General features: G+C 61.0%; 46 protein-coding genes. 21 read left to right on the plus strand and 25 right to left on the minus strand.

Going from position 1 to position 46910, the window contains the following annotated elements; all coding sequences use genetic code 11:
* Nucleotides 1–155: 155 nt before the first annotated feature.
* Nucleotides 156–1205 (minus strand): phosphotransferase, encoded by a 1050-nt coding sequence (locus tag ACNQPL_RS24805; RefSeq protein WP_416468158.1) that lies wholly within the window; start codon nucleotides 1203–1205, stop codon nucleotides 156–158.
* A 604-nt stretch (nucleotides 1206–1809) separates the two neighbouring features.
* Nucleotides 1810–2091 (minus strand): hypothetical protein, encoded by a 282-nt coding sequence (locus ACNQPL_RS24810; protein ID WP_346615223.1) that lies wholly within the window; start codon nucleotides 2089–2091, stop codon nucleotides 1810–1812.
* 504 nt (nucleotides 2092–2595) lie between these two features.
* Here ACNQPL_RS24810 and ACNQPL_RS24815 point away from each other — a divergent pair.
* Complete coding sequence (locus tag ACNQPL_RS24815; RefSeq protein ID WP_346615220.1) at nucleotides 2596–3528, plus strand: KpsF/GutQ family sugar-phosphate isomerase; 933 nt, start codon at nucleotides 2596–2598, stop codon at nucleotides 3526–3528.
* 96 nt (nucleotides 3529–3624) lie between these two features.
* Here ACNQPL_RS24815 and kdsB read toward each other — a convergent pair whose 3' ends face one another.
* The 9 genes from kdsB to ACNQPL_RS24860 all read right to left on the minus strand — a co-directional run bounded on the left by kdsB (nucleotide 3625) and on the right by ACNQPL_RS24860 (nucleotide 13784).
* Nucleotides 3625–4911 (minus strand): 3-deoxy-manno-octulosonate cytidylyltransferase, encoded by a 1287-nt coding sequence (gene kdsB / locus ACNQPL_RS24820; RefSeq protein ID WP_416468159.1) that lies wholly within the window; start codon nucleotides 4909–4911, stop codon nucleotides 3625–3627.
* A 24-nt stretch (nucleotides 4912–4935) separates the two neighbouring features.
* Nucleotides 4936–5778: a 3-deoxy-8-phosphooctulonate synthase gene (kdsA, locus tag ACNQPL_RS24825; RefSeq protein ID WP_416468160.1), complete on the minus strand. Its 843-nt coding sequence runs from the start codon at nucleotides 5776–5778 to the stop codon at nucleotides 4936–4938.
* A gap of 4 nt (nucleotides 5779–5782) precedes the next feature.
* Nucleotides 5783–7270, minus strand: coding sequence for a hypothetical protein (locus ACNQPL_RS24830; protein WP_416468161.1), 1488 nt, complete (start codon nucleotides 7268–7270; stop codon nucleotides 5783–5785).
* Between the two features lie 66 nt (nucleotides 7271–7336).
* Nucleotides 7337–9007: a capsular biosynthesis protein CpsB gene (locus tag ACNQPL_RS24835; RefSeq protein WP_416468162.1), complete on the minus strand. Its 1671-nt coding sequence runs from the start codon at nucleotides 9005–9007 to the stop codon at nucleotides 7337–7339.
* Complete coding sequence (locus ACNQPL_RS24840; protein WP_416468163.1) at nucleotides 9004–9984, minus strand: glycosyltransferase family 4 protein; 981 nt, start codon at nucleotides 9982–9984, stop codon at nucleotides 9004–9006. Before ACNQPL_RS24840 ends, ACNQPL_RS24835 begins: the two co-directional genes overlap by 4 nt.
* Before the next feature lie 96 nt (nucleotides 9985–10080).
* A complete protein-coding gene (locus ACNQPL_RS24845) occupies nucleotides 10081–11172 on the minus strand; it encodes a polysaccharide biosynthesis/export family protein (RefSeq protein WP_416468164.1) in 1092 nt (363 codons plus the stop codon).
* Nucleotides 11165–12271, minus strand: coding sequence for an ABC transporter permease (locus ACNQPL_RS24850; protein ID WP_346615215.1), 1107 nt, complete (start codon nucleotides 12269–12271; stop codon nucleotides 11165–11167). The genes ACNQPL_RS24845 and ACNQPL_RS24850 overlap by 8 nt, the downstream gene beginning before the upstream one ends.
* 54 nt (nucleotides 12272–12325) lie before the next feature.
* Entirely contained in the window at nucleotides 12326–12979 is a 654-nt protein-coding gene (locus ACNQPL_RS24855) for an ABC transporter ATP-binding protein (RefSeq protein WP_416468165.1), read from the minus strand.
* A 13-nt stretch (nucleotides 12980–12992) separates the two neighbouring features.
* Nucleotides 12993–13784, minus strand: coding sequence for an ABC transporter permease (locus tag ACNQPL_RS24860; protein WP_416468166.1), 792 nt, complete (start codon nucleotides 13782–13784; stop codon nucleotides 12993–12995).
* 444 nt (nucleotides 13785–14228) lie between these two features.
* On the opposite strand from ACNQPL_RS24860, the gene rfbB reads away from it, so the two are divergent.
* The 3 genes from rfbB (at nucleotide 14229) to ACNQPL_RS24875 (ending at nucleotide 16708) form a co-directional block, all read left to right on the plus strand.
* Nucleotides 14229–15311: a dTDP-glucose 4,6-dehydratase gene (gene rfbB / locus ACNQPL_RS24865; RefSeq protein ID WP_416468167.1), complete on the plus strand. Its 1083-nt coding sequence runs from the start codon at nucleotides 14229–14231 to the stop codon at nucleotides 15309–15311.
* The gene (rfbA, locus tag ACNQPL_RS24870) at nucleotides 15308–16207 is read left to right on the plus strand and encodes a glucose-1-phosphate thymidylyltransferase RfbA (protein WP_416468168.1); all 900 of its coding nucleotides are present in this window, start codon (nucleotides 15308–15310) and stop codon (nucleotides 16205–16207) included. The genes rfbB and rfbA overlap by 4 nt, the downstream gene beginning before the upstream one ends.
* A gap of 168 nt (nucleotides 16208–16375) precedes the next feature.
* Nucleotides 16376–16708: a ComEA family DNA-binding protein gene (locus ACNQPL_RS24875; protein ID WP_416468169.1), complete on the plus strand. Its 333-nt coding sequence runs from the start codon at nucleotides 16376–16378 to the stop codon at nucleotides 16706–16708.
* Between the two features lie 495 nt (nucleotides 16709–17203).
* Here ACNQPL_RS24875 and ACNQPL_RS24880 read toward each other — a convergent pair whose 3' ends face one another.
* Nucleotides 17204–17371: a DUF2897 family protein gene (locus ACNQPL_RS24880; RefSeq protein ID WP_016500979.1), complete on the minus strand. Its 168-nt coding sequence runs from the start codon at nucleotides 17369–17371 to the stop codon at nucleotides 17204–17206.
* A 182-nt stretch (nucleotides 17372–17553) separates the two neighbouring features.
* Here ACNQPL_RS24880 and pyrF point away from each other — a divergent pair, with 182 nt between their 5' ends.
* On the plus strand, nucleotides 17554–18255 hold the full coding sequence (gene pyrF / locus ACNQPL_RS24885) for an orotidine-5'-phosphate decarboxylase (protein WP_346615209.1): 702 nt from the start codon (nucleotides 17554–17556) through the stop codon (nucleotides 18253–18255).
* Nucleotides 18256–18538: 283 nt separating this feature from the next.
* On the opposite strand, the gene kdsA (ACNQPL_RS24890) is transcribed toward pyrF, so the two are convergent.
* From kdsA (ACNQPL_RS24890) to ACNQPL_RS24900, 3 genes are all read right to left on the minus strand, one after another.
* Nucleotides 18539–19381 (minus strand): 3-deoxy-8-phosphooctulonate synthase, encoded by an 843-nt coding sequence (gene kdsA, locus ACNQPL_RS24890; protein WP_416468170.1) that lies wholly within the window; start codon nucleotides 19379–19381, stop codon nucleotides 18539–18541.
* 37 nt (nucleotides 19382–19418) lie between these two features.
* The gene (locus tag ACNQPL_RS24895; RefSeq protein WP_416468171.1) at nucleotides 19419–20258 is read right to left on the minus strand and encodes a lipopolysaccharide kinase InaA family protein; all 840 of its coding nucleotides are present in this window, start codon (nucleotides 20256–20258) and stop codon (nucleotides 19419–19421) included.
* 152 nt (nucleotides 20259–20410) lie between these two features.
* Complete coding sequence (locus ACNQPL_RS24900; protein ID WP_416468172.1) at nucleotides 20411–21412, minus strand: NADP-dependent oxidoreductase; 1002 nt, start codon at nucleotides 21410–21412, stop codon at nucleotides 20411–20413.
* A gap of 244 nt (nucleotides 21413–21656) precedes the next feature.
* Here ACNQPL_RS24900 and ACNQPL_RS24905 point away from each other — a divergent pair, with 244 nt between their 5' ends.
* Nucleotides 21657–22418: an SDR family oxidoreductase gene (locus tag ACNQPL_RS24905; RefSeq protein ID WP_416468173.1), complete on the plus strand. Its 762-nt coding sequence runs from the start codon at nucleotides 21657–21659 to the stop codon at nucleotides 22416–22418.
* Here the strand turns inward: ACNQPL_RS24905 and ACNQPL_RS24910 are convergent.
* Nucleotides 22405–23574, minus strand: coding sequence for an MFS transporter (locus tag ACNQPL_RS24910; protein ID WP_416468174.1), 1170 nt, complete (start codon nucleotides 23572–23574; stop codon nucleotides 22405–22407). The two genes, ACNQPL_RS24905 and ACNQPL_RS24910, sit on opposite strands and share 14 nt — an antisense overlap.
* A 267-nt stretch (nucleotides 23575–23841) precedes the next feature.
* Here ACNQPL_RS24910 and ACNQPL_RS24915 point away from each other — a divergent pair, with 267 nt between their 5' ends.
* The gene (locus tag ACNQPL_RS24915; protein ID WP_416468175.1) at nucleotides 23842–25239 is read left to right on the plus strand and encodes a PLP-dependent aminotransferase family protein; all 1398 of its coding nucleotides are present in this window, start codon (nucleotides 23842–23844) and stop codon (nucleotides 25237–25239) included.
* A gap of 15 nt (nucleotides 25240–25254) precedes the next feature.
* On the opposite strand, the gene ACNQPL_RS24920 is transcribed toward ACNQPL_RS24915, so the two are convergent.
* From ACNQPL_RS24920 to ACNQPL_RS24935, 4 genes are all read right to left on the minus strand, one after another.
* Nucleotides 25255–27087, minus strand: a complete 1833-nt coding sequence (locus ACNQPL_RS24920) for an ABC transporter ATP-binding protein (protein WP_346615203.1) — start codon at nucleotides 27085–27087, stop codon at nucleotides 25255–25257.
* A gap of 63 nt (nucleotides 27088–27150) precedes the next feature.
* Nucleotides 27151–27708, minus strand: a complete 558-nt coding sequence (locus ACNQPL_RS24925) for a peptidylprolyl isomerase (RefSeq protein ID WP_346615202.1) — start codon at nucleotides 27706–27708, stop codon at nucleotides 27151–27153.
* Nucleotides 27702–28514, minus strand: coding sequence for an alpha/beta fold hydrolase (locus ACNQPL_RS24930; protein ID WP_416468176.1), 813 nt, complete (start codon nucleotides 28512–28514; stop codon nucleotides 27702–27704). Before ACNQPL_RS24930 ends, ACNQPL_RS24925 begins: the two co-directional genes overlap by 7 nt.
* Before the next feature lie 13 nt (nucleotides 28515–28527).
* Complete coding sequence (locus ACNQPL_RS24935; protein ID WP_387532576.1) at nucleotides 28528–29451, minus strand: LysR family transcriptional regulator; 924 nt, start codon at nucleotides 29449–29451, stop codon at nucleotides 28528–28530.
* 48 nt (nucleotides 29452–29499) lie between these two features.
* On the opposite strand from ACNQPL_RS24935, the gene ACNQPL_RS24940 reads away from it, so the two are divergent.
* From ACNQPL_RS24940 to ACNQPL_RS24955, 4 genes are all read left to right on the plus strand, one after another.
* Nucleotides 29500–29814: a 3-phosphoglycerate kinase gene (locus ACNQPL_RS24940; RefSeq protein ID WP_346615199.1), complete on the plus strand. Its 315-nt coding sequence runs from the start codon at nucleotides 29500–29502 to the stop codon at nucleotides 29812–29814.
* Between the two features lie 109 nt (nucleotides 29815–29923).
* Nucleotides 29924–30523, plus strand: a complete 600-nt coding sequence (locus ACNQPL_RS24945) for an FMN-dependent NADH-azoreductase (protein ID WP_387532581.1) — start codon at nucleotides 29924–29926, stop codon at nucleotides 30521–30523.
* A gap of 364 nt (nucleotides 30524–30887) precedes the next feature.
* A complete protein-coding gene (locus tag ACNQPL_RS24950) occupies nucleotides 30888–31763 on the plus strand; it encodes a carboxylate/amino acid/amine transporter (protein ID WP_416468177.1) in 876 nt (291 codons plus the stop codon).
* Between the two features lies 1 nt (nucleotide 31764).
* Nucleotides 31765–32700: an AEC family transporter gene (locus tag ACNQPL_RS24955; protein WP_346615196.1), complete on the plus strand. Its 936-nt coding sequence runs from the start codon at nucleotides 31765–31767 to the stop codon at nucleotides 32698–32700.
* A 117-nt stretch (nucleotides 32701–32817) separates the two neighbouring features.
* Here ACNQPL_RS24955 and ACNQPL_RS24960 read toward each other — a convergent pair whose 3' ends face one another.
* Entirely contained in the window at nucleotides 32818–34104 is a 1287-nt protein-coding gene (locus ACNQPL_RS24960; protein ID WP_416468178.1) for a mechanosensitive ion channel family protein, read from the minus strand.
* Between the two features lie 145 nt (nucleotides 34105–34249).
* Between ACNQPL_RS24960 and ACNQPL_RS24965 the strand changes: the two genes are divergently transcribed.
* Nucleotides 34250–35572 carry a DEAD/DEAH box helicase gene (locus tag ACNQPL_RS24965; RefSeq protein ID WP_346615194.1) on the plus strand — a complete coding sequence of 441 codons (1323 nt, stop codon included), beginning with the start codon at nucleotides 34250–34252 and terminating at the stop codon, nucleotides 35570–35572.
* Nucleotides 35573–35603: 31 nt separating this feature from the next.
* On the opposite strand, the gene ACNQPL_RS24970 is transcribed toward ACNQPL_RS24965, so the two are convergent.
* Nucleotides 35604–35876 carry a hypothetical protein gene (locus ACNQPL_RS24970; protein WP_416468179.1) on the minus strand — a complete coding sequence of 91 codons (273 nt, stop codon included), beginning with the start codon at nucleotides 35874–35876 and terminating at the stop codon, nucleotides 35604–35606.
* A 208-nt stretch (nucleotides 35877–36084) separates the two neighbouring features.
* Between ACNQPL_RS24970 and ACNQPL_RS24975 the strand changes: the two genes are divergently transcribed.
* From ACNQPL_RS24975 to ACNQPL_RS24990, 4 genes are all read left to right on the plus strand, one after another.
* Nucleotides 36085–36363: a BrnT family toxin gene (locus tag ACNQPL_RS24975; protein ID WP_416468180.1), complete on the plus strand. Its 279-nt coding sequence runs from the start codon at nucleotides 36085–36087 to the stop codon at nucleotides 36361–36363.
* Nucleotides 36341–36595 carry a BrnA antitoxin family protein gene (locus ACNQPL_RS24980; protein WP_346615192.1) on the plus strand — a complete coding sequence of 85 codons (255 nt, stop codon included), beginning with the start codon at nucleotides 36341–36343 and terminating at the stop codon, nucleotides 36593–36595. Before ACNQPL_RS24975 ends, ACNQPL_RS24980 begins: the two co-directional genes overlap by 23 nt.
* Nucleotides 36596–36672: 77 nt before the next feature.
* The gene (locus ACNQPL_RS24985) at nucleotides 36673–37068 is read left to right on the plus strand and encodes a transcriptional regulator (protein ID WP_346615191.1); all 396 of its coding nucleotides are present in this window, start codon (nucleotides 36673–36675) and stop codon (nucleotides 37066–37068) included.
* Nucleotides 37069–37173: 105 nt separating this feature from the next.
* Complete coding sequence (locus ACNQPL_RS24990; protein ID WP_416468181.1) at nucleotides 37174–38100, plus strand: DMT family transporter; 927 nt, start codon at nucleotides 37174–37176, stop codon at nucleotides 38098–38100.
* Nucleotides 38101–38229: 129 nt separating this feature from the next.
* Here the strand turns inward: ACNQPL_RS24990 and ACNQPL_RS24995 are convergent, their stop codons facing one another.
* Nucleotides 38230–39396 carry a YbfB/YjiJ family MFS transporter gene (locus ACNQPL_RS24995; RefSeq protein ID WP_416468182.1) on the minus strand — a complete coding sequence of 389 codons (1167 nt, stop codon included), beginning with the start codon at nucleotides 39394–39396 and terminating at the stop codon, nucleotides 38230–38232.
* A gap of 106 nt (nucleotides 39397–39502) precedes the next feature.
* Between ACNQPL_RS24995 and ptrR the strand changes: the two genes are divergently transcribed.
* Both ptrR and ACNQPL_RS25005 read left to right on the plus strand, forming a co-directional pair.
* Nucleotides 39503–40396 carry a putrescine utilization regulator PtrR gene (ptrR, locus tag ACNQPL_RS25000; protein ID WP_416468183.1) on the plus strand — a complete coding sequence of 298 codons (894 nt, stop codon included), beginning with the start codon at nucleotides 39503–39505 and terminating at the stop codon, nucleotides 40394–40396.
* A 124-nt stretch (nucleotides 40397–40520) separates the two neighbouring features.
* Nucleotides 40521–40649 carry a PA1414 family protein gene (locus ACNQPL_RS25005; RefSeq protein ID WP_008090807.1) on the plus strand — a complete coding sequence of 43 codons (129 nt, stop codon included), beginning with the start codon at nucleotides 40521–40523 and terminating at the stop codon, nucleotides 40647–40649.
* A gap of 96 nt (nucleotides 40650–40745) precedes the next feature.
* Here ACNQPL_RS25005 and ACNQPL_RS25010 read toward each other — a convergent pair whose 3' ends face one another.
* Nucleotides 40746–42125, minus strand: a complete 1380-nt coding sequence (locus tag ACNQPL_RS25010; RefSeq protein WP_387527529.1) for a sodium:solute symporter — start codon at nucleotides 42123–42125, stop codon at nucleotides 40746–40748.
* A 135-nt stretch (nucleotides 42126–42260) separates the two neighbouring features.
* A complete protein-coding gene (gene speB, locus ACNQPL_RS25015; protein WP_012315641.1) occupies nucleotides 42261–43211 on the minus strand; it encodes an agmatinase in 951 nt (316 codons plus the stop codon).
* 225 nt (nucleotides 43212–43436) lie between these two features.
* Between speB and ACNQPL_RS25020 the strand changes: the two genes are divergently transcribed.
* From ACNQPL_RS25020 to ACNQPL_RS25030, 3 genes are all read left to right on the plus strand, one after another.
* Nucleotides 43437–44330: a LysR family transcriptional regulator gene (locus ACNQPL_RS25020; RefSeq protein WP_346615186.1), complete on the plus strand. Its 894-nt coding sequence runs from the start codon at nucleotides 43437–43439 to the stop codon at nucleotides 44328–44330.
* A gap of 139 nt (nucleotides 44331–44469) precedes the next feature.
* Entirely contained in the window at nucleotides 44470–46035 is a 1566-nt protein-coding gene (locus tag ACNQPL_RS25025; RefSeq protein WP_416468184.1) for a methyl-accepting chemotaxis protein, read from the plus strand.
* Nucleotides 46036–46196: 161 nt separating this feature from the next.
* A complete protein-coding gene (locus tag ACNQPL_RS25030) occupies nucleotides 46197–46796 on the plus strand; it encodes a tRNA-uridine aminocarboxypropyltransferase (RefSeq protein ID WP_416468185.1) in 600 nt (199 codons plus the stop codon).
* Nucleotides 46797–46910 lie beyond the last annotated feature (114 nt).

Here is a 46910-nt window from a genome sequence, read left to right on the forward strand (position 1 = left end):
AAGGCGGACAACCATGGCCTGACTGGAACGGCGCGTTGCAACAAATGTAGGAGCGGGCTTGCCCGCGATGCGCCGCGCGGGCGGCGCTCGATCTCAAGGGCGCTGAAGATCTTGAGGCAAGCCCTTCGCGGTCGCCGCTCGATACCGAACGCGCCTCACCCCTCAAGGCATGCCCCCAGCAAATACTCATACTTCTCCCGCAACATCCCCATCCGGTCACGCTCGCGATACTCCTCGACCGTCTCCGGCCGCAGGCAATGGAACAACGCCGTCAGCAAGAACACATAACGCAGATTCCCCAGCGCCTGCCCCTCATCAAACCGCTCTGCCAGCGCCTCGCGATAGGCCTCGACAAACTCGCTCTGTGCGGCCAGAAAAACGCTCATATCCTTGCGCCGGAACAGGCTACCCAGGTACGCCCCGCCATCGAAGCCAACCCGCCCGACCTTCACCTCGCTCCAGTCGATCAGGTGCAGTTGCCCCTTGTTCACGAACAGGTTCTTGCGCAGGTAATCCATATGGCTGAAGCACCGCGGGCTGCGCCGTGCCTCGCCGGCCAGCTTGCGAATCAGCGGCACAAATGCCTCGAAGCGCTCGGCCAACCCAGCAAACTGCGCATCTTCCCGCCCCAACTGCGCAAGCCCCGGCAGGCAACGGTCGAAATTGAAGCGCGGGCGCAGCAGGAACCACGGCCGGAAGAAGTCCATGCTCCACAGCAGGGGCGCCTTGCCCAGCGGTTGTGCCTGCAGCCAGGCGTGACTGAGGTCTTCAAGCTCAGCGATACCTGATGCCAACTGCCGCGCAATCGCCTGCATGCGCGGCGGCTTGCCACGCACGAACTCGGTGAAGATCAAACTCTCCCAGGGCGTTTCGATTACCCCAAGGCAGGACGGGTAACGGAACTGCGTGCTTCCCGCCAGCATGCCCTCGGCGCGGTGGAACCGCGCCTCCTGGCTACCGAGGAAGGCGACTTTGCGAATTGATTTTTCCACCACTTCTACCGGTTTACCGGTGTTGGGGTCGGTGAAGCGATGGTGGCGCACGTAGTTGACGAACGAGGCATTGGACGCCAGGTCCTGGCTGCTGATCTCCAGCGCCTGTCCGCCCCACTGGGGCATCAGTGCGTGAAGGTTGTTTTGCAGAGGGGCCCGTTGCCAGCGGAAGAGCGTCTTGCTCGGCGCAGGCGGGCTAGGAGGGGTTTTCATGACATCCAATCAGGCAGCAGCCGTCGTCCATTCAAAGCTGTGAAGGGCGGCTATGCTGCGTCATGTGCGTCCTGCGTACAACGAAAAGTTACAACAACTTGTTGATTTACTTGGGGGATGTGGGGGGGGGTGGTGTTCGCGGGGTGCATGGCTTGAGCTGTTTGGTGATGGTGAGATCGAGCGGCGCTCGCCTTGGTATCTTCAGCGCCCTTGAGATCGAGCGGCGCTCGCCTTTGTATCTTCAGTGCCCTTGAGATCGAGCGCCGCCCGCGCGGCGCATCGCGGGCAAGCCCGCTCCTACATTTGTTGCAACGCGCCATGGCCTGTGAGGCCATAGTTGTCAGCCTTGGTGGCACGACGTGATTTCTCGGCTGGCGCTGCCGGCGCCCCACCAGTCTTCAGCCATGCGCCAAGGCGAACAACCATGGCCTGACTGGAACGGCACGTTGCAACAAATGTAGGAGCGGGCTTGCCCGCGATGCGCCGCGCGGGCGGCGCTCGATCTCAAGGGTGCTGAAGATACCAAGGCAAACGCTTCGCGGGCGGCGCTCGATCTCAAAGGCGCTGAAGATGCCAAGGCAAGCGCTTCGCGGGCGGCGCTCGATCAATGCACCCCCGACGACCGCTCCATCGCCAGCGCCAACGCATCCGCCTGCCCCCAGGCAATCTGCATCGCCCGCAACCCATGCTCCAGCAACTGCCGCGTTTCTTCATCCTCGATTCGCTCAAGGGCACGCCGGCTGTCGCTGTAGGCAAACATCAGGTAATGGGTGACATTCATCAACACGAATTCCATCGGCACCATGTTTTCACCGATGGCGCGGGAGAGGGATTTGCCGGGCGGCAGTTCGAAAGTATGGGGTGGGTCGGGGACGATCTTTTTCATAATTGGCACCATATTGATCATGTGCCGCCCCTCAGTTTCCACACATTGGGGTGACAGCTGTACGCGGGGTGGAAAACCAGGCATATGGCGAACCCGGTAGGCCCAAGGGCCTCCCGCGCAAAGCTGTCATAACGACAGGAGCCATATGTTACTGCCAGGTTTCCACACCCGATCGCTGAACCCTCAGCGACCCCGAAAGCCTAGAGGGCTAGCTTTCCAGGAACAATCAGACGCCTGTCGACAGACTTTGTAGGGTATTTCCCTGGGTCTGATACCTCCAGCCCATTCCTGTAGGAAGAATCTGAATCCGCAGTAGGGCCAATCAATAATCCAGCTCCATCGGAGCAGATTGCCCCGCAGAGCGCGGTACAGTTGCCTCAAATCAAAAAAACCGCGACCCATCAGTCAGATAGCCCCCAATCCCCCGCCTATCGCGCTTTGATTAATGTGACAAAAACCTTACCATGCGCCGCTTCGCAATAACTGCAGTCGTCAGGGACGAACATGAATCACCTCAGCATCGCCAAAGAAGCTTTAATTGCCCAGGCCCAGGCTGTCACCCAGCTGGCCGACCGCCTCAACGGCGAGTTTCAGAGCGCCGTCGAGCTGATCCTCGGCTGCCAAGGCCGTACCGTGGTCTGCGGCATGGGCAAGTCCGGCCTGATCGGCCAGAAGATGGTTGCCACCTTCGCCTCCACCGGCACCCCAAGCTTCTTCCTGCACCCCGCCGAAGCCTTCCACGGCGACCTGGGCATGCTCAAGCCAATCGACGTGCTCATCCTTATCAGCTACAGCGGCGAAACCGAAGAGCTGATCAAGCTGATCCCAAGCCTGAAGTCGTTCGGCAACAAAATCATCGCCATGACCGGCAACGGTAAGTCCACCCTGGCCAAGCACGCCGATATCTGGCTGGATATCTCGGTCGAGCGCGAGGTCTGCCCGAACAACCTGGCACCGACCACCTCCACCCTGGCAACCATGGCCATGGGCGATGCACTGGCAGTAGCGCTGATCGAAGCCATCCAGTTCAAGCCAATGGACTTCGCCCGCTACCACCCCGGCGGCAGCCTGGGCCGCAAACTGCTGACTCGTGTTTGCGATGTGATGCACTCGCCAGCACCGGTGGTTACGCCTGCTACCAGCTTCCATGATTGCTTGCTGGTGATGACCCGCAGTCGCCTAGGCCTTACTGTCGTAATGGATAACGACAAGCTGGTCGGCATCGTGACAGACGGCGACCTGCGCCGCGCGTTGCTGGATAACGAAGGCACGATTCACGAAAACGTGGCGAAGTTCATGACTGCCAATCCGCACACTATCCAGGAAGATTCCCAGCTTTCCGAAGCTGAGGCCTACATGCTGGATAACAAGATTCGGGCGTTGGCAGTGACCGATGCACAGGGCGCAGTGGTCGGCGTGGTTGAAATCTTCGACTGACGCACTGCATAACAAAAAAGGGCCGATACAACTTGGTTGTATCGGCCCTTTTCATTGTTGGGTGCAAGCCCCCGCAGGGCTTGCCGATGACGCTTGTTACTGCGCCATCTTCGCCATCACCTTGGCATACCCTGCAGCACTACCCAGCACCGCCTCTTTGCCTTGAGCAAAGAGAATGGCATCGGCGACTTCACGGAACGCCCCGGTACCACCGGCCGAAGTCAGGGTCTGCGTAGCGGCGGCCTTTACATAGACCGGCGCATCCGCCACCGCAAACGACATCCCACAGGCCGCGAACGCGGGCAGGTCGATGCAGTCATCACCGATGCAAGCGGTCTGCTCAAGCGTCACCCCAGCCTCAGCCATCAGCTGATTGCAGGCTGCAAGCTTGTCCTTCACGCCAAACTGGCAAAGGGTCACGCCCAGGTCGGCCACACGCTTGCGCAAGGTCGCCGAATCCCGTCCGGACAGCACCGCCACCCGTACGCCGTTCTCTTCCAGCAAGCGCATGCCCATGCCATCACGCACATGGAAGCGCTTGAGGCATTCGCCGGTGGCGTCATAGTAGATTCCACCATCGGTCAGCACGCCATCGACGTCGGTGATCACCAGGCGGATGTCGGCCAGCGTTGGCTTTGCCACCGGGGCTTGGCCAGTCATCAACGCGCGCACCTGCTCCAGGCATTCAGGCGTATCCACGCCCGGGCCGGTTGGCTCTACCACGTACGCACGAATGCAGTAGCCGGCCGCCATCAAGCGCAACTGCTCCAGCTTTTCCGCGTGCTCCATCATCGGCTGCCGCAGGCTGGCGTATTCGGCCAGCACGTCGCGGCGATAGGCGTAAACACCGACGTGCTTGAGGTAGGTGGCGACTTCGCTGTCGCGCGGGTAGGGGATAGGCGAGCGGCTGAAGTACAGCGCGTTGCCATTACTTGCCAGCACCACTTTGACGGTGTTGGGGTTGCCCGCTTCATGCGCATCGATCGGGTGGCACAGGGTGCCGACATTGACGCTGGCATCCGCCAGCATGCCGGCCGCCAGGGCTTCGATATCTGACGGGCGCACCAGTGGCTCGTCGCCTTGCAGGTTGATGTAGATATCTGCATCAACCTGGGCCATGACTTCGGCAAGGCGATCGGTGCCGGACGGGTGGTCCGGGGACGTCATCACGCACACGCCACTAAAACCGCGTACGGCTTCGGCGACGCGCTCGTCGTCAGTGGCAATGACCACCACTTGTGCGTTGGCAACCTGCAGCGCGCGCTCGTACACGTGCTGCACCATCGGTTTGCCGGCGATATCGGCCAACGGCTTGCCCGGCAAGCGAGTTGAGCCGTAGCGGGCCGGAATGACGATCGCGACTCTTTGTTCAGAAGGTGCCATGCTCACAATCCTTGTTACCGAGGCTTACGAAATGGCCAGGGGCGGGAAGCCCTTGATCAGGTCGTCCAGTGCCTTGATCTGCGCCAGGAACGGCTCTAGCTTGTCCAGCGGCAGGGCGCTTGGGCCGTCGCACTTGGCTTGGTCCGGGTTGGGGTGCGCTTCCAGGAACAGGCCAGCCAGGCCAACGGCCATGCCCGCGCGTGCCAGGTCGACGACCTGTTCGCGGCGGCCACCGGAGGCAGCGCCCGACGGGTCGCGGTTCTGCAGGGCGTGGGTGACGTCGAAGATGATCGGCAGGTTGTCGCAGGTGCGTTTCATCACGCCAAAGCCCAGCATGTCGACCACCAGGTTGTCGTAGCCCATGCAGGTGCCGCGATCGCAGAGGATCAGCTGGTCGTTACCGGCTTCCTTGAACTTGTGCACGATATTCTGCATCTGCGAAGGGCTGAGGAACTGCGGCTTCTTGATGTTGACCGGCTTGCCGGTCTTGGCCAGGGCGACCACCAGGTCGGTCTGGCGAGCCAGGAAGGCGGGCAGTTGCAGCACGTCGACCACTTCGGCGACTGGGGCGCATTGGTAGATTTCATGCACGTCGGTGATGATCGGCACGCCGAATTCGGCCTTCACCTTTTCGAAGATGCGCAGGCCTTCTTCCATGCCAGGGCCACGGTAGGAGTGGATGGAGGAGCGGTTGGCCTTGTCAAAGCTGGCTTTGAAGACGTAGGGGATGCCCAGCTTCTGAGTGACGCGCACGTATTCTTCACAGGCCTTCAGGGCAAGGTCTTCGGACTCGAGGACGTTGATGCCGCCGAAAAGGACGAACGGGGCGGAGTTGGAGCACTCGATTGCGGAGGTGATTTTGATCATTTGTTTACTCTGTAAAGCCCATTGGGAAATAACCAATAGTCAAACAAGCATTCTTGATTCGGATAATTTTGCTTTTGCCATCAGTGGCTAAGTTGAATCTTACAAATATCCGATCTTTGTGATTGGGGCTCACCGATGTGAATTGTTCAAGCACAACGAGCCTGCTCCATTTGCCAGCGCTACTTTTTTCCGAGTTTTTATGGTGGTAGCCTGAATCCCCCACACCTCCCAGTGTTATGGAGACTTCGCCTTCAGTGGTGAATACGTCCGCAGTGAAGGTGAGGAATTGGCCGCGGATTTCGCTGGTATCAATGTCTGTCGGTATTGAAGAGTTTATGTAGATGTTCTTATTTTTTGCTTCGGTTATGTGGATTTCACAAAAGTCATGCTGGCCCGAGGCGATAATCGTTGAGCCCGCTTCATTTCTTACCCACCAAAAATCGTTGATAAACACGTTATTGGTAGATGTGTTAACGCTACCATTGGTGCAGAAATCGTTCGAAGAAATTAGATTGTCGCTGGATTCGTATGGCAGATTGGTGAGTCGCCATTTTTTGCCATCGAAGAAGCAGGTCGCTCCAGTGGGGGAGCCGTTATGGTAAAATCCGATATTACCAAAGTGGATTGAGTTTCCAGCGCTTTCGTGGTTGTATCTGTCCTGCCAGAGTTCCCCGTTGGCTGGTTTGGACAACGATCTAAAAGGGTCTGTGATTGTGGACTGACTCCTTTCTGATCTAAGCGATTTTTTTATATTTTTTGCTTCTTTCGTGAGGCTTTCCACTGTTGCAGAGAGGTCAAGTTTGTCTCTGAATATGGTGAGCATCTGCATGACATCGTAGACGTACTCAATATTCTTCCCAAAGTACAAGACGTGCGAGTCAATATCTACTGTTTGCACTATCAATTTCTTGTTGTTTGGCTGGGTTTTCAATAAGAGATTGGCGTTAACGGTGTCTATATCATCATGGCCATGAATTATGTAAATCGCGGAGTCTTGCCAGATCGAGGCTGCGATTTTCTCGATGTTTGTATGGTGACCATTAAGATCATTGATGTGGTCAACGAGTTCTGGCCATGCATAGTCCTTCGTAATATCAAGGTTTATTTGGGGGTTGGATGCGATAGCATTGAGATTGAGCTTGAGTGCATGAAGAATGGCACCATATCCGGACATGGATGAGCCAAATAGAAAAACATTCTTGTTCTCATATTGTCGCGAGAAGTTATGAATGACTTTCTCGAAAGATTCTCCGTTATCTTCATCTAAGTACCAAGAATTTTTTGGGTCAGTGATGAAGAGTAAGTCGCAGATCTGCTTCTCGAGAAAAGATCTGAGAGCCATATACTTTTCGCCATGATTGTGGGCGCTCATGACGATAAGGAGGCGATCAGATTTTTTTTCTGCATTCAGCTGAATGTAAAGTGTTCTCTTCCCTGAGACTATTTTTTCGTTGCCTTCAACAACTTCCGCCAGGTCGAGTTGGGTTGTCACTTTCAGCCCCTTATGCTGAGGCCAATGGTATGTTCCCATAGCATTGGCCCTGATGTTCGAAATTTATTAACTTTTGCCAGTGAAGCTTAAGTTGCTAGGGAAGAAAATGTGTAGCCAGCGTACGCGAGCATTCTTCGAATCCTTAAAAAACTTTTTTGGAGTTTTCCAGAACTTCTGCCATTTCTTTTTTGACTTGGCATTGGCCTGAGCTTTAGCCTGTGTGTCGGCTTGCACTGAGGCTGCCACTGGTGGTGCTGAAACATGTGCAGCTGGCTTAGCCAATATAGCGGGGTTCGCTGCAGAAGCTGCGACTGGCTTGGCGGCGGCCGCCGCCTTAACAGGTGCAGCTGGTTTAGTCGGGGCTGGTACTGGAGTACCCTTCAAGATCGGCACATGCGGGGGCAGACTGAAGATGTCATTCAATTGCGCTTTCCCGGACGGGAATGCCGATACTAGTGAGAATTGCAGTGCGCGGACGAGGAATGTCTCGTAGCACTTGTAAGCTTGGATTCCAAGGTGGCTCGGCACTTTGCCACTATTCAGATCGTCGATAAAAGTATCGATTTGATCAATGGAATAATCACTTGTGAAGCCCTTGTTTCCGTAGAAGGCATTGCCAAATTGGATAGGTTGGTATCCGTCAAAAGCAGCTTCGATCAGGGCTTGAGAGTTGATTCCCGCAATATAATCGACTTGCCTGAACAGCGACTTGATATTAAAGTCTTCAATGAAAATCAGACGCTCATTGTCAGTGACGATGTTCGGGGTAGCGTTAAATTTCTCACAGAGGGTTTCGAGTGTAAGTGCTGTTGTAATATTCTTCTTCTTTCTTTCCCAAGGATGGGCTTTGAAGATAATATTCAGATCTGTGTTTTTCAGCAGTGCATCGATTAATCGTTGATAGAAGTGAATGCTGTTGATGCCTACGCCATTGTACTCAAGCACCGAAAAGTCGTTTAGGACCTGGCCGGTAATAAGTATTGTGCTCTTCTGATTCTTGAAGAGTTTTACCTTTGTTTCTTCGGGTTGGTTGACGTTTTTATTTTTTGCGGCGATGACTTTGTTGAGGGCCTTATTTCGCTCGCGGTCACGTGCGTCAGGCGTCACGCTGGGTTCTAGCGAACGGTAGTATGCGAGATGCTTGAGGTTGGAGTTGTTGGCAATCGGCTCATACTTTTCTTCGATGTAGTTGTCGTTGCCGGTAAAGAAACTTTCAAGGACAAAGGCACGAGCAGAATGCGTACGACTTACTTCAAGCAATGAGCGGGCGTAAATCAAGCTGCCGGAGAATACAAGAGCAAATTTAGGGTTGTGCTTTTTCAGCATTCCTGCCCAAAAATTAATCCAGAGAATTGCTGCGCTCATATTCCATAGCAAGGTCTCGCGCTGGTTTTCGAACAAGGTTTCGAAAATCTCACGGGCTGTCTGCGGCAGCCTCTGATCTTTCATCTCGTTTGTTGTGATGACCCAAGACAGTATTTCTGCACGTGATACGTTGAACAGATTGACCTGTAGGATGCTGAAGGAAAAAAGATCTTCTTTGGATAGATTTTCGAGCATTTCATAATGTTCGATGAGTAAGTCCTGTGATTCGGAGTAGTCACCGAATGCGCTCATCAATTGTTGATGCTCGTTGTTTATGACAACAACAGCCTTTTTTTCCTTGAGGTAATCGAAAAGGCTGCGGAAATTACGTTCGTGAATGTGCACTGGATCGGTGATAAGGAACTTGCTCATGCGATCGCCTCCAGTGCTTTATGAATCGAGGCTTGACTGCCCTTGTAAAGTTTGACGTGTTCTTTCGTGTTTAAAAGAATTGAGTCTTGCCAGGTGATAAGGTTCTGGCTTGCAATTTGGCTCGATTGAAAAATTGACGAGTAGACTTCTGCTTCATTCGAAGCTAACCCATTGAGGGTTTCAGCATCGATTGAAGGATTCATTGTCAAATAGAGACCATGTACGCCGTTATCAATCAGGTCCGGTACCATTCCAATAGGGTTAGATACCACGGGTACTCCCATGGCGGCAGCCTCAGGGATGTTCGCCGGGCCTCCCTCGAAGTAACTCGTCATTAACAACGCATCAACGCCGCGGTAAGCATCAATAAGGGATGCGTAGGGAAGCTTTTCATAAACCTCGACGTCAAAGCCCATGCTTCTAAATACGCGACCCTCTTCTGATCGTCCATCACCTACCAAGAAAAACTCGATCAGGGAGGGATCAAGACGCTTTGCTAATTCAAAGAGATAAGCCTCGCCTTTAACTTTGCGGCCATATCGCTTTGAAACGATGGCGAGGGTGAACTTATTTCGTTTAGTTCGACCTTTCGCGCGTGCTGGGTCGATCAAGTGGTGGTTGTACCCATGCGGCACCACGCAGGTGTGGAAGATGCCGTGCTCAGCCAACTTTTTCTGTTGCAAGGTGTTCAGGCAAATGACCATATCGGCTTCGCGATAGCGATCAAGGAATGCATTAATCGAAAGCCAGCCATCAGGATCGTTGAGGTCATGATGAACTGTGACCACGCAAGGAGAGATCAGCTTCTCTTCCAAGTGAGGGCGGTGATAGTGGCGGACGTGGGCGCCAACTATTGGCTTCTCACTAACTACTTGCTCAGCAATTCCGTCTGTGTATCGAGAGAAATAGCGGAAGATGTCTTCAAAAATGCCGCTATGGACATTATTGGAAGTTATATGATTTATGATGATGGCCATTCGATTTTTCGATCCTGAAAAACTCGTATTCTTTAACACTTGCAGCGGTGCGCAAAATTGTGATGGATGTAGTAAGTGGCCCTGTGGGGCCATTACTTACTTGTACGCACCCACTGCGCGTCCTAGCACCATGGTTTGAACGACTGGTCCGATAACTTTTTGCCATTCGTAAACCGCAGCATTGGTTACGTAGATGGTGTCATCTGGTTTGATTGCGATCTGGCGTGCATAGAATACTGCCGCTGGGTCTCGCATATTGAGACGTAGAACCGTAGGTTTTGAGTTTTCCCCAGCCCCCATCCGGAATACAAATACACCTTCTGGGTTAGCGTTAGCTTCACGCAGCCCACCTACGCTACCCAGTGCATCCAGCAGGCTGGTGTTCTGGCTAGGCAGGTCCTTCAGGCCTGGCTCACCCACCGCACCCATCGCTACAAACCGCTGACGCGCACGGTCCAGCACCACTTCAGAGTTCGGGCGCAGCACCATGTTGTTGCCCGCCAAAATGTCTTCGTAGTTGAACTGCTGCACCTGTTTGCCGTTGCGCACGGTCACGTTAACCAGGTGCGGTTCCATGACCGGGCCACCGGCCTGGTTGACCGCGTCCAGCAGGGTCAGCGGACCTTGCAGGGTGCTGAAGCGCCCCGGAGTCTTCACTGCACCGGCAACCAGCACCGAGCCGGAAAGGTCACCGACCAGCTCAACGTGGGTTTGCACGTCGGTGGTAATGCCTTTCAGCTGGCGGCGGATCATGTTCTCGACTTCGTTGAGGGTCATGCCCGCAACGAACTGGCGGCCAACGTAGGGCAGCGACAGCATGCCCTGCGAGTCGATACGCGTTTTAAGCTGGGTGCCGCCAGACGCCAGGGGGGCGAACAGGGCGGAGCCTTCTGGGGCGGTATCGGCGATCAGCACGTTCAGCACGTCACCAGCGGCCAGGCGCACTTCGGCCGATACCGGCTTGGTGACCGAGGCCAGGGCAGGGCGCGGGGCGCCGAACATGAACGGCGCGATGGTGCTGGCGTTGATGTCGACGAGGTTGTAAGCCTCGTTCTTGGTTTCGATCGTGCCCTTGTACGGGCCGGCGCCAGACAAGGTGCCGCCGCAGCCCGCCAGGCCCAGGGTCGCCAGGGCCAGTGCTGCCAGTTTCAGGTTGACGCGTTTGGAGACAGCCAGGGATTTAATCACGATGATCCTCGATCGAAGCCAGAATGAAGCGGGTGATGCCGAATACCATCAGCAGGCCAAGCAGAATGGTGGCCAGGTTGTACAGGCGCTCTGGGTACAGGGCGAGCTGCGGAGTGTTCGGGCTGACTACGGTCACCAGGGTGCGGATTTTCTTGCTCGCTTCAATGCGGGCATTGTCCAGCGCGGCGACGGCAGTCTTGTAGGTTTCTTCGGCAATGCCGGCGTCAAGCATCAGCTGCTGGTAGCGCGAAGCAACCACGTTCAGCTGCGAGCCTTGCGGCGACGACACCAGCAGGCGCTTTTCTTTGGCCAGCTGTTGGGTGATGGCCTCGACCTTCTGCTTCTGCTGGCGTACCTGGGGGGCGTTGGCGCGCAGCTTGAAGTTCATCTCGGTGAGCGATGCCTGCTCTTTGGTGTACTGGCCTTCAAGGTCGGCAATGATGGTCGCGCGGCTCTGCGCGGTGTTGCCACCGTCCAGTACCTTGTTGTCGTTCTGGAAGGTCAGCAGCTGGGTTTTGCGCTTGGCGTAGTTCAGGCGTGCGTTTTCCAGCTCGCCCTGGGCGAACTTCATCTGCTCGCGGGCAATGTTGTGGCTCACTTCGTTGACGAAGTGCTCACTGGCCTGAAGGATCTCGCGCAGCATCTGCTCGGAAAGCTCCGGGGTGAACGCTTGCACTTCTACACGCAGCAGGCCGGTGGTTTCGTCGTAGTGGGCCGACACCATGCGCTGGTAGTACTCAAGCAAGTCTTCGCGCGCGGCGTCCTTGTCGAGCCAGAAGAACACGTCACCGCGCTGGGTGGCGTACTGCTCGATCCAGTGCAGTTTGTTTTCCAGCAGCAGCATCATGTCCATCGAAGTGATGTATTCGCGCAGGTACAGGGTTTCTTCGCGCGAAGCCGGGTTGGCGCCGGTCAGCAGGGTGGCCAGGCCAGGCACCTGGGCGCCCTGGTTGTTGCCGTCCTGGCGTACCACCACCTGGGCGGAGCTGACGAAACGGTCGACAGCGAACACGCCGTAGTACACGGCCGCCAGGATCATTGGCAGAACCACCATGGCCAACGCCAGGCGCCAGCCCTTCTTGTTACCCGTACTGCTCATAGTTGGATGCATCCTTGATATGGAACGGTGCTGCTGAATTGGAAGAGGGTTTGCTCAGCTGTTGTAAGCCTTGATGCCTTCGGCGACGTCTTCGTACACCTGGATGCCGCCGTCACGCACCAGCAGCACGATGTCGCACAGCTTCTCGATCTCGGGCATGGAGTGGGAAACCAGCACCACGTTGGCTTTTTGCAGCTTTTCTTTGAATACGTCGGCGCACTTGCGCTTGAACTGCGCATCGCCCACCGACATCACTTCATCGATCAGGTAGTAGTCGAAGTCGAAGGCCATGCTCAGGCCGAATGCCACGCGCGAGCGCATGCCGGAGGAGTAGGTCTTGATCGGTTCGTCGATCCAGTCGCCGATTTCGGCGAATTCCTGCACGTAACGGATCTTTTCGCGCATCGCATCGCCCGTGGCGCCGTATACACGGCAGACGAACTTGATGTTGTCGCGCCCGCTCATGCTGCCTTGGAAGCCGCCGGTCAAACCCACCGGCCACGAGATGCTGCGGTCGGTGACGATAGTGCCGGAGTCGGGCACATCGGCACCGCCCAGCAGGCGCATCAGGGTCGACTTGCCGGCGCCGTTGCGGCCGATCAGGCCGATGTTCTTGCCGGGCGGGATGGCCAGCGACAGGTTGCGGAAGACGTACCGGCGACCATTGGGCGTCAGGTAGGACTTGGTGACGTTTCTGAGCTCGAACACGGGTGGCCTGTACTTAACCGTTCTTGGTGGAAATCAGGTGCATCCTGCGGGCGCGGTAGGCCCCAAGGGACAGGAACAGCAGAACCATGGTGAAGGCGATGACATAGGTTTCGGACACGCCATCGACCGGGGTGTAATTCGGCAGCACCTCAGCGCGGATCAGCTCGAGGATGTGCAGGAACGGGTTGAGCAGCAGCACCGGCATCATCGCGGGAGGGAGGTAGGCTGCGGGGATCAATACGCCAGAAATGAAGTACAACGGGAAGAAAGCCATGCGGATGACGATCTTCAGGCTGGGCAGGGCGTGGGTAATCAGGGCCAGCAGCATGCCAAGGCCGAAGGCGAATAGCAGGCCCAGCAACAAATTGGCTACCCATTGCAGCGGGCTATGCACAGACATGTCGAAGCCGAACCAGGCGAAGCCGAACACCAGAATGGCGTATACGGTGGCGGCAATACAGGTTTCCACGATCACGCGGGCAACATACGTGTCCAGCGGCTTGATCTGTTTGTAGCCGAATAGCGAGCGGTTTTCGCGCAGGCTGTCCATCAGGCGCAGTGCAGTGTTGCGGTAAAGCAGGAACGGCGCCATGCCGACCAGGATGAAGACCGGGTACTCGACGCCGGAAACGGTGCGCCCGCGCAGCATGCTGAACAGCAAGGAGAAGATCAGCAGGTGGCAGATCGGTTCAAGCAGCAGCCAGACGGCGCCGAGCCGGCTGGAGCCGAAACGGGAGCGCGCTTCACGCAGCACGAGGGCGAAGATGACCGACTTCTGAATCTGGAGGGAGGAACGAGGCTTCAAGATGGTAACCGCAAAGCAAAGCAGCGCGCCAAAGGCACGCCGGGATTCATCTTCAGGAAAGGACCGAGCCCGTCGGCGTTGTGCCGGGGTATGTTCCGGAGACTTCCATGTTCTAAGGGCGGCGAGGTTAAGCGCGAGAGGGTATAAGCGTCAAGGTCGTACCACGTCTTTATCGGAAAGTTCCTACCGATTATTCGGCTATTTCTGCCGTTAATCGTGTTTCATGGGACACGCATGATGGCGTTTTGCCTGGCAACTACCGGGTGTCGTTTTAATGAATTTGGCGACCGGTGGTATCCGGGTGGTCGGTAGGGCTTCTTCATCCCCCGCGCAAAATTACCCACCCAACCATCCTGCGATGGTGTGCGCTGCCGATAACGCTTTCATCAATCGCGTTTACACTTACGTCACTTCTTACCACCAGCTCGGGAATGACCTGACCCTATGACAATCCTGGTAACCGGCGGCGCCGGCTTCATCGGTGCGAACTTCGTGCTGGATTGGGTGAGCCAATCGGGCGAGACCATCATCAACCTGGATAAGCTCACCTACGCCGGCAACCTGCAGAGCCTGGCCAGCCTGGAAGGCAACCCGCAGCATGTGTTCGTGCAGGGCGACATTGGCGATGGGCCGTTGGTGCAGCGGCTGCTGGCTGAATACCAGCCGCGGGCGGTGCTCAATTTTGCTGCCGAATCGCATGTCGACCGCTCCATTCATGGGCCGCAGGCGTTCGTCGAAACCAATGTGGTCGGCACCTTCCAGCTGCTCGAAGCGGTGCGCGCTTACTGGCAGGGCCTGGGCGAAGCGGAGCGGGGGGCGTTTCGCTTCCTGCATGTGTCCACCGACGAGGTGTATGGCTCGCTGAAGGCCGATGAGCCGGCGTTTACCGAAACGCACCAGTACCAGCCCAACAGCCCTTACTCGGCGAGCAAGGCGGCCAGCGACCACCTGGTGCGCTCTTACCACCACACCTACGGGCTGCCGGTGCTGACCACCAACTGCTCGAACAACTACGGGCCGCTGCACTTCCCCGAAAAACTCATCCCGCTGATGATCGTCAACGCGCTGGCGGGCAAGGCGCTGCCGGTGTATGGCGACGGCCAGCAGATACGTGACTGGTTGTACGTGAAGGACCACTGCAGCGCCATCCGCCGTGTGCTGGAGGCTGGCACGGTGGGCGATGTGTACAACGTGGGCGGCTGGAACGAGCAACCCAACCTGGACATCGTCAACCGCGTGTGTGCGCTGCTGGACGAGTTGCAACCGCGTGCCGACGGCAAGCCATACGCGCAGCAGATCACCTACGTTACCGACCGCCCCGGGCACGACCGCCGCTACGCCATCGATGCGCGCAAGCTCGAACGCGAACTGGGCTGGAAGCCGGCGGAAACCTTCGAAACCGGCATCCGCAAGACGGTGCAGTGGTACCTGGACAACGCAGCGTGGGTCGAGGGCGTGCAGTCGGGCAGTTACCGCGAGTGGGTTGAAACGAATTACACCGGGCGTTCAGGGAAGTACGAAAAATGACCACGATCTCACAACGTAAGGGCATCATTCTGGCAGGCGGTTCGGGCACCCGCCTGCACCCGGCGACACTGGCCATCTCCAAGCAGTTGCTGCCGGTGTACGACAAACCGATGATCTACTACCCGCTGACCACTTTGATGCTGGCGGGCATCCGCGACATTCTGATCATCTCCACCCCGCAGGACACGCCGCGTTTCGAGCAGTTGCTGGGCGATGGCCACCAGTGGGGTATCAATATCACCTACGCGGTACAGGCCTCGCCAGATGGCCTGGCGCAAGCGTTCATCATTGGCGAGCAGTTCATCGGCAACGACCTGTCGGCCTTGGTGCTGGGTGACAACATCTATTACGGCCACGACTTCCACAAACTGCTGGACGGCGCCATGGCGCGGGGCGAGGGGGCGAGTGTGTTCGCTTACCACGTGAACGACCCCGAGCGGTATGGCGTGGTCGAGTTCGACGCGCACGGCAAGGCCATCAGCCTGGAAGAGAAACCGCTGCAGCCCAAATCCAACTATGCGGTAACCGGGCTGTACTTCTACGATCAGGATGTAATCGAAATGGCCAAGGGGCTAAAACCCTCGGCGCGCGGTGAACTGGAAATCACCGACCTTAACCGGCTTTATCTCGAGCGTGAGCAGTTGTCGGTGGAAGTGATGGGGCGCGGCTATGCCTGGCTCGACACCGGCACCCACGACTCACTGCTTGAAGCCAGTGGTTACATTGCCACACTCGAACGCCGCCAGGGCCTCAAGGTCGCCTGCCCGGAAGAAATGGCCTTCCGCCAGAACTGGATCAATGCAGAACAGCTGCAAGCCCTGGCTGCGCCGTTGAGCAAGAATGGTTATGGGCAGTACCTGCTGCGCTTGTTGCGCGACCCTATCCTGCAGGGTTGAAGGCCTTGTGCACGCTTGCCGTGGGAAGTTTTACCGGTAAGCGTGCAACATGCCGTGACGTCTGATTTGGTAACCATTCCCCAGTGGGTTTAGTGCCTGTGAGCCGCTAGTTTGAAGGGGCAGCCAAGGAAACTGCTGCACGCAAACTCAACTCACAGGAGTGACCTCATGCGCAATATTGTCCTCAATTACCTGCTGTTGCCGCTGTTCGCTGGTTTGTCGTTCTCTGTTGCTGCCGCGCCGGGGGCTTCGACGATGCCTAAAGAGCCGGTGCCGGTGGTGAGCCAGATGGACGCGGCGGCGGGCAAGGTAAACCTGAATACGGCGGATGCCTTGACGCTGCAGAAGGAGCTGAACGGGATCGGCAAGGCCAAGGCGGAAGCCATCGTCGCTTACAGGGATGCCCATGGGCCGTTTGCTTCAGTGGATGAGCTGCTGGAGATCAAGGGGATTGGCACTGCATTGCTGGAGCGCAATCGGGACAAGGTGATGGTGGAGTAGGGCGTTAGAGCGCCAGGCACGGGTGCTGTAGGGCCCTGGAGATTGAGCGCCGGGCCAGGCGTAAATGCTATAGCGCCCATGAGATCGAGCGCCGCCTGCGCGGCGCATCGCGAAGCGCCTGCCTTGAGATCTTCAGCGCCTTTGAGATCGAGCGCCGCCCGCGCGGCGCTTCGCGGGGCAAGCCCGCTCCCACATTTGTTGCAACGTGCCATGGCCTGATAGGCCATAGTTGCCAGCCTTGTTAGCACGACGCGATTTTTTTGGCTGGCGCTGCCGGCGCCCCACCTGTCTTCAGCCGTGCGCCAAGGCGAACAACCATGGCCTGCCTGGAACGGCGCGTTGCAACAAATGTGGGAGCGGGCTTGCCCCGCGAAGCGCCGCGCGGGCGGCGCTCGATCTCAACATCGCTGTAGAGCGCGCGGCGTACACCCGAATCCCCCGCAAATCTGCCGGCGAACACCCGCATTCAACGCGGGCACAGCCGCAACTTAGCTCCTACCTATCCTGCGCATCCTTGGCATCCGCCTCGGCATTGCGCTCATGCACCTTGCGCAATTGCTCATCGGTCAGGGGCAGCTTTTTCGCTGTGTCGCGCAGCATCATCAGCCCACCGACGATCGAGCCGAGGGCTATGATGAGTATCAGCCAGGCATACCAGGGCATTGTCGTTCTCCTATGAACATCGGGGGCATTGCGTATCTGAAATTTTGAGCAAATACCTTGACCGTTGGTTCAATTATAGGACCGAGACCCAGCCGGGCCAATTCTAGTGACCCACGGCCCCCAAAGGCACCGCCACTTCGTTTACAATGCGCGCCGTTTTCGACTTGCCAAGAGACCCGACCATGTCCGCCTGCCAGACGCCCCTGATCGTCGCCCTGGATTTCCCAACCCGTGAAGCCGCCCTGAAGCTGGCCGACCAGCTCGACCCTGCCCTATGCCGGGTCAAGGTGGGCAAGGAACTGTTCACCAGCAGTGCTTCGGGCATTGTCGAGACGTTGTGTGCGAAAGGCTTCGAAGTGTTCCTCGACCTCAAGTTCCACGACATCCCAAACACCACCGCCATGGCGGTGAAGGCGGCGGCCGAAATGGGCGTGTGGATGGTAAACGTGCATTGCTCGGGCGGCCTGCGCATGATGTCGGCCTGCCGTGAAGTGCTGGCCCAGCGCAGCGGCCCGCAGCCGTTGCTGATCGGCGTGACGGTGCTTACCAGCATGGAGCGTGAAGACCTGGCCGGCATCGGCCTGGATATCGACCCGCAGGAGCAGGTGCTGCGCCTGGCTGCACTGGCCGAGAAAGCTGGCATGGACGGGCTGGTGTGCTCGGCACTGGAAGCCACGGCCTTGAAGGCGGCACACCCGTCGCTGCAATTGGTGACACCGGGTATCCGCCCGGCTGGCAGCGCGCAGGATGACCAGCGCCGCATCCTGACCCCGCGCCAGGCACTGGATGCCGGTTCCGACTACCTGGTAATCGGTCGCCCGATCAGCCAGGCAGCAGACCCTGCGCAGGCGCTGGCGGCGGTGGTGGCGGAAATTCGCGGCTGATAGAGGCTGACCCATTATCTGTGGGGGATTAGCCAGCCCTTCTGGCTGCGCTGTCGCGCAGAGAACAAAGCCCGCGAGCGCGCCGCATACCCTGTGGGAGCGGCTGCAGCCGCGAAGTAGGCGCTGCGGTGAATGGCACCGGCTTTGCCGGTGATCGCGGGCAAGCCCGCTCCTACATGGATCGCGACAGGTTCTGAAGTTTTGGGCAATAAAGCTGCGCTTGCAGGATGAAAAAAGGGCCGACATGCAGTGCGCATGTCGGCCCTTTTTTGTTGCCCTTGAATCAGGCAATGACCAGTGGCTGGAAGCCCTTGATCAGGTCGTCCAGCGCTTTGATCTGCGCCAGGAACGGCTCCAGCTTGTCCAGCGGCAGGGCGCTCGGGCCGTCGCACTTGGCTTGGTCCGGGTTGGGGTGCGCTTCCAGGAACAGGCCAGCCAGGCCAACGGCCATGCCCGCGCGTGCCAGGTCGACGACCTGTTCGCGGCGGCCACCGGAGGCAGCGCCCGACGGGTCGCGGTTCTGCAGGGCGTGGGTCACGTCGAAGATGATCGGCAGGTTGTCACAGGTGCGTTTCATCACGCCAAAGCCCAGCATGTCGACCACCAGGTTGTCGTAGCCCATGCAGGTGCCGCGGTCGCAGAGGATCAGCTGGTCGTTACCGGCTTCCTTGAACTTGTGCACGATATTCTGCATCTGCGAAGGGCTGAGAAACTGCGGCTTCTTGATGTTGACCGGCTTGCCGGTCTTGGCCAGGGCGACCACCAGGTCGGTCTGGCGAGCCAGGAAGGCGGGCAGTTGCAGCACGTCGACCACTTCGGCGACCGGGGCGCATTGGTAGATTTCATGCACGTCGGTGATGATCGGCACGCCGAATTCGGCCTTCACCTTTTCGAAGATGCGCAGGCCTTCTTCCATGCCAGGGCCACGGTAGGAGTGGATGGAGGAGCGGTTGGCCTTGTCGAAGCTGGCTTTGAAGACGTAGGGGATGCCCAGCTTCTGAGTGACGCGCACGTATTCTTCACAGGCCTTCAGGGCAAGGTCTTCGGACTCGAGGACGTTGATGCCGCCGAAAAGAACGAAGGGGGCGGTATTGGAGCACTCGATGTTCTGGGTAATCTTGATCATTTTTTACTCTGTAAAGTCATGGGGTAGCCATGGCGCTCTACCAACGACTTTCGAGGACACCGCGGGTGAAGATCTCTCGGCGCTCCAGGCGCCCGATGTCCTGATGCTTGGCTAGCGCATAGACCCGGTCGAAGGCAGTGCGTTGCACGTCGGGGAAGTACTCGGCAAGCGCGCATTCTACCGCAGCATCATAGTCCGCTTCGGTAATGTAGCGGTAGATTTCTCGATAGTAGAAAAAGCCAAACTGGAAGCCCAGGGTTTCTCCCGTATAAGCCGTAGTCCCGGAAAAGCTGTTCTCCAGATCGATGGCCTGGGCCAAGCCTTGCTCTGGCAGCATGACATTCCCAGCCCACAGGTCCATGTGCGTGATGCCCTGGCAGTGCAATGCGTGTAGAAGTTCGAAGGTTGCACGCAGGACAGCGTGTATCGCATCCGGCGCCTGACGAACACGGGTCAGTCCATCCACATGCCCGGCCAGCAGGTCGGTGATGACGAAGACGTTTTGAACGAGGCCCAGTTTTGAACGGCTGTAACCGTAGCCCATGAGCGCAGGTACCCGCGCACCACGACGAGCTGCCTCGTGGGTATTTATCAGCTCTTCGATCGACCAGTCATACATTCCGTTGCGCTTAGGGATACCGCGTTGAATTCGCCATTTCTTTTTCAGCGAGTCGAGTTTTTCACGCTTGGTGAACAGTTGACTCCTGTCGCACTCCAGCGGGGCGCTAACGCGTTTGGCAGGCAGGTTTCGCTCTATCAGTCGTTCGAAGGCCCGCCGGGTGTGAGATGCAATGGGGCTGCGCAGGTAAAGGGTAGTGTCGCGATACCGTAACGTATGAGGGTATTCGTGCTGCCAATTCTGAGTGCCGCCAACCACGTCCAATCCTTGTAATATCAAAAAGCCACTTCTCAATGGATCCAATATTACAGTTTTTCACATATTTCCTACAGGTCTCTTCATCTCGGAGGGGCGCGCGTGTGCCTGTCGGGGGGCGAATGGGGCGCTGAACGCCCCGTTGTGCCGCAGGTTTAGACCTTCAGCACCAACTTGCCAAAGTTCTCCCCGCTGAACAGCTTGAGCAATGCCTCCGGGAAGGTTTCCAGCCCTTCCACTACGTCCTCCTTGCTCTTGACCTTGCCGCTGGCCAGCCAGCCGGCGATTTCCTGCGCTGCCTTGCCGTACTCCTTGGCGTGGTCCATCACCACAAAGCCTTCCATGCGCGCACGGTTCACCAGCAGCGCCAGGTAGTTGGCCGGGCCTTTGACTGCTTCCTTGTTGTTGTACTGGCTGATCGCGCCGCAGATGACGATGCGGGCCTTGAAGTTGATGCGGGTGAGCACGGCATCGAGGATCTCGCCGCCAACGTTGTCGAAGTACACATCAACGCCTTGCGGGCACTCGCGCTTGAGGCCGGCCAGCACGTCTTCGGCCTTGTAGTCGATGACGCCGTCGAAGCCCAGTTCGTCCTTGAGGTACTGGCATTTCTGCGCGCCGCCGGCGATGCCGACCACGCGGCAGCCTTTGAGCTTGGCGATCTGGCCGACGATGCTGCCGACCGCGCCGGCAGCGCCGGATATGACCACGGTTTCACCGGCCTTGGGCTGGCCCACATCGAGCAGGGCGAAATAAGCGGTCATGCCGGTCATGCCCAGGGCCGACAGGTAGCGGGGCAGGGGGGCCAGCTTGGGGTCGATCTTGTGCAGGCCCTGGGGTTCGCCGGTGAAGTAGTCCTGTACACCGAGGGCGCCGCTGACGTGGTCGCCGGGCTTGTAGTCGGGGTGGTTGGAGGCCACCACTTCGCCCACGCCGAGGGCGCGCATCACTTGGCCGAGGCCCACGGGCGGGATGTACGACTTGCCTTCGTTCATCCAGCCGCGCATGGCCGGGTCCAGCGACAGGTACAGGTTACGCACCTGGATCTGGCCATCGGCGGGGGCCTGGGCGGGTACGGTCTCGAAGGTGAAGTCGTCACGGCGCACGGCGCCGACCGGGCGTTTGGCGAGCAGGAAGCGGCGGTTGGTCTGGGTCATGGCAGGGTCCTTGAGGGCAAGAGGCTAAGTAGGCAATTTAACGCGGTGATGCCGGTTGGTCTGCAAAATCACTGGAAAGCATGGTAGCCCAACCGCTGGCCTGATGATGCTGCCCAGTTGGATGAGTGGCTGACTAGACTCTGGTCAAACCCGCGGCCTGTTGTGTGTGGGAGCAGCCATGGGCCGCGGCTGCCACACTCAGGCGTGAGCCCGCTTTGAACATTCCTTCGCTGTGGAGCTAACGATGAGCATGACCTTTTCCGGCCAGGTAGCCCTGGTCACCGGCGGCGCGGCAGGCATCGGCCGGGCGACGGCACTGGCGTTCGCCCGGGAGGGCCTGAAGGTGGTGGTGGCCGACCTCGATCCTGTTGGCGGCGAGGCTACGGTGGCCCTGATTCAACAAGCCGGTGGCCAAGCGCTGTTCGTGGCCTGCGACGTGACCAAGGACGCCGATGTGCGTCACTTGCACGAACAGGTCATCCACGCCTACGGCCGCCTGGACTACGCCTACAACAACGCCGGTATCGAGATCGAGCAGGGCCGCCTGGCCGAGGGCAGCGAGGCGGAGTTCGACGCCATCATGGGCGTCAATGTGAAGGGCGTCTGGCTGTGCATGAAGCACCAGCTGCCCCTGCTGCTGGCCCAGGGCGGTGGGGCGATCGTCAATACCGCCTCGGTGGCCGGTTTGGGCGCAGCGCCGAAGATGAGCATCTACAGCGCTTCCAAGCATGCGGTGATCGGCCTGACCAAGTCGGCGGCCATCGAATATGCCAAGAAAGGCATCCGGGTGAACGCGGTGTGCCCGGCGGTGATCGACACCGACATGTTCCGCCGGGCCTACGAGGCCGACCCGCGCAAGGCCGAGTTCGCTGCGGCGATGCACCCGGTCGGGCGTATCGGCAAGGTCGAGGAAATCGCCAGTGCCGTGCTGTACCTGTGCAGCGATGGTGCCGCTTTCACCACCGGGCACAGCCTGACGGTAGATGGTGGGGCTACTGCAATCTGAGTGGTTCGCTATGGGCGCTGTCGCGAGCGGACACTACCAAGGCCAGTGCGACAGCTGCACACCCCAGCAACAGCACACCCCCGAACATCAGCAACGCCATCCCCGACCCCAGCCGATCACTCAGTACCCCAGTGAAGATCACCGGGACGCTGAACCCCAGGTAGGCGAGCAGGAAGAACCCGGCACTGGCCCGGGTTTTCTCGCTGCCCGCCAGCTGGTTCACCGCCGCCAGCCCGCCCAGGTAGATAAAGCCATAGCAGGCGCTGCTGGCCGCCACCGCGCCCAGCAGCACGGCGCCGAGGTGCCCTGCGTTGGCGCCCCAGGCCAGCAGTGCATAGCTGCACGGCAGTATTGCCAGGCCGAGCAACGTGGCCTTGGTGCTGGCCATGCGCCGCGCCAGGGGCTGGAACAACAGGCCGCAGCTGGTGACGCAGAACGTCGAGAAGCCCGACCAGTCGCTCAGGCCATGCTGGCGCAATATCCCCGGCAGCAAGGCGATGACCAGGCCGGTGCCGGCCCAGGCCAGCAGAATGGCCAGGCCATACACCGCGCTGCCACGTGGATAGAAGGGCAGGCGCAGCATGGCGCCACGTTGTGCCGGGCGTGGGTCGGGCAGGCGCCAGGTCAGTACCAGGGCGATGCCAGCCAGCAGCAGTTGCAGATGAAAACTGCCGGGTGTGAGGCTGGGCCCGCGCAGCAGGAACAGGCTGGTCAGCGCCGCGCCGAGGCCAAAGCCCAGCGAGGTGCTCGCAGTTACCCAGTTGGCGGCGCGGGCGCTGCTGGCGCCACCCATCAATTCGCCCATATAGGCCGTTGCAGTGGCTGTGGCCAGGCCGGTACCCAAGCCCAGCACCAGTCGCGCCAGGGCCAGTGTCTGAAGGCCTGGCGCCACCAGCATGAGCAGAGTAGCCAGCATCGACAGCAACAGTGCGGCGATAATCAGCGGCCGCCGCCCAACCCGGTCGGCCAGGCCGCCCAGGGCCAGCAGCACGGGGAGCACACCTACCACATAAGCGGAAAAGGCCACTGCTGTGGCGGCGGCGCCTTGGCCGGAAAGGTCGGCGTAGGTGATGTACAGCGGGGCCTGCAGGTTGACTGCCAGGGTGATCAGGCACAGCGCGAAGGCCAGCAGGGCAGGGTTGGAGCGCGGGGGCATGGGAGGGTCCTGGTTTCGGGGTTGTGAGTACCGGCCCTATCGCCGGCAAGCCGGCTCCCACAGAGTCCTCAGGCGCCTTGGCCATTGGACTGCCCCCCAGGTTTGGATGGGTGTCCAACTTATTGGGGCAGTCCACATTGTGGGAGCCGGCTTGCCGGCGATAGGGCCGGTACTGCCAACAGTGCTGCCAAGCCGAACCCTCAACAAGGCACACCACCATCCTATTTATGCTTAACTGTTCGCTCAAAACCACCAAACACCAAGCCCATGCACCTTCCCCTGGACCGCCAAAGCACAACCCCCCTGGTAAAGCAGCTCACTGACCACCTGCAAGCCTGGATCGAACAGCAGCGCCTGCGCCCCGGCGCGCGCTTGCCATCGATTCGTGCGCTGGCACGCGACCAGGCCGTCAGCGCCTCTTGCGTGATCGAAGCCTACGATCGCCTGGTCGCCAGCGGCTGGCTCGAAGCCCGCCACGGCACCGGCTTCTTCGTCGCTGAGCGCAAATCCGCCATGGCCGCGGACGACGCGCCGGTGTGGGACGAAACCGGTAACGGCAGCTGGCGCCAATTTCGCGAAGGCCATGACCAGTTGCTCAAACTCGGCTGCGGCTGGCTGCCCAGCGCCTGGCGGGCGGACGCCGAACTGGCGCAGGCCATCCGCCAGGTCAGCCGCGGCAACCCGCAGGACTTGTTTGACTACTGCCCGCCCCTGGGCCTGGCCAGCCTGCGCCTGCAACTGCACAAGCGCCTTGCGCGGCTGGACATCGCCGCCGCCCCCGAGCGCATCCTCACCACTCAGGGCGCCAGCCATGGCCTCGACCTGCTGGTGCGCACGCTGCTGCGCCCAGGCGACACCGTGCTGGTAGAAAACCCCGGCTACTACAACCTCTACAACCTGCTGCGCCAGCACCAGGTGCGCATGCTGCCGGTGCCGCGCACGGTGGCGGGGCCTGACATCGACGTGCTTGAGCGCTTGCTGGCGCAGCACCGGCCCCGCTGCCTGTTCGTCAACAGCTTGTACCAGAACCCGACCGGCACCAGCCTGACGCCCAAAGTGGCCTACCGCCTGCTGGAGCTGGCCCGTGAGCACGACCTGCGCATCGTCGAGGACGATATCTACGCCGACTTCCAGGACGGGCCAGCCACACGCCTGGCCACCCTCGACAGCGAGCAACGGGTGATCTACATGGCCAGCTTCTCCAAGACCCTGAGCAGTTCGCTGCGGGTCGGTTACCTGGTGGCCGACCCGCCGCTGCTGGCGCAACTGGCCGAACTGAAAATGGTCAGCGGCATCGGCACCTCGCGCTTCGCCGAACAGGTGGTGGGGCAGATGCTCGCCAGCGGCAGCTACCGCAAAAGCACCCAGCGGTTGAGGGGGCGCCTGGCCCAGCACATGGCCAAGCTGCTGGGGCAGCTCGAACAGTACGGTTGGCAGGTGTTCTGCGAGCCTTACGGCGGCATGTTCGTCTGGGCGCGGGTGCCGGGGCGCGACTTCGCCAGCCTTGAGCAGCTGGCCTTGCAGCATGAGGTGCTGCTCACCCCGGGCAGCGCCTTCGACTTCGAAGGCGCTGCCAGCGAGTGGCTGCGCATCAATGTCGCCTATGGGCAGGACTCACGTGCCCAGGCCTTCCTCCAGCACGCTGGCGCCGGCCCTGAAAGCTGAAGGGCAGGCGTGGCGTCAATCCACGCCGACGAAGCCACCGGTCTGGTGGTGCCACAAGCGGGCGTACAACCCTTGCTGTTCCAGCAACTCGCTGTGGCTGCCACTTTCGACGATGTGCCCTTGGTCCAGCACCACCAGGCGGTCCATCCGCGCAATGGTCGACAGGCGGTGGGCGATGGCGATCACCGTCTTGCCTTGCATCAGGGTTTCCAGGCTTTCCTGGATCGCCGCTTCAACTTCGGAGTCCAGCGCTGAGGTGGCCTCGTCCATGATCAGGATCGGCGCGTTCTTCAGCAGTACCCGGGCAATCGCGATGCGCTGGCGCTGGCCACCGGACAGCTTGACCCCGCGCTCACCCACATGCGCATCGAAGCCGGTGCGGCCCTGGGCATCCGACAGTTGCGGGATGAACTCGTCGGCACGCGCCCGGCGCACGGCCTCGCGCAACTCCGCCTCGCTGGCGTCGGGGCGCCCGTACAGCAGGTTGTCGCGGATCGAGCGGTGCAGCAGCGAGGTGTCCTGGGTGATCATGCCGATCTGCGCGCGCAGGCTGGCCTGGGTTACCTCAGCGATGTCCTGGCCGTCGATCAGGATGCGCCCGCCCTGCACGTCGTAAAGCCGCAGCAGCAGGTTGACCAGGGTCGATTTGCCGGCGCCGGAGGGCCCGATCAGGCCAATTTTCTCCCCGGGGCGAATGTCCAGGTTCAGCGCTTCGATCACGTTGCGCGCCTTGCCGTAATGGAAGTCGACGTCATCGAAACGCACGGCGCCACGGGTGACTTTCAGCGGCGCTGCATGGGGCTTGTCCGTCACGGTGACCGGCTGGGCGATGGTCTGCAGGCCGTCCTGGACCATGCCGATGTTTTCGAAGATGCCGTTGACCACCCACATGATCCAGCCCGACATGTTGACGATGCGGATCACCAGGCCGGTGGCCAGGGCAATGGCACCCACGGTGATCAGCGACTGGCTCCACAGCCACAGGGCCAGGCCTGTGGTGGTGACTACCAGCAAGCCGTTGAGGGTGGTGATGACCACGTCCATGCTGGTGATTACCCGTGAGGCCAGCTGGGTTTTTTCGGTTTGCTCGCGGATCGCCTCACGGGCGTACTGCTGTTCGTAGTCGGTGTGGGCGAACAGCTTGAGGGTGGCGATGTTGGTGTAGCCGTCGACGATGCGCCCCATCAGCTTGGAGCGGGCATCGGACGAAATCACCGAGCGCTCCTTCACCCGTGGCACGAAGTAGAACAGCGCGGCGACGTAGCCGGCGATCCAGATCAGCAGCGGCAGCATCAGCCGCCAGTCGGCCTCGGCGAACAGCACCAGCGAGGTGATCGCGTAGATCAGCACGTGCCACAGCGCGTCCACCGCCTGCACCGCCGAGTCACGCAGCGAGTTGCCGGTTTGCATGATGCGCTGGGCAATGCGCCCGGCGAAGTCGCTCTGGAAGAAATTCAGGCTCTGCTTGAGCACGTAGGTGTGGTTTTGCCAGCGGATCAGGCTGGTCATGCCGGGGTTGATGGTCTGGTGCACCAACAGGTCGTGCAGGCCGAAGAAAATTGGCCGCAGCAGCAGGACCACCACCAGCATCCAGGTCAGCTCGCCGCTGTGCTCGCTGAAGAAGTTGGCATTGGGTGTGCCCTGGGCCAGGTCGATGATGCGGCTGAGGTAGCTGAACATCGCCACCTCGATCAGCGAGGCGACCAGGCCGACCACCAGCAGGGCGAGAAAACTCGGCCACACCTGGCGCAGGTAATAGAGGTAGAACGGCCACACCTGGGTGGGTGGCGACTCGCTGGGCGCGTCGCGGAAGATGTCGATCAGTTGCTCGAAACGGCGGTACAGCATGGGTGACAACACTCCTGTTCAACCCGACCCTCAGGCGGTTTCACGTCCTTGTGAAGCCTGCGGTCAGTCGATGCGTTTGGCAGACTTGATGAACACCGGGTCGGCCGGCACATCGCGCATGCCTTTCTTCACGGTGGTGGGGGAATTGACGATCTGGTCGACCACTTCCATGCCCTTGGTGACTTTGCCGAACACCGCGTAACCACGGTCACGGCCGGGGTTGAGGAAGTCGTTGTCGGCCACGTTGATGAAGAACTGGCTGGTGGCCGAGTTAGGGTCGGAGGTGCGGGCCATCGACAGCGTGCCGCGGGTGTTCAGCAGGCCGTTGCCGGCTTCGTTGCGGATCGGGTCATTGGTTGGCTTCTGGTTCATCTGCTCGGTAAAACCACCGCCTTGCACCATGAAGCCCGGGATCACGCGGTGGAAGATGGTGTTGTTGTAGAAGCCGCTGTCCACGTACGCGAGGAAGTTCTTGGTACTGATCGGCGCCTTCTCGGCATTGAGCTCGATTTCGACCTGACCGAAGCTGGTGTCCAGCAACACGTGAGGGGTCTTGTCGGAGGCCATGACGCTGGTGGCGAAGGCGACCGAGCAGGCGGTGAGCAGGAGTTTTTTCAGCATGGGCTCAATGATCCTTGAGAGGTGGAAGCGGCTGCGAGGAACTGCAGCAAAGTCTGGTTGAAGACCTCGGGTTGATCGAGGGGCGTAGCGTGCCGGGAATCGTCGATGACTACCAGCTTTGCCTGGGGTATCAGGGCCACGTAACGCTCTTTAAGGTGTATCGGGGTGTAATCGTGGTCGGCGGCGATCACCAGCGTGGGACAGCGAATCTGCCCGATACGTTCCTGCACGCCCCAGTCGACGATGGCGTCGAAGCTCTTGAGGTAGGCGCGTTTGTCGTTGCGCGCCCAGCGCTCGGCCATCTTCTGGCGCAAGTCGGCCTGTTCGGGCTTGGGGAACAGCCGCTCGGCCAGGCCCTTGCCCACCGTTTCGACACTGAGGATGCGCGCCAGGCCCCAGCGCTTGGCCCACCACACCCAGTCGCTGCGGGTGCGGCGCTTGACCTCGGGGGCGCTGTTGACGATGCACAGGCTGCGCAGCCATTGCGGGTGGTCGACGGCAAACTGAAAGCCCACCATGCCGCCCATGGACAGCCCGACGAAGTGCACCGGGCCGGTCTGCAGGTGTTCGAGCAGGGCCAGCAGGTCGGCGCTGAAGGTGGCGATCTGGTAGCCGTCACGGGGCTTGTCGGAGCGGCCGTGGCCGCGGATGTCCATGAGGATCACCCGGTACTGGCGGCTCAGTTCGGGTACTTGCAGTTCCCAGTCCTGGCTGCTGGAGCCCAGGCCGTGCAGCAGCACCAGGGGTTCGCCCTGGCCGTATTCCTGATAATGCAGCGAGCATCCTTCATGTTCGAAATAGGCCATGGGCGCGGTCCTCTCAGGCTTGCGGGGGGGCTGCGAAGGGCACGTCCAGGGGCGCAGTGTCGAAATTGCGCAGCAGGTCGATGAGAATCTGCGTGGCCGGGCCCAGGGTCTTCTCTTTGCTCGAATAAAGGTAGAACAGTGGGTGGCGGCTGCCACCCTGATCGAGCGGCAACGGCTTGAGCACGCCATCGCGCAGTTCGCGTTCGATCATGTGCCGAGGCAGCCAGGCAAAACCCAGGCCGCTGCTGACGAAGGTGGTGGCGGTGCCCAGGCTGCCGACGGTCCAGCGCTGTTCGGCGCCCAGCCAGCCGACATCGCGCGGCTGGGCGCGGCCCGAGTCGCGAATCACCACTTGCAGCTGGCTTTCCAGGTCCTGGAAGGTGATCTCCCGGCCCAGACGGTGCAGGCTGTGCTCGGGGTGGGCGACGGCGACGAACTCTACCGCGCTCAGTTCCGTGCCCAGGTAGCCGCCTATGCTGTAGCTGCTGATGGCAAGGTCGGCGATGCCTTCGTGCATCACTTCCTCGACCCCCGACAGCACTTCCTCACGCAGGCGCACCCGGCAACCGCGGCTTTGCGGCATGAATGCGGCCAGGGCGCGCACCAGTCGGGCGCTGGGGTAGGCGGCATCGACCACCACGCGCACTTCGGCTTCCCAGCCTTGTTCCATGTGGTGGGCCAGGTCTTCGAGCTGGCTGGCCTGCTTCACCAGGTGCCGCGAGCGGCGCAGCAGCACGTTGCCGGCCTCGGTCAGCACGGCCTTGCGGCCATCGATGCGCAGCAGCGGCACGCCCAGTTGCTCCTGCATGCGCGCCACCGTGTAGCTGACCGACGACTGCGACCGGTGCAGGGCTTCGGCGGCCTGGGCAAACCCGCCGTGATCGACCACTGCCTGCAGGGTCCGCCACTGATCCAGGGTTACGCGCGGCGCTTTCATCTTTGGCTCCTGTTGTCCTAAGCTGCGCGCTCACAAGGAGAGCGCCCCATGAAAAAATGTTGTGTGGCAATTTTGCTGTGCCTGCCCCTTGGGGCCATGGCTTACCCCATTGATGTGGAGAAGGAGCTGACCGGGGTCAAGCTGGACTACAACGCCTACGACACCGCCTACGACATCGGTGCCATTACCCTGAACAACTATGGGCAAGTGCCGGCGGCCTGCAAGGTGACGTTCCGCAATGGCCCGGAGGCGCCACGGGTGCGCCGGGTGAATGTACCGGCCGGCAAAAGCGTGGATGTGACGGCCAAATTCAACCGGCAGATCATCAAGCTGCGCATTGCGCTGGACTGCAAAGCGCAATAAAACTGATTAATCGATAGATTGAACCCACTTTTTACGCTTTTTTATCGATAGGTCAAGCCTTAATCTCCCCTCCATCGAATCGCACCCTATTTGCCGATGGAGGCACCCCATGTCCCGCGTACTGATCATCGAAAGCAGCGCCCGCCAGCAGGATTCCGTATCCCGTCAACTGACCCGGGACTTCATCGAGCAGTGGCAAGCGGCGCACCCGGCTGACGAAATCACCGTACGCGACCTGGCCGTCACCCCGGTGCCGCACCTGGACGCCAACCTGCTGGGTGGCTGGATGAAGCCTGAAGAGCAGCGCAGCGCTGCCGAGCTGGACGCGCTGGCGCGTTCCAACGAATTGACCGATGAGTTGCTGGCCGCCGATGTACTGGTGATGGCTGCGCCGATGTACAACTTCACCATCCCGAGCACGCTGAAGGCCTGGCTGGACCATGTGCTGCGTGCCGGCATCACCTTCAAGTACACCCCAACCGGCCCGCAAGGCCTGCTGACTGGCAAGCGCGCCATCGTCCTGACTGCCCGTGGCGGCATCCACGCCGGCGCCACCAGCGACCACCAGGAACCGTACCTGCGCCAGGTGATGGCATTCATCGGCATCCACGATGTGAACTTCATCCATGCCGAGGGCCTGAACATGAGCGGCGACTTCCACGAGAAAGGCCTCAACCAGGCCAAGGCCAAGCTGGCCGCGGTGGCCTGAGCTTCAACGCATTCCCAACCCTGACACCTTGTTTGCTCCTTTGGGTGTACATGCCCGGCCTTGATGGCCGGGTTTTTTTTTGCCTTTACTGGCCCCATCGCCGGCAAGCCGGCTCCCACAGGGTATGCGGCGCGCTCGCGGGCTTTGTTCTCTGCGCGACAGCGCAGCCCGAAGAGCAGAGAGCGCCGCTGTGCCTGTGGGAGCCGGCTTGCCGGCGATGGGCTGCAACGCAGCCCTTTCCGCACGGTCCGGCGCCCCGGCAAGGCCGCTCCCCAAAAAATAAGCGCAGCCCCCACATTCCTCATGGTTGAACACATCAGCCGCAACCCGCTAAGGTCGCGGCCTTGATTTACGAGAGGCAACCATGGGCTACCTGATAATCGTCGCGCTGATCCAGGCGTTTTCCTTCAGCCTGATCGGCGAGTACCTGGCTGGGCATGTCGACAGCTACTTCGCCGTGCTCGCGCGGGTGTTGCTGGCGGGGCTGGTGTTCCTGCCGCTGACCCGCTGGCGCCAGGTCGAGCCGCGCTTCTTGCGTTCGATGCTGCTGATCGGCGCGCTGCAATACGGCATTACCTATGTGTGCCTGTACCTGAGCTTCCGCGTGCTGACGGTACCGGAGGTGCTGTTGTTCACCATCCTCACCCCGCTGCACGTGACCTTGATCGAAGATGCCCTTAACCGCCGCTTCAACCCTTGGGCACTGCTCGCGGCCCTGGTAGCGGTCGCGGGCGCGGCGGTTATTCGCTTCGACAGTATCAGTGGCGACTTCTTCATCGGCTTCCTGTTGCTGCAACTGGCCAACTTCACCTACGCCGCCGGCCAAGTGTTGTACCGCCACCTGGTCGCCCGCCACCCCAGCGACCTGCCGCACTACAGGCGCTTCGGCTACTTCTACCTGGGCGCATTGATCGTGGTGCTGCCGGCCTTCCTGCTGTTCGGCAACGCCCAGCACCTGCCGAGCACCGACGTGCAATGGCTGGTGCTGCTGTTCCTCGGCTTGTGCCCGACGGCACTGGGGCTGTACTGGTGGAACAAAGGCGCGTGCCTGGTTTCCGGTGGAACCCTGGCGGTGATGAACAACTTGCACGTGCCGGTAGGGCTGCTGCTCAACCTGCTGATCTGGAACCAGCACGAGCCCCTGGGGCGGCTGTTCATCGGTGGTGCAATCATCCTGGCGTCGGTGTGGCTCAGCCGCCTGGGCAACCGCACCGAAGCAGCGCTGCCCGGCAAGGCGTGATATGCACACCATCTTCGTCATCGTTGCACCGATCTTTGCCCTGATCCTGGTCGGTTACCTGTGCCGTCGCACCAACAAGCTTGGCGACAAGGCAGCGGCCGAGATCAACAAGATGGTGGTCTGGCTGTGCCTGCCGGCCTTGCTGTTCAAGGTGACGGCCACCGCGACCTGGAGCGAGATCTGGCACCCGGGCTTTATCGTCGCGTTTGGTGCGGGGGCGCTGGCGATGTTCGTGGCCACGCTGGCTTGGCGCCTGTACAGCGGCCATGGCCTGGTGGCGGCGAGTATCGACGGGCTCAGCGCAGGCTATGCCAACACCGGCTATATCGGCATCCCGCTGTGCCTGCTGCTGTTCGGCCAGCCAGGGCTGCAGCCGGCGCTGATCTCGTCGCTGATCGTGGTGTGCCTGGTGTTCGCGATCTCACTGACGCTCATCGAGATCGGCCTGCAGGAAGAGCGGCAGATTGGCCGCGCCATGGTGGTGGTGTGCAAGGCGCTGGCGAAGAACCCGTTGGTGATTTCGCCGGTGCTGGGGGCTGCCTGGGCCATGTCGGGCTTGGGCCTGGCGGAACCGGTGATGCACTTTCTGGACATGCTGGCCTTGGCAACCACGCCGTGCGCGCTGGTGTCGCTGGGGGCGTTTCTGGCAGAAAAACGCACGGGCGCCCAGGCCAGCCCTTGGCCACTGGTGGCGATGAAGCTGGTGGGGCAGCCGGCGTTGACCTGGGTGCTGGCGTTCAAGGTGTTCAGCCTGCCGACGATGTGGGCGGCGTCCGCCGTGCTGCTGGCGGCGCTGCCGACCGGGACCGGGCCGTTCATGTTGGCCGAATACTACAACCGGGAGGCGGGGCTGATTTCGCGGACCATCCTGTTGTCGACGGTGGCTTCGCTGGTGACCTTGACCGGGTTGTTGTACCTGCTGGGGTATGCGGGGTAGTCAAGGGCCCTATCGCGGGCAAGCCCGCTCCTACAGGTTTTGCGCAGGTCTCAGGCCTGCGCTGTACCTGTAGGAGCGGGCTTGCCCGCGATGGGCCGCAAAGCGGCCCCGACAATCTCAAGCCTCGCTCAATTCTTCCAAACGCTGCGGCACCCGCCCAGCCAACCCCACCCGCATGTCATTCCCACTCGGCTGCTGATACAAACTCAGCCCAAACTCCGGCAACACCGCCAGCAGGTAATCGAAGATATCCCCCTGAATCCGCTCGTACTCGGCCCACACCGTGGTCGTGGTGAAGCAGTAGATCTCCAGCGGCACCCCTTCGGCGCCGGTCTGCATCTGCCGGACCATGCAGGTCATGCCCTGGTGCACATTGGGGTGGTTCCTCAGGTAAGCCAGGGCAAAGGCGCGGAAGGTGCCGATGTTGGTCAGCTTGCGGCGGTTGGCAGCAAGTTCCGCCACCGGCCCCAGCGCCTCGTTCCAGGTCTGCAGCTCCTGGCGCTTGCCGGCCAGGTAGTCGCCCAGCAGGCGCACCCCGCTCAGGCGCTGTTCTTCTTCGCGGGTCAAAAATCGCACACCGGCCGCATCGATGAACAGGCTGCGCTTGATCCGCCGCCCACCCGATTGCTGCATGCCGCGGTAGTTGCGGAACGACTCGCTCATCAAGCGCCAGGTGGGGATGGAGACGATGGTCTTGTCGAAGTTCTGCACCTTCACCGTGTGCAAGGTGATGTCCACCACATCGCCGTCAGCGCCGACCTGGGGCATTTCGATCCAGTCGCCCACGTGCAGCATATCGTTGCTGGTCAGCTGCACGCTGGCCACGAACGACAGCAGGGTGTCCTTGTACACCAACAGCAGCACCGCCGACATCGCACCCAGGCCCGACAGCAGCAACAGTGGCGAGCGGTCGATCAAGGTGGCGACGATGACAATGGAAGCGAAGATCCACAGCATCATCTTGGCCAGCTGCACGTAGCCCTTGATCGAGCGGGTGCGGGCGTGTTCGGTGCGGGCATAGATGTCCAGCAGGCCATCGAGCAGGCACGACAGCGCCAGGGTCATGAACAGCAGGGTAAAGGCCAGCGCGACATTGCCGAGGAAGTGCTGGGCAGTGTCGGACAGCTCCGGCACCAGCTTCAGGCCGAACTGGATGACCAGCGACGGTGTGGTTTGCGCCAGGCGGTGGAAAACCTTGTTGTGACGCAGGTCGTCGAGCCACTTGAGCGCTTGCTGGCGTGCCAGCAGGCGCGTGCCATGCAGGACCAGAAACCGCGCCAGGCGGCCCATTACCAGGGAAATCAGCAGCAACACGGCCAGGCCGATGGCGGCGTGGAGCAAGGGGTGTTGGTCGAGGGTGCCCCACAGGTCGAGGCTGTCACGCCAGATTTTTTGCATATCCATGAGCTTTAGAACGGTCTTTGCTTGCGAAACGAAGCGCCATTAGAGCGCGGATGGCGACAAAGTTGCCAAAAGAAATTCGGCTACGGCGGCAGAAAACGTTACCCTATGCAACTGAATTTCCCCGCACTTGCCTGAGGTTACCTCCGTGTTCTCCCAATTCGCCCTGCATGAACGCCTGCTTAAAGCCGTGGCCGAGCTTAAATTCGTCGAGCCAACCCCGGTGCAGGCCGCGGCCATCCCCCTGGCCCTGCAAGGGCGCGACCTGCGCGTGACCGCGCAGACCGGCAGCGGCAAGACCGCAGCTTTCGTCCTGCCGCTGCTCAACCGCCTGGTCGACCTGAAAGGCGGGCGCGTCGAGATCCGTGCGCTGATCCTGCTGCCAACCCGCGAGCTGGCCCAGCAGACCCTCAAGCAAGTGCAGCTGTTCTCGCAGTTCACCTACATCAAGGCAGGCCTGGTCACTGGCGGTGAAGACTTCAAGGAACAGGCCGCCATGTTGCGCAAGGTGCCGGACGTGCTGATCGGCACCCCGGGCCGCCTGCTCGAACAGCTCAATGCCGGCAACCTCGACCTGTCCCATGTGCAGGTGCTGATCCTCGACGAAGCCGACCGCATGCTCGACATGGGCTTTGCCGAAGACATGGAGCGCCTGTGCAAGGAGTGCGAGAACCGCGAGCAAACCCTGCTGTTCTCTGCCACCACTGGCGGTGCGGCCCTGCGCGACATCATCGGCAAGGTGCTGAAAGACCCTGAGCACCTGATGCTCAACAGTGTTTCGCAGCTGGCCGAAGGCACGCGCCAGCAGGTCATCACCGCTGACCACGACCAGCACAAAGAGGCGATCGTGCAGTGGCTGCTGGCCAACGAAAAATTCGACAAGGCGATCATCTTCACCAATACCCGCCTGCTCGCCGACCGCATCTATGGTCACTTGGTGGCCAAGGATGTGAAGGCCTTCGTGCTGCACGGTGAAAAGGACCAGAAGGACCGCAAGCTGGCCATCGAGCGCTTCAAGCAGGGCAGCTCCAAGGTGCTGGTCGCCACCGACGTGGCGGCCCGTGGCCTGGACATCGACGGCCTGGACCTGGTGATCAACTTCGACATGCCGCGCAGCGGCGACGAGTACGTGCACCGCATCGGCCGTACTGGCCGTGCCGGCGGCGAAGGCCTGGCGATCTCGCTGATCACCCACAATGACTGGAACCTGATGTCCAGCATCGAGCGCTACCTCAAGCAGCAGTTCGAACGCCGGGTGATCAAGGAAGTGAAAGGCACCTACAACGGGCCGAAGAAGGTCAAGGCGTCGGGCAAGGCGGCCGGCACCAAGAAGAAAAAGACCGAGAAGAAGAGCGGCGACAAGAAGGCCACTGCCAAGCGCAAGCCGACTGCCAAGCCGAAGGCCAACGCACCGCTGACCAGCTCCGATGGCCTGGCGCCGCTGAAAAAGCGCAAGCCTGCGGCTGAGTAATCAGCCTGCGCCATCGCGAAAAAGCCGACCCCTAGTCGGCTTTTTTCTCCGCCTCCTTCAGCTCCTTGATTCGCTTGTCGATCAGCTGACACTTGTCGGGCAAGTCCTTGCTCGCCGTCCCCAGCTCCATCCCCTGGAGCTCATCGTTGATCTCCTTGGCCTTCTGCGGGTTCTGTTCGGTCAGCTGGCTCACCAGCCCGGCCAGTTCTTCACGTTTCTGTGTGGCCTCTTCCGGTGTGCATGCCCAGGCGGGCAGGGCGCAGAACAGGGCGGTCGTACAGGCGATGCGTAGCAGCGGTTTCATCCTTTATACCTCCGGCGGTGGTCATGATCGAGGGAGATACTGAGGGGCTTGGAAGTTCAGCGCTAATGACGAGAGGTCTCCGACTTCCCTCGCGACTGTAGGCCTTTTCTGAATAGCCTCCTGGCCCATTGATGCGTGTGCAAGGTTCTCCTAGTCTCGCAATCAAAGAGGAGGTATCGTATGTACATCTGTAAATACAAGGCGCCCCATGATATTTGAGTGGGACGCAACGAAAAATCAAAACAATATCCGCAAGCACGGTATCGACTTCGCTGATGTGCCCGACATGTTCAACCATCCTATGTTGACCTTGCGGGACGATCGCGCAGATTACGCTGAGGAGCGCTGGATAGGCTTGGGATGGCTTAAGGCCTTGCTTGGCGTGGTCGTGTATACGGAGAGGCAGGGTGAGGTCATCCGGATCATATCTGCACGTAAAGCCACCAGATGGGAGGCCAAATACTATGACCAAATCATCGAAAACTGATTGGAGCCGCCTGGCTCAGATGGACGACAAAGATATAGATACCTCGGATATTCCGGCGTTGGACGAGGCTTTTTTTCAGCAGGCCGAACTGCGTGTGCCGGCGAAGCAGGCAGTGACTATCCGCCTGGATTCTGATGTGCTTGCATGGTTCAAGGACCAAGGTGCAGGTTATCAGACGCGGATCAACCTGCTGCTGCGTCAATACATGCAGGCTCAGCAGCGCCAGCGCTGAGATCTTTTGGAACGCTGCAGACCCCCCACCGGTCCCAAGCTGTGTACTCCTTTCGTCCACAGCAAGAGGCCACTGCCATGAGCACCACCTACGACTGGGACCTGATCGAGCGCTTGCTGCACGAGGTGCAGAACGGTGCCGGTCACAGCTTCACGCCACGCCCCTATGCCGAGCAGCACGCTGCGGCCAAGGCCGCCGAGGGCCAGCCGGTGGGGGATGTCGACCATCTGAAAACCCGTGCCTGCGAGTACGAGAAACTGCTGTTCGAGCGCGGCTTCGTCGAAAGCCGACCGCCTGAGGAGGGCGGCAACGGCGAGAACTTCGTGCTCACCGAGCGGGGCTCGCGGCTGTTGAGCCTGATCGACAGCAGCATCCCGGGCTTCGAGCACCCACGTCAGGTGCTGGATGAACAGGAAGATGCGCTGGATGAAACCACCTTCGAGCACGTGTCTGCAAAAGCGCAGATCGCTTGAGGTCGTTTTGAGGCTGGCAAGGTTGGGTATGGAAAACCGATAATCGGTATTCCTTGAAGTCTGCCGAGCCATGCCCATGCCATTGATCTACCAGGAGGGCCGCCCATGAGCGCGGCCCGCAAGAACCCCGATGCCTTTGCCTTCCAGGTGATGCTGGGGCTGTGCCTGATCTGGGGTTGCCAACAAGTACTGATCAAAACGGCAGCGGTCGACATTGCCCCGGTGATGCAGGCAGCGCTGCGTAATGGCCTGGCTGCCGTGCTGGTAGGGCTGATGATCTGCTGGCGCGGTGGCTGGGGCCAGGTAAGCAGTACCTGGCGAGGCGGGCTGCTGGCTGGCGCGCTGTTTGGCGTGGAGTTTCTGTTCATTGCCGAGGGGCTGAAGCTCACCTCGGCGGCGCACATGTCTGTCTTCCTCTATACCGCACCGGTGTTTACCGCCCTTGGGCTGCACTTCATGCTGCCCAGCGAGCGCCTGCGCCTGCTGCAGTGGCTGGGTATCCTGCTGGCTTTTGGCGGCATTGCCACGGCGTTTGCCGGAGGAATGTCGTTTGCCGAGATGGACGGGCGCATGCTGCTGGGCGATGCCTTTGGCGTGCTGGCCGGGCTCGCCTGGGGCGCGACCACGGTGGTGGTGCGTGGCTCGCGGTTGTCGGAGGCGCCGGCGACATTGACGCTGTTTTACCAGCTGGCGGTCGGCTTTGTCGGGTTGCTCTGCATTTCCTTGCTAAGCGGGCAGATCGGCAAGGTGTCGTGGACGCCATTGGCGATCGGCAGTGTGTTGTTCCAAGGCATTGTGGTCTCGTTCGTCAGCTACCTGACCTGGTTCTGGTTGCTGCGTAAGTACCTGGCCTCGAACCTGGCAGTGTTTTCGTTCATCACCCCTTTGTTCGGCGTGACCTTCGGCGTGCTGCTGCTCGATGAGCCGTTGAGTGTGAATTTTGTGCTTGGGGCTGTGATGGTGTTGCTCGGGGTAGTGCTGGTCAGTGCCGAGCCTTGGGTGAAGCAGCAATTGCGCAGGTTTGTGGGATAGGCGTAATTGTCACGGGCCCTTCTTCGGCAAGCCTCCACCCACAGGCACAGCACAGCATTCAAGACCCGCGCAGCACATGTGGGAGCCGGCTTGCCGGCGATAGGGCCGGTTCTGATCAGCCTTGATTGCTCAGGCAACCCGCCCTGTAATACGGCAGCTCTGGCTAGTGCGGGTGCCGGTGAGCACCAACACCCCCGCCAGCCCCAACCCAGCAGCCGCCAGCATCAGCGCCGGCTGCAGGCTCCCGCTGTAATGGTTGCTCAGCGCCGCCAGCAACGGACCGCTCAATTGCCCCAGGGCGAAGCACGCAGTCAGCAGCCCGGCATTACGTTGCGTGGCATGCGGCGCCAGCTCCCGCGAGCGTTGCATCACCAGCTGCATGCAGGCCAGAAACGGCGTCCCGCACAGCACCACGCCCAAGGCCAGGCCAAGGCCGCCGCCCATCAGGCAGGCCAGTACCCCCAGGCCTTGCAGCCACAAGGTTGCGGTCAGCCAAGCCGATGTCCGGCCACCGCGCCGCAGGCTCACCAAGACCACGCCCAATGCAGCAGCCACGCCAAACGCCGGCCAGAACAGGTCGGCCATCCAGTTGCCCTGGAACTGGTGGTTGGCCATCTGCGACAGGAAAGTCGCTGGCAGGATGTAGCCGACGCCGTACAAGGCATACACCAAGGCAAGGCGGCCGATACCCACGCGGCGGGTAGCACCCGGCACAACGTTCGCGGGTAGCGCAGGCTCCATGGCGCGGGGCAGCCAAGGGCGTACCGCCAGCAACATCACCAGCGCCGCCACGGCATACACCAGCCATAGCGCTGCCGAGCCCAGGCCCAGCAGGTGTGCACCCAGTGCCAGCAGGCCGGTGAGGGCGATGCCCAGGCCCGGCCCGGCAAACACCAGGGCACCCAGGCGCTGGCGGTTGTGGGCGTTGGCCACCTGTTGGCTGAGGCTGGTGATCATCACCAGCACCCAGGCACTGGCCACACCGGTACCAAAGCGCAGCAGCAGGTGGCTCCAGAACCCTTGCGCGGCCCACGAGGCTAAGGTCAGCACCACACAAAGCCACAGGCCGCCCTGCAGGCGCAGCCTGACCTGGGCCGGCTTGGGGGCGAACATTGCATCTGCCGCACCCAGGAAGTAACCCAGGTAGTTGGCCGCCGCCACCAGGCCGGCGGCGGTCAGGTCGAACTGGCCTTCAGCGATCAGTTGCGGGAGTTGCGGGGTGAGGGCAAAGCGGCCGATGCCCATGGCCATCATCAGGGCCACGGCGCTGGCCAGCAGTTGTACGAACGGCGACATGAGGACACTCCTGCACGGATGTAAGCGATGGAAGGCAGGTTAGGGCGCTTTCACTTTCAATAAAATTGAATAATGATGATCAAGTTGTTCTGTTTTGGAGAATGTCGTGGAATTCAGCCAGCTGCGTATCTTTCAAGCCGTCGCCGAAGAGGGCTCTATCACCCGGGCTGCCGAGCGCTTGCACCGTGTACCTTCCAACCTGTCCACACGCCTGCGCCAACTTGAAGAGCAACTGGGCGTCGAGCTGTTCCTGCGCGAGCGCCAGCGCCTGCAGTTGTCACCAGCCGGTAAGGTGCTGCTGGATTACGCCAACCGCCTGGCGGCGCTGCGCGATGAAGCCATGGCGGCGGTGCAGGGTGGTCAGCCGGCCGGCGATTTCGTACTAGGTACCATGTACAGCACCGCGGCCATCCACCTGCCCGCATTGCTGGCGCGCTACCACCAGGCGTACCCGGCGGTGAACCTGCAGGTGCAGGCGGCGCCCAGCGGCGAACTGCTCGAAGGGTTGCTCAGCCACCGCCTGGATGCTGCGTTGGTGGATGGCCCGCCAAGCCTGGCCGGGTTGGACGGTGTGCCGTTGTGCGAAGAGGAGCTGGTGCTGATTACCAGCCCGGAGCACCCCCCCGTGCACAGCGCCCGGGACGTGGCGGGCAAGGCGGTGTTCACCTTCCGCCAAGGTTGTTCGTACCGCATGCGCCTGGAGGCCTGGTATGCCCACGCGCATACGCCTATGGGCCGGGTGATGGAAATCGAGTCCTACCAGAGCATGCTGGCGTGCGTGATCGCTGGCGCAGGGGTGGCGCTGATGGCCCAATCGATGCTCGACAGCCTGCCCGGGCGTGACCGCGTACGGGCTCATCGGCTGCAGGCGCCGTTCGATCAGGCGGTAACTTGGCTGATGTGGCGGCAGGGCATGCGCGGGGCAAATTTGCAGGCGTGGGTCGACATGCAACAAAGCGAAACGATTAACCAACCGTCGGAATGCAGCGTTTCCGCTTGATTCACGTCAAACTCGCCCTTATCTGTAAGAACAAGGGCATGCGTAATACAGGACATCGGACTATGATCTGTATGAAACATCGCAGGATTGATTGACCGTGAGGCTGACCCGTCAAGGGGGCACTATGAAAAACCAAATGTTCAACTGGCTCCACGACTTGGCTGTTGCCTTGGGGCTGATACCACCACCCTTGCAGCCGGTGCCGATCCCGACTGATGAAGAGCAGCGCCGGCGCCAACCGCGCCGCCGCTGAAAACAAAAAGGCCGCGGCATCAGTGATGATGCCGTGGCTTTTTTGATTGTGCAGGTTTTGCAGGCTGGGCTGGCCTTATCGCGGGCCGGCCCGCTTCTACGCCAGTTTCACCACGCCGACTGGTTTGCGCGACAGAGCGCTGACCAGCACAAAGCTCACCAGCCCAACCGCCAGGCTGTAGTAGATCGGCGTGTTGGCATCGAGCCCATCCTTGAACATGAAGAACAGCGCGGTGGCAAAGCCCAGCGACATGCTGGCGATCGCCCCTGCGGTGGTCGCACGCTTCCAGAAGATCGCCCCGATCAGCGGGATCAGCATGCCGCCCACCAGCAGGTTGTAAGCCAGGGTCAGGGCGCTGATCACATCGTTCACCGCCAGGGCGATGCCCAGCACTACCAGGCCGGTGAGCAGGGTGAACAGGCGGCTGACGCCCAGGCTCGACTGCTTGCCACCGCGCAGCTTGGGCAGCAGGTCTTCGGTAATGGTGGTCGAAGCGGCCAGCAAGCCGGCACTGGCAGTCGACATCATCGCGGCCAGGGCGGCGGCCATCAGCAGGCCACGGATACCGTCAGGCAGCTGGCTCTTGATCATCTCGGCGAACGCGTTGTTCGGGTTGGCCAGGTCTGGCATCAGCACATGCGCGGCCATGCCGATCAAAGCGCAGGCCAGGCCATACACCACGCAATAAACGCCTGCCGTGGTACCGGCACGTTGGCAGACCTTCTCGTCACGGGCGGTGAATACCCGCTGCCAGATGTCCTGGCCGATCAGGATGCCGAAGAAGTAGATCAGGAAGTAGGTGATGATGGTGTCCCAGCCGATGGTGGTCCAGCTGAAGCTGGCCGCCGGCAGCTTGGCTACCAGGGTGTCCCAGCCGCCAGCGTTGTACAGGCACACCGGCAACAGGATGAACATCAGGCCCACGGTCTTGATCACGAACTGGACGATGTCGGTCAGGGTCAGCGACCACATGCCGCCGATGGTCGAGTAGACCACTACCACGCCGCCGCCCAGCAGCAGCGACATCCAGAACGGCAAGTCGAGCAGCACCTGCAGGACCGTGGCCATGGCCAGGGTCGAGGTAACGCCGATCATCAGCGCGTACGCCAGCATGATCGCGGCGCTGGCCTGGCGTGCCATGGGGTTGTAGCGGCGCTCCAGCACCTGGGTCACGGTGAAGATCTTCAGACGCAGCAGCGGTTTGGCGAGGAACAGGTTGAGGGCGATGATGCCCAGGCCCAGGGCTGCGCACAGCCAGAAGCCGGAGATGCCGTGGACATAGCCCAGGCGCACGGTGCCAACGGTGGACGCACCGCCCAGCACGGTGGTGGCCATGGTGCCCATGTACAGCGTGGGGCCCAGGTTGCGCCCGGCCACCAGGTAGTCTTCGTGGGTTTTCGCGCGCCGCATGCCATACCAGCCAAGCCCGAGCATGCCGGCGGTATAGATCATTACAACAATGATGTCCAAGGCCATTGGGGTTCTCCCGATTATCTTTATTATGGCGAGATCGACCGCGCGGGCGTTTTCACGGCGCCCGGCGGTCTAGTCTTGTGTTGGCGGGCCTCTATGGCCCTCCCGCATGGCTCCTGCCGGGGTAAAACAGCCGTATCAGCGGCGCACGACGCCTGGCAGCACGCAAAGCATCTCGAACAGCAGGTTGGCACCGAGCAGCGAGGTGTTGCCGGTGGTGTCGTAAGGTGGGGAGACTTCAACCAGGTCACAGCCGATCAGGTCCAGGCCGTGGCAGCCGCGAATGATCTCCATCGCCTGGATCGTGGTCAAGCCGCCAATCTCAGGGGTGCCGGTGCCTGGGGCCCAGGCCGGGTCGATGCCGTCAATGTCGAACGACAGGTACACCGGGCCGCCGCCGACTTTTTCGCGCACTTCGGCCATCAGCGGTTCCAGCGATTTGTGCCAGCACTCTTCGGCCTGCACTACACGGAAGCCCTGGCGGCGGCTCCAGTTGAAATCGTCGGCGGTATAGCCCTGGGCGCGCAGGCCAATCTGCACCACGCGGTCGCAATCGAGCAGGCCTTCTTCCACGGCGCGGCGGAAGGTGGTGCCGTGGGCGATCTTCTCGCCGAACATGTGGTCGTTGACGTCGGCGTGGGCATCGATGTGCACCAGGCCGATCTTGCCGTGCTTCTTGTGCAGGGCCCGCAGGATCGGCAGGGTAATGGTGTGGTCGCCGCCCAGCGTCATCGGGATGACGTTGTGCTCGACGATCTCGTCGTAGGCTTCTTCGATGATGCGCACGGCGTCGAGCAGGTTGAAGGTGTTGATCGCCACGTCACCGATGTCGGCGACCGACAGCGAGTCGAACGGCGCGGCACCGGTGGCCATGTTGTACGGGCGGATCATCACCGATTCGGCGCGGATCTGGCGTGGGCCGAAACGGGTGCCGGAGCGCAGCGAGGTGCCGATGTCCAGGGGCACGCCGATGAACGCGGCGTCCAGGCCTTCGGCGCTTTGCAGGTGGGGGAGACGGAGCATGGTGGCGATGCCGCCGAAACGCGGCATTTCGTTGCCGCCCAGTGGTTGATGGAGAACTTTGTCCACGGTGGGCCTCATCAGTCGGTCGATTGTTTTGTTTGTTCGAACCTGTGCCGCCGCGCGCCTTCGAGTGTGGTTATGCCGGCGGGCAGGGACATTTCGGCCAAGTCTGCTGGAAGGTAGTGCGCGGGGAAAATCGCTACCGGCAAATACTTACTTCAGGATTTTCTAAACTAAAGCCCGCCGCAGCGGTTAGACTGCGCGCAAATGTCACAGCGGAACCGTTGCACCATGGCCTCGACCTTGCCCGACCTGAAACTGCTGCGCATCTTCGTCAGCGTGGTGCGCCACCAGGGCTTCGCCAACGCCCAGCGCGAGCTCAACCTGTCGACCTCGGCCATCAGTACCTACATGAGCCAGCTCGAAGGCGCCCTGGGCATCGTGCTGTGCCACCGGGGGCGTGGTGGCTTCAGCCTGACCAGCAAGGGTGAGCTGTTCCACCAGGAGACCTTGCGCCTGCTGGCCGAACTGGACGGTTTCGAACAGTACGCGGCCGCGCTCAAGGGCGAGTTGCGCGGCACGCTCAACCTCGGGGTGATCGACTCCACTGTCGGCGACCGTGCGCTGCCGTTGGCCGAGGCGATCGGTGCCTACAGCCAGGAGCACCCGGCAGTGCACTTGCACCTGTCGGTGTCCAGCCCCTACGAGCTGCAACTCGGCGTGCAGGACAACCGCCTGGACCTCGCAATCGGCGCGTTCTCCTCGCGCATGAGCGGCCTGGTGTACCAGCCGCTGTACCGCGAGCAGCACTGGCTGTACTGCAGCAGCCGCCACCCGTTGTACGCCGAGCGGCGGATCCCGGAGCCGGTGGTAACCCAGCAGCGCATGGTCGGGCGCGGTTACTGGAGCCAGGCCGAACTGGCCCGGCATGGCTTCAAGCACAGCGCCGCGACGGTGGAGAGCATGGAGGCGCAGCTGATTTTGATCTTGTCGGGCGCTTACATCGGTTATTTGCCGGAACACTACGCTCAAGCCTGGGTCGACAAGGGTGATTTGCGCGTGCTTTCGCCGGCGACTTTCGGTTATCAGGCGCCATTTTCGTTGATCGTGCGCCGTGGGCGCAGCCGCGAGCCGTTGATCCAAACGTTCCGCGACCTGCTCAAAAGCCAGCTTAACGTCGGATGATAAACAGGGCGTTCAAGTCATTCCGTCGGGATCAGCAGATTTCCTACAAAACCTGACCACTGTGCCTTTTGCCCTCTGCTAAACCTCTACTTGCTTTGATGATTTTCCCTTTCATCTATACAAGCAAGGATCGCCCGAGATGCGCATGAATTTGCCCGTCACTGAGCACGAAAGAACGTTTTCCAGCGACCAGCGCCTGATCTCCACCACGGACCTCAACAGCCGCATCACCTACTGCAACGACGCCTTCGTGGCGATCAGCGGTTTTACCTACGACGAGCTGGTGGGCCAGACCCACAACCTGGTCCGCCACCCCGACATGCCGCCAGCGGTGTTCGGCCACATGTGGGACACCATCAAGCAAGGCAAGCCCTGGATGGGCGTGGTGAAGAACCGCGCCAAGAACGGTGACTTCTATTGGGTGAGCGCGTACGTCACGGCGATTTACGAGAACGGCCGCATCAGTGGTTACGAGTCGGTGCGTTCGGTGCCGAGCCGCGAGCAGATCCGCCGCGCCGAAGCGCTTTACGCGCGCTTGCGTACCGGCCGCTCGCCCGTGCCGGTGGCGGCACAACTGTGGCATCGCCTGGGCCATGGCTGGCCGCTGATCGGTGCCGGCCTGCTGTCGGCGGCGGGCTACCTGTGGCTACCGCCTTACGCGGCACTGGGCGTGTTGATGGCCAGCTTGCTGGTGGCCTGGTACTTGATCGAACAGCAACAGAACCGGGCCATCCGCCGCACCCTGGCAGAACACCCCAAGGCCTTCACCAGCCCGCTGGTGGCGCTGACCTACAGTGACAACCCCGGCCTTCATGGCCAGCTGGACCTGGCGATCATCAGCGAAGAGGCGCGCCTGCAGACCGCGTTGACGCGGCTGGTGGACGCCGGGGTCGGGGTCAAGTCGCGGGCCGCGCAGTCGGCCGACCTGTCGGATGCCCAGGCACAGATGCTCGACCGCCAGCGCAGCGAGACCGACCAGTCGGCCACCGCCATCGCGCAGATGGCCGCGACCATCCAGGAAGTGACGCACAATGTGCAAAGCACTGCGCATGCTGCTGGCGATGCCGACCAGTTGGCCCAGCAGGGCAGCGAGCTGGCGCAGCAGAGCCTGAGGGCGATGGGCAGCATGAGCGAAGCGGTCAGCGACATCGGCCAGGCGGTCAATGCCCTGGCCGAGCAGACCCAATCGATTGGCAGTGTGGTCGATACCATCACCTCGATTGCCGAGCAGACCAACCTGCTGGCGCTCAACGCCGCGATCGAGGCAGCGCGCGCGGGCGAGCAGGGCAGGGGCTTTGCCGTGGTTGCCGATGAGGTGCGCTCGCTGGCCCAGCGCACGCGTTCCTCGACCGAAGAGATCCACCACATCATCGCCTCCCTGCGTGCTGGCGCAGAGCGGGCAGTGAGCACGGCTAACCGTGGCGAGCAGATCTCGCGGGACAGTGTGCACAGTGTGGAGGCGGTGCAGTCGGCGCTGGCCGGGATTGCCCAGGCGGTCAGCCGCATCACCGGCATGAGCCAGCAGATGGCGACGGCGTCGGAACAGCAGAGCCACGTGGCCGAAGACATCAACCAGCAGATTGTGCGCATTGCCCAGTTGTGCGACCAGACGGCGGGGCAGGCCAAGCAGGGCGCGGAAATCAGCCAGGACCTGGAGCGCATGGCCGAGTACCTGCATAGCCTGGCGGAACGGTTTAACCGCTGAGGGTTCAGGGGGCTGCTTTGCAGCCCGATCGCCGGCAAGCCGGCTCCCACACAGACCTCGCTGCCCTCACGGGGCGTGCGGTACTCCGGGGAGCCGGCCTGCCGCGAGGCGGGCCTGGGGGGCCAACCTGTGGCAAAATTCCTCCGCCAACGGAGACCCCCATGCCCAGACCCCGCTGCGAGCGCTGCCAACGCCCGCTCGATCACTGCCTTTGCGCCCTGATTCCCTCGCTCGACAGCCGCACCCGCGTGGTGCTGCTGCAGCACCCCAGTGAAACCTCGCACGCGCTGAATACCGCCCGCCTGGCCGCCCTTGGCCTAGTCAATGCCGAGCTGCGCATTGGCGAGGTGTTCGAAAAACTGGGCGAATTGCTCAACACGCCAGGCTACAGGCCGGTGTTGCTGTTCCCGGGCGATGCAGCCCAGGTGCTGACGGCCTATGGCGATGTAGACGACACGCCATTGCTGCTGATCGTCCCCGACGGCACTTGGCGCAAAGCGCGCAAGTTGCTGTACCTCAACCCGCTGCTCGACGCGTTGCCCAGGGTGACGCTGGCGCAGGTCACGCCCTCACGCTACCGCTTGCGCAAGGCGCCCGAGCCGGGTGCGCTGTCGACCGTCGAGGCGGTGGTGCAGGCATTGAATGTGCTGGAACCGCCGGCGTGTTTCGATGCGTTGCTGCGCCCATTCGAGGCGTTGATCGAGGGGCAGATCAGGGCCATGGGGGCTGAGACATTCGAGCGTAATCACGGTGAAGGCTGAGATTCGTTTGTGCCTGTACCGGCCTCATCGCCGGCAAGCCGGCTCCCACCAGCTGTGCACCTATTCAATGCCGGTGGTACCCCAGGGGGAGCCGGCTTGCCGGCGATGAGGCCC

The sequence above is a fragment of the Pseudomonas sp. LFS044 genome (genome assembly GCF_047978245.1).
Classification (GTDB): domain Bacteria; phylum Pseudomonadota; class Gammaproteobacteria; order Pseudomonadales; family Pseudomonadaceae; genus Aquipseudomonas.

What these genes read in the sequence shown, in the direction of transcription:
- ACNQPL_RS25025 (WP_416468184.1), top strand. Translation starts at nt 44,470, where the DNA reads ATGCGCATGAATTTGCCCGTCACTGAGCACGAAAGAACGTTTTCCAGC.
- rfbB (WP_416468167.1), top strand. Translation starts at nt 14,229, where the DNA reads ATGACAATCCTGGTAACCGGCGGCGCCGGCTTCATCGGTGCGAACTTC.
- ACNQPL_RS24975 (WP_416468180.1), top strand. Translation starts at nt 36,085, where the DNA reads ATGATATTTGAGTGGGACGCAACGAAAAATCAAAACAATATCCGCAAG.
- ACNQPL_RS24930 (WP_416468176.1), bottom strand. Translation starts at nt 28,514, where the DNA reads ATGGCCTATTTCGAACATGAAGGATGCTCGCTGCATTATCAGGAATAC.
- ACNQPL_RS24935 (WP_387532576.1), bottom strand. Translation starts at nt 29,451, where the DNA reads ATGAAAGCGCCGCGCGTAACCCTGGATCAGTGGCGGACCCTGCAGGCA.
- ACNQPL_RS24875 (WP_416468169.1), top strand. Translation starts at nt 16,376, where the DNA reads ATGCGCAATATTGTCCTCAATTACCTGCTGTTGCCGCTGTTCGCTGGT.
- ACNQPL_RS25030 (WP_416468185.1), top strand. Translation starts at nt 46,197, where the DNA reads ATGCCCAGACCCCGCTGCGAGCGCTGCCAACGCCCGCTCGATCACTGC.
- ACNQPL_RS24980 (WP_346615192.1), top strand. Translation starts at nt 36,341, where the DNA reads ATGACCAAATCATCGAAAACTGATTGGAGCCGCCTGGCTCAGATGGAC.
- ACNQPL_RS24835 (WP_416468162.1), bottom strand. Translation starts at nt 9,007, where the DNA reads ATGAGCAAGTTCCTTATCACCGATCCAGTGCACATTCACGAACGTAAT.
- ACNQPL_RS24840 (WP_416468163.1), bottom strand. Translation starts at nt 9,984, where the DNA reads ATGGCCATCATCATAAATCATATAACTTCCAATAATGTCCATAGCGGC.
- ACNQPL_RS24990 (WP_416468181.1), top strand. Translation starts at nt 37,174, where the DNA reads ATGAGCGCGGCCCGCAAGAACCCCGATGCCTTTGCCTTCCAGGTGATG.
- kdsB (WP_416468159.1), bottom strand. Translation starts at nt 4,911, where the DNA reads ATGGCACCTTCTGAACAAAGAGTCGCGATCGTCATTCCGGCCCGCTAC.
- ACNQPL_RS24905 (WP_416468173.1), top strand. Translation starts at nt 21,657, where the DNA reads ATGAGCATGACCTTTTCCGGCCAGGTAGCCCTGGTCACCGGCGGCGCG.
- ACNQPL_RS24850 (WP_346615215.1), bottom strand. Translation starts at nt 12,271, where the DNA reads ATGAGCAGTACGGGTAACAAGAAGGGCTGGCGCCTGGCGTTGGCCATG.
- ACNQPL_RS25005 (WP_008090807.1), top strand. Translation starts at nt 40,521, where the DNA reads ATGAAAAACCAAATGTTCAACTGGCTCCACGACTTGGCTGTTGCCTTG.
- ACNQPL_RS24995 (WP_416468182.1), bottom strand. Translation starts at nt 39,396, where the DNA reads ATGTCGCCGTTCGTACAACTGCTGGCCAGCGCCGTGGCCCTGATGATG.
- ACNQPL_RS24805 (WP_416468158.1), bottom strand. Translation starts at nt 1,205, where the DNA reads ATGAAAACCCCTCCTAGCCCGCCTGCGCCGAGCAAGACGCTCTTCCGC.
- ACNQPL_RS24970 (WP_416468179.1), bottom strand. Translation starts at nt 35,876, where the DNA reads ATGAAACCGCTGCTACGCATCGCCTGTACGACCGCCCTGTTCTGCGCC.
- ACNQPL_RS24985 (WP_346615191.1), top strand. Translation starts at nt 36,673, where the DNA reads ATGAGCACCACCTACGACTGGGACCTGATCGAGCGCTTGCTGCACGAG.
- ACNQPL_RS24945 (WP_387532581.1), top strand. Translation starts at nt 29,924, where the DNA reads ATGTCCCGCGTACTGATCATCGAAAGCAGCGCCCGCCAGCAGGATTCC.
- ACNQPL_RS24925 (WP_346615202.1), bottom strand. Translation starts at nt 27,708, where the DNA reads ATGCTGAAAAAACTCCTGCTCACCGCCTGCTCGGTCGCCTTCGCCACC.
- ACNQPL_RS25020 (WP_346615186.1), top strand. Translation starts at nt 43,437, where the DNA reads ATGGCCTCGACCTTGCCCGACCTGAAACTGCTGCGCATCTTCGTCAGC.
- ACNQPL_RS24810 (WP_346615223.1), bottom strand. Translation starts at nt 2,091, where the DNA reads ATGAAAAAGATCGTCCCCGACCCACCCCATACTTTCGAACTGCCGCCC.
- ACNQPL_RS24940 (WP_346615199.1), top strand. Translation starts at nt 29,500, where the DNA reads ATGAAAAAATGTTGTGTGGCAATTTTGCTGTGCCTGCCCCTTGGGGCC.
- ACNQPL_RS24955 (WP_346615196.1), top strand. Translation starts at nt 31,765, where the DNA reads ATGCACACCATCTTCGTCATCGTTGCACCGATCTTTGCCCTGATCCTG.
- ACNQPL_RS24815 (WP_346615220.1), top strand. Translation starts at nt 2,596, where the DNA reads ATGAATCACCTCAGCATCGCCAAAGAAGCTTTAATTGCCCAGGCCCAG.
- ACNQPL_RS24920 (WP_346615203.1), bottom strand. Translation starts at nt 27,087, where the DNA reads ATGCTGTACCGCCGTTTCGAGCAACTGATCGACATCTTCCGCGACGCG.
- ACNQPL_RS24960 (WP_416468178.1), bottom strand. Translation starts at nt 34,104, where the DNA reads ATGGATATGCAAAAAATCTGGCGTGACAGCCTCGACCTGTGGGGCACC.
- pyrF (WP_346615209.1), top strand. Translation starts at nt 17,554, where the DNA reads ATGTCCGCCTGCCAGACGCCCCTGATCGTCGCCCTGGATTTCCCAACC.
- ACNQPL_RS24915 (WP_416468175.1), top strand. Translation starts at nt 23,842, where the DNA reads ATGCACCTTCCCCTGGACCGCCAAAGCACAACCCCCCTGGTAAAGCAG.
- rfbA (WP_416468168.1), top strand. Translation starts at nt 15,308, where the DNA reads ATGACCACGATCTCACAACGTAAGGGCATCATTCTGGCAGGCGGTTCG.
- ACNQPL_RS24950 (WP_416468177.1), top strand. Translation starts at nt 30,888, where the DNA reads ATGGGCTACCTGATAATCGTCGCGCTGATCCAGGCGTTTTCCTTCAGC.
- ACNQPL_RS24880 (WP_016500979.1), bottom strand. Translation starts at nt 17,371, where the DNA reads ATGCCCTGGTATGCCTGGCTGATACTCATCATAGCCCTCGGCTCGATC.
- kdsA (WP_416468160.1), bottom strand. Translation starts at nt 5,778, where the DNA reads ATGATCAAAATCACCTCCGCAATCGAGTGCTCCAACTCCGCCCCGTTC.
- ACNQPL_RS24910 (WP_416468174.1), bottom strand. Translation starts at nt 23,574, where the DNA reads ATGCCCCCGCGCTCCAACCCTGCCCTGCTGGCCTTCGCGCTGTGCCTG.
- ACNQPL_RS25010 (WP_387527529.1), bottom strand. Translation starts at nt 42,125, where the DNA reads ATGGCCTTGGACATCATTGTTGTAATGATCTATACCGCCGGCATGCTC.
- ACNQPL_RS24900 (WP_416468172.1), bottom strand. Translation starts at nt 21,412, where the DNA reads ATGACCCAGACCAACCGCCGCTTCCTGCTCGCCAAACGCCCGGTCGGC.
- kdsA (WP_416468170.1), bottom strand. Translation starts at nt 19,381, where the DNA reads ATGATCAAGATTACCCAGAACATCGAGTGCTCCAATACCGCCCCCTTC.